This is a genomic window from Ralstonia soli (assembly GCF_023955655.1).
Classification (GTDB): domain Bacteria; phylum Pseudomonadota; class Gammaproteobacteria; order Burkholderiales; family Burkholderiaceae; genus Ralstonia; species Ralstonia soli.
The window spans coordinates 1-56,419 of record NZ_JAMXHT010000008.1 but is presented as its reverse complement, the minus strand read 5'-3'; the positions used below and the strand labels follow the sequence as shown (position 1 = coordinate 56,419).

Annotated in this window: 50 protein-coding genes and 1 tRNA gene (1 of these 51 cut by a window edge); 24 read left to right on the top strand and 27 right to left on the bottom strand. The window is 66.9% G+C overall.

The features are described from left to right. Nucleotides 1-427, top strand: the 3' portion of a protein-coding gene (locus tag NG900_RS21070) for a MarR family winged helix-turn-helix transcriptional regulator (RefSeq protein ID WP_252683357.1). It extends 32 nt beyond the left edge of the window; 427 of the gene's 459 nt are visible here — the last part of the coding sequence; the start codon falls outside the window, past its left edge; it ends in the stop codon at nucleotides 425-427. Nucleotides 428-493: 66 nt separating this feature from the next. Here NG900_RS21070 and NG900_RS21065 read toward each other — a convergent pair whose 3' ends face one another. Continuing rightward, the gene (locus tag NG900_RS21065; protein WP_252683355.1) at nucleotides 494-1,189 is read right to left on the bottom strand and encodes a GNAT family N-acetyltransferase; all 696 of its coding nucleotides are present in this window, start codon (nucleotides 1,187-1,189) and stop codon (nucleotides 494-496) included. Between the two features lie 412 nt (nucleotides 1,190-1,601). Here NG900_RS21065 and kefF point away from each other — a divergent pair, with 412 nt between their 5' ends. Together kefF and kefC are read left to right on the top strand one after the other, a co-directional pair. Continuing rightward, entirely contained in the window at nucleotides 1,602-2,159 is a 558-nt protein-coding gene (kefF, locus tag NG900_RS21060) for a glutathione-regulated potassium-efflux system oxidoreductase KefF (protein ID WP_252683353.1), read from the top strand. Between the two features lie 30 nt (nucleotides 2,160-2,189). Then, the gene (gene kefC, locus NG900_RS21055) at nucleotides 2,190-4,130 is read left to right on the top strand and encodes a glutathione-regulated potassium-efflux system protein KefC (RefSeq protein ID WP_252683351.1); all 1,941 of its coding nucleotides are present in this window, start codon (nucleotides 2,190-2,192) and stop codon (nucleotides 4,128-4,130) included. A gap of 65 nt (nucleotides 4,131-4,195) precedes the next feature. Here the strand turns inward: kefC and NG900_RS21050 are convergent, their stop codons facing one another. Beyond that, nucleotides 4,196-4,990: a DUF1835 domain-containing protein gene (locus NG900_RS21050; protein WP_252683349.1), complete on the bottom strand. Its 795-nt coding sequence runs from the start codon at nucleotides 4,988-4,990 to the stop codon at nucleotides 4,196-4,198. Nucleotides 4,991-5,176: 186 nt separating this feature from the next. Here NG900_RS21050 and NG900_RS21045 point away from each other — a divergent pair, with 186 nt between their 5' ends. The 4 genes from NG900_RS21045 to NG900_RS21030 all read left to right on the top strand — a co-directional run bounded on the left by NG900_RS21045 (nucleotide 5,177) and on the right by NG900_RS21030 (nucleotide 10,614). After that, nucleotides 5,177-6,487 carry a M20/M25/M40 family metallo-hydrolase gene (locus tag NG900_RS21045; protein ID WP_252683347.1) on the top strand — a complete coding sequence of 437 codons (1,311 nt, stop codon included), beginning with the start codon at nucleotides 5,177-5,179 and terminating at the stop codon, nucleotides 6,485-6,487. Nucleotides 6,488-6,658: 171 nt separating this feature from the next. After that, the gene (locus NG900_RS21040) at nucleotides 6,659-7,399 is read left to right on the top strand and encodes a 2Fe-2S iron-sulfur cluster-binding protein (protein WP_252683345.1); all 741 of its coding nucleotides are present in this window, start codon (nucleotides 6,659-6,661) and stop codon (nucleotides 7,397-7,399) included. A 9-nt stretch (nucleotides 7,400-7,408) separates the two neighbouring features. Then, the gene (locus NG900_RS21035) at nucleotides 7,409-8,419 is read left to right on the top strand and encodes an FAD binding domain-containing protein (protein WP_252683343.1); all 1,011 of its coding nucleotides are present in this window, start codon (nucleotides 7,409-7,411) and stop codon (nucleotides 8,417-8,419) included. Next, nucleotides 8,416-10,614, top strand: coding sequence for a xanthine dehydrogenase family protein molybdopterin-binding subunit (locus NG900_RS21030; protein ID WP_252683341.1), 2,199 nt, complete (start codon nucleotides 8,416-8,418; stop codon nucleotides 10,612-10,614). Before NG900_RS21035 ends, NG900_RS21030 begins: the two co-directional genes overlap by 4 nt. 111 nt (nucleotides 10,615-10,725) lie before the next feature. On the opposite strand, the gene NG900_RS21025 is transcribed toward NG900_RS21030, so the two are convergent. Further along, nucleotides 10,726-11,010, bottom strand: coding sequence for a hypothetical protein (locus NG900_RS21025; RefSeq protein ID WP_252683339.1), 285 nt, complete (start codon nucleotides 11,008-11,010; stop codon nucleotides 10,726-10,728). A 503-nt stretch (nucleotides 11,011-11,513) separates the two neighbouring features. Here NG900_RS21025 and NG900_RS21020 point away from each other — a divergent pair. Both NG900_RS21020 and NG900_RS21015 read left to right on the top strand, forming a co-directional pair. Next, entirely contained in the window at nucleotides 11,514-12,647 is a 1,134-nt protein-coding gene (locus NG900_RS21020) for a porin (RefSeq protein WP_252683337.1), read from the top strand. Nucleotides 12,648-12,790: 143 nt separating this feature from the next. Beyond that, entirely contained in the window at nucleotides 12,791-13,789 is a 999-nt protein-coding gene (locus tag NG900_RS21015; protein WP_252683335.1) for a Bug family tripartite tricarboxylate transporter substrate binding protein, read from the top strand. Nucleotides 13,790-13,802: 13 nt separating this feature from the next. Here NG900_RS21015 and kdpE read toward each other — a convergent pair whose 3' ends face one another. From kdpE to NG900_RS20995, 4 genes are all read right to left on the bottom strand, one after another. After that, a complete protein-coding gene (gene kdpE / locus NG900_RS21010) occupies nucleotides 13,803-14,507 on the bottom strand; it encodes a two-component system response regulator KdpE (RefSeq protein ID WP_252683333.1) in 705 nt (234 codons plus the stop codon). Nucleotides 14,508-14,580: 73 nt separating this feature from the next. Continuing rightward, complete coding sequence (locus NG900_RS21005; protein ID WP_147219071.1) at nucleotides 14,581-14,892, bottom strand: high-potential iron-sulfur protein; 312 nt, start codon at nucleotides 14,890-14,892, stop codon at nucleotides 14,581-14,583. 326 nt (nucleotides 14,893-15,218) lie between these two features. After that, entirely contained in the window at nucleotides 15,219-16,286 is a 1,068-nt protein-coding gene (hisC, locus tag NG900_RS21000; protein ID WP_252683330.1) for a histidinol-phosphate transaminase, read from the bottom strand. A 166-nt stretch (nucleotides 16,287-16,452) separates the two neighbouring features. After that, a tRNA-Arg gene (locus NG900_RS20995) sits at nucleotides 16,453-16,528 on the bottom strand. 383 nt (nucleotides 16,529-16,911) lie between these two features. On the opposite strand from NG900_RS20995, the gene NG900_RS20990 reads away from it, so the two are divergent. Together NG900_RS20990 and NG900_RS20985 are read left to right on the top strand one after the other, a co-directional pair. Further along, nucleotides 16,912-17,769: a c-type cytochrome gene (locus NG900_RS20990; protein ID WP_252683328.1), complete on the top strand. Its 858-nt coding sequence runs from the start codon at nucleotides 16,912-16,914 to the stop codon at nucleotides 17,767-17,769. 173 nt (nucleotides 17,770-17,942) lie between these two features. Further along, nucleotides 17,943-18,356 carry a surface-adhesin E family protein gene (locus NG900_RS20985; RefSeq protein WP_252683326.1) on the top strand — a complete coding sequence of 138 codons (414 nt, stop codon included), beginning with the start codon at nucleotides 17,943-17,945 and terminating at the stop codon, nucleotides 18,354-18,356. Nucleotides 18,357-18,369: 13 nt separating this feature from the next. Here the strand turns inward: NG900_RS20985 and NG900_RS20980 are convergent, their stop codons facing one another. After that, nucleotides 18,370-19,461 carry a DUF2993 domain-containing protein gene (locus NG900_RS20980; protein ID WP_252683324.1) on the bottom strand — a complete coding sequence of 364 codons (1,092 nt, stop codon included), beginning with the start codon at nucleotides 19,459-19,461 and terminating at the stop codon, nucleotides 18,370-18,372. Then, nucleotides 19,458-20,549, bottom strand: a complete 1,092-nt coding sequence (locus tag NG900_RS20975) for a hypothetical protein (protein WP_252683322.1) — start codon at nucleotides 20,547-20,549, stop codon at nucleotides 19,458-19,460. Before NG900_RS20975 ends, NG900_RS20980 begins: the two co-directional genes overlap by 4 nt. A 428-nt stretch (nucleotides 20,550-20,977) precedes the next feature. Here NG900_RS20975 and NG900_RS20970 point away from each other — a divergent pair, with 428 nt between their 5' ends. After that, entirely contained in the window at nucleotides 20,978-21,805 is an 828-nt protein-coding gene (locus NG900_RS20970; RefSeq protein ID WP_252683320.1) for a MerR family transcriptional regulator, read from the top strand. Between the two features lie 91 nt (nucleotides 21,806-21,896). Here the strand turns inward: NG900_RS20970 and NG900_RS20965 are convergent, their stop codons facing one another. The 6 genes from NG900_RS20965 to NG900_RS20940 all read right to left on the bottom strand — a co-directional run bounded on the left by NG900_RS20965 (nucleotide 21,897) and on the right by NG900_RS20940 (nucleotide 31,505). Beyond that, entirely contained in the window at nucleotides 21,897-22,793 is an 897-nt protein-coding gene (locus tag NG900_RS20965) for a metal-dependent hydrolase (protein ID WP_252683318.1), read from the bottom strand. After that, on the bottom strand, nucleotides 22,790-23,812 hold the full coding sequence (locus tag NG900_RS20960) for an alpha/beta fold hydrolase (protein WP_252683315.1): 1,023 nt from the start codon (nucleotides 23,810-23,812) through the stop codon (nucleotides 22,790-22,792). The genes NG900_RS20965 and NG900_RS20960 overlap by 4 nt, the downstream gene beginning before the upstream one ends. 10 nt (nucleotides 23,813-23,822) lie before the next feature. After that, nucleotides 23,823-24,713, bottom strand: coding sequence for an SDR family NAD(P)-dependent oxidoreductase (locus NG900_RS20955; protein ID WP_252683313.1), 891 nt, complete (start codon nucleotides 24,711-24,713; stop codon nucleotides 23,823-23,825). 24 nt (nucleotides 24,714-24,737) lie between these two features. After that, complete coding sequence (locus tag NG900_RS20950; protein ID WP_252683311.1) at nucleotides 24,738-26,345, bottom strand: flavin-containing monooxygenase; 1,608 nt, start codon at nucleotides 26,343-26,345, stop codon at nucleotides 24,738-24,740. A gap of 152 nt (nucleotides 26,346-26,497) precedes the next feature. Continuing rightward, a complete protein-coding gene (locus NG900_RS20945) occupies nucleotides 26,498-30,832 on the bottom strand; it encodes an ATP-binding protein (protein WP_252683309.1) in 4,335 nt (1,444 codons plus the stop codon). A 4-nt stretch (nucleotides 30,833-30,836) separates the two neighbouring features. Continuing rightward, nucleotides 30,837-31,505: a response regulator gene (locus NG900_RS20940; protein ID WP_252683306.1), complete on the bottom strand. Its 669-nt coding sequence runs from the start codon at nucleotides 31,503-31,505 to the stop codon at nucleotides 30,837-30,839. Nucleotides 31,506-31,744: 239 nt separating this feature from the next. On the opposite strand from NG900_RS20940, the gene NG900_RS20935 reads away from it, so the two are divergent. Further along, nucleotides 31,745-32,893 (top strand): cation diffusion facilitator family transporter, encoded by a 1,149-nt coding sequence (locus NG900_RS20935; protein WP_252683304.1) that lies wholly within the window; start codon nucleotides 31,745-31,747, stop codon nucleotides 32,891-32,893. A 10-nt stretch (nucleotides 32,894-32,903) separates the two neighbouring features. Here NG900_RS20935 and NG900_RS20930 read toward each other — a convergent pair whose 3' ends face one another. Next, nucleotides 32,904-34,121 carry a hypothetical protein gene (locus tag NG900_RS20930; protein ID WP_289813922.1) on the bottom strand — a complete coding sequence of 406 codons (1,218 nt, stop codon included), beginning with the start codon at nucleotides 34,119-34,121 and terminating at the stop codon, nucleotides 32,904-32,906. Nucleotides 34,122-34,386: 265 nt separating this feature from the next. Here NG900_RS20930 and NG900_RS20925 point away from each other — a divergent pair, with 265 nt between their 5' ends. The 4 genes from NG900_RS20925 (at nucleotide 34,387) to NG900_RS20910 (ending at nucleotide 36,075) form a co-directional block, all read left to right on the top strand. Further along, a complete protein-coding gene (locus NG900_RS20925; protein WP_252683302.1) occupies nucleotides 34,387-34,614 on the top strand; it encodes a hypothetical protein in 228 nt (75 codons plus the stop codon). A gap of 46 nt (nucleotides 34,615-34,660) precedes the next feature. Further along, a complete protein-coding gene (locus NG900_RS20920) occupies nucleotides 34,661-34,888 on the top strand; it encodes a hypothetical protein (RefSeq protein ID WP_252683300.1) in 228 nt (75 codons plus the stop codon). Nucleotides 34,889-35,224: 336 nt separating this feature from the next. Continuing rightward, nucleotides 35,225-35,647 (top strand): hypothetical protein, encoded by a 423-nt coding sequence (locus tag NG900_RS20915; protein WP_252683299.1) that lies wholly within the window; start codon nucleotides 35,225-35,227, stop codon nucleotides 35,645-35,647. 38 nt (nucleotides 35,648-35,685) lie between these two features. Then, nucleotides 35,686-36,075 carry a hypothetical protein gene (locus NG900_RS20910; RefSeq protein ID WP_252683298.1) on the top strand — a complete coding sequence of 130 codons (390 nt, stop codon included), beginning with the start codon at nucleotides 35,686-35,688 and terminating at the stop codon, nucleotides 36,073-36,075. 38 nt (nucleotides 36,076-36,113) lie between these two features. Here NG900_RS20910 and NG900_RS20905 read toward each other — a convergent pair whose 3' ends face one another. Next, entirely contained in the window at nucleotides 36,114-36,830 is a 717-nt protein-coding gene (locus NG900_RS20905; RefSeq protein ID WP_252683882.1) for a glutathione S-transferase, read from the bottom strand. 131 nt (nucleotides 36,831-36,961) lie between these two features. On the opposite strand from NG900_RS20905, the gene NG900_RS20900 reads away from it, so the two are divergent. Further along, on the top strand, nucleotides 36,962-38,218 hold the full coding sequence (locus NG900_RS20900) for an MFS transporter (RefSeq protein WP_252683297.1): 1,257 nt from the start codon (nucleotides 36,962-36,964) through the stop codon (nucleotides 38,216-38,218). A gap of 99 nt (nucleotides 38,219-38,317) precedes the next feature. Beyond that, the gene (locus tag NG900_RS20895) at nucleotides 38,318-40,591 is read left to right on the top strand and encodes a mechanosensitive ion channel family protein (RefSeq protein ID WP_252683296.1); all 2,274 of its coding nucleotides are present in this window, start codon (nucleotides 38,318-38,320) and stop codon (nucleotides 40,589-40,591) included. A gap of 66 nt (nucleotides 40,592-40,657) precedes the next feature. On the opposite strand, the gene NG900_RS20890 is transcribed toward NG900_RS20895, so the two are convergent. Continuing rightward, nucleotides 40,658-41,404, bottom strand: coding sequence for a PepSY-associated TM helix domain-containing protein (locus tag NG900_RS20890; RefSeq protein ID WP_252683295.1), 747 nt, complete (start codon nucleotides 41,402-41,404; stop codon nucleotides 40,658-40,660). Nucleotides 41,405-41,494: 90 nt separating this feature from the next. Beyond that, nucleotides 41,495-42,448, bottom strand: a complete 954-nt coding sequence (locus NG900_RS20885) for a helix-turn-helix domain-containing protein (RefSeq protein WP_252683294.1) — start codon at nucleotides 42,446-42,448, stop codon at nucleotides 41,495-41,497. A gap of 112 nt (nucleotides 42,449-42,560) precedes the next feature. On the opposite strand from NG900_RS20885, the gene NG900_RS20880 reads away from it, so the two are divergent. Further along, entirely contained in the window at nucleotides 42,561-43,487 is a 927-nt protein-coding gene (locus tag NG900_RS20880) for an alpha/beta hydrolase family protein (RefSeq protein ID WP_252683293.1), read from the top strand. Here the strand turns inward: NG900_RS20880 and NG900_RS20875 are convergent. The 4 genes from NG900_RS20875 to NG900_RS20860 form a co-directional block, all read right to left on the bottom strand. Beyond that, nucleotides 43,484-44,287, bottom strand: a complete 804-nt coding sequence (locus tag NG900_RS20875) for an AraC family transcriptional regulator (RefSeq protein ID WP_252683292.1) — start codon at nucleotides 44,285-44,287, stop codon at nucleotides 43,484-43,486. The genes NG900_RS20880 and NG900_RS20875 overlap by 4 nt on opposite strands. 120 nt (nucleotides 44,288-44,407) lie before the next feature. Then, entirely contained in the window at nucleotides 44,408-45,208 is an 801-nt protein-coding gene (locus NG900_RS20870) for a GNAT family N-acetyltransferase (RefSeq protein WP_252683291.1), read from the bottom strand. Nucleotides 45,209-45,214: 6 nt separating this feature from the next. Further along, entirely contained in the window at nucleotides 45,215-46,516 is a 1,302-nt protein-coding gene (gene tcuC, locus NG900_RS20865) for an MFS transporter (RefSeq protein ID WP_252683290.1), read from the bottom strand. Between the two features lie 8 nt (nucleotides 46,517-46,524). Beyond that, the gene (locus NG900_RS20860; protein WP_252683289.1) at nucleotides 46,525-47,781 is read right to left on the bottom strand and encodes an AGE family epimerase/isomerase; all 1,257 of its coding nucleotides are present in this window, start codon (nucleotides 47,779-47,781) and stop codon (nucleotides 46,525-46,527) included. 280 nt (nucleotides 47,782-48,061) lie between these two features. Here NG900_RS20860 and NG900_RS20855 point away from each other — a divergent pair, with 280 nt between their 5' ends. Next, nucleotides 48,062-49,687 (top strand): OpgD/OpgG family glucan biosynthesis protein, encoded by a 1,626-nt coding sequence (locus NG900_RS20855; protein ID WP_252683288.1) that lies wholly within the window; start codon nucleotides 48,062-48,064, stop codon nucleotides 49,685-49,687. Between the two features lie 174 nt (nucleotides 49,688-49,861). Here NG900_RS20855 and NG900_RS20850 read toward each other — a convergent pair whose 3' ends face one another. Continuing rightward, entirely contained in the window at nucleotides 49,862-50,494 is a 633-nt protein-coding gene (locus NG900_RS20850; RefSeq protein ID WP_252683287.1) for a DUF1415 domain-containing protein, read from the bottom strand. Nucleotides 50,495-50,694: 200 nt separating this feature from the next. Here NG900_RS20850 and NG900_RS20845 point away from each other — a divergent pair, with 200 nt between their 5' ends. Continuing rightward, nucleotides 50,695-51,075: a hypothetical protein gene (locus NG900_RS20845; protein WP_252683286.1), complete on the top strand. Its 381-nt coding sequence runs from the start codon at nucleotides 50,695-50,697 to the stop codon at nucleotides 51,073-51,075. 67 nt (nucleotides 51,076-51,142) lie between these two features. On the opposite strand, the gene glpK is transcribed toward NG900_RS20845, so the two are convergent. Together glpK and glpD are read right to left on the bottom strand one after the other, a co-directional pair. Next, nucleotides 51,143-52,639 carry a glycerol kinase GlpK gene (glpK, locus tag NG900_RS20840; RefSeq protein WP_252683285.1) on the bottom strand — a complete coding sequence of 499 codons (1,497 nt, stop codon included), beginning with the start codon at nucleotides 52,637-52,639 and terminating at the stop codon, nucleotides 51,143-51,145. 61 nt (nucleotides 52,640-52,700) lie between these two features. After that, nucleotides 52,701-54,278 (bottom strand): glycerol-3-phosphate dehydrogenase, encoded by a 1,578-nt coding sequence (glpD, locus tag NG900_RS20835; protein ID WP_252683284.1) that lies wholly within the window; start codon nucleotides 54,276-54,278, stop codon nucleotides 52,701-52,703. Nucleotides 54,279-54,421: 143 nt separating this feature from the next. On the opposite strand from glpD, the gene NG900_RS20830 reads away from it, so the two are divergent. Both NG900_RS20830 and NG900_RS20825 read left to right on the top strand, forming a co-directional pair. Continuing rightward, nucleotides 54,422-55,201 carry a DeoR/GlpR family DNA-binding transcription regulator gene (locus NG900_RS20830; RefSeq protein ID WP_252683283.1) on the top strand — a complete coding sequence of 260 codons (780 nt, stop codon included), beginning with the start codon at nucleotides 54,422-54,424 and terminating at the stop codon, nucleotides 55,199-55,201. A gap of 102 nt (nucleotides 55,202-55,303) precedes the next feature. Then, nucleotides 55,304-56,164: a CHAD domain-containing protein gene (locus NG900_RS20825; protein WP_252683282.1), complete on the top strand. Its 861-nt coding sequence runs from the start codon at nucleotides 55,304-55,306 to the stop codon at nucleotides 56,162-56,164. 63 nt (nucleotides 56,165-56,227) lie between these two features. On the opposite strand, the gene NG900_RS20820 is transcribed toward NG900_RS20825, so the two are convergent. Then, on the bottom strand, nucleotides 56,228-56,419 hold a 192-nt coding region (locus NG900_RS20820; protein ID WP_252683281.1), incomplete at its 5' end, for a hypothetical protein.

Genomic DNA, 56,419 nt, shown 5'->3' with positions numbered 1-56,419 from the left:
GGGATTCCTCCTCGCCCAGACCGCGAAAACCACCGCGCGCGCGTTTGACGCCGCCCTGCAGGAGCGGGGCGGCTCATTGCCGATGTGGCTGATCCTGAAGGCGCTGATGCAGGGCGGGCACGGCACTCAGGCCGAACTTGCCGCCACGGTGGGCGTGCAGGGGCCCACGCTCACCCACCATTTGAACGGCATGGAGAAAGACGGCTTGCTGATCCGCAGCCCGTTGCCGGACAACCGCCGTGTGCACCAGGTGGCCCTCACAGACGCGGGCCGTGCGCTGTTCTTCAAGCTGCGCCAAGCCGCGATGGCGTACGACGCGCGCCTGCGTGACGGCATCGACGAGGCCGATCTGGATGTGTTTCGCGCCGTGTTGCAGCGGATGTCGGCCAACGTGGGGGATGCTCAGGAAGACCAGCCGGCGCGCTGAATGGGAGCACCCAATGCAAAACGCCCGGCAGAACCGGGCGTTTGCTGAGTGCGGTGCGATCGGAGATCAGACCGTGCGCTTGTGCGGCACCAGTGAGCGCCAGAAGCGCTGGCCGAAGCGGCGCGCGTCGCGCAGGTTGCGCTTGAGCAGGTAATCCAGATCGGCGACCTGCTCATCGATGGCTTCCGACAGCACGCTCATCGTGTCGGCGGGCGGCAGTTCCAGATAGGCATCGGCCTCGCCGTAGGCGTACTGCACGCGCATGCCAGCCTTCTTGGCGATGTGCATCATGGCCGCGTTGCGCGACAGGCAGTGCATGTACAGCGTGCGTACCTTGGTGTTGCGGCCGTGGATGGCGGCACGCTGGAACAGCGCACTGCCCACGCCCTTGCCGCGCGCGGATTCCGACACCGACACGCCGAACTCCGCCACGCGCCCCTGCGGGTTGTCGCGCAAATAGGCGAGGTGGCCCACGCCAACCAGCTCCAGGCGATCGTTGTAGACGCCGAAGACCTTGTCGTGGTCGAAGTCGATGCTGTCGACGTACGCTTCAATGACGTGATCGCCCACCACCTGGCCGAAGCGCAGCAGGCGGTCTTCCTGGCCGAGGGCCAGCAGATGTTTGAGCAGGCGCGAGCGATGGTGCGCGGCAAGTTCACGCACCAGCACGGTGGAGCGCGGCGCGCCTTGCGCCGCTTCCGTCTTGTCGATGTCGCCCTGGGTGACGACGCCGATGGCCTTGCTCAGTTCGAGCGGGTTCACGACAAAGTTCCTGTTCTGTTTGCGCCCATCAATGGAGGGCGGCGAGGTGATGAGTCGGAGGCGCGGATGGCGCTTCCGGGGCACTCAGCCGGGTGCAACTGAGTGTTGTGCAATGCATCATGCCATTGTAGTGCAATCAGGGATTTCCCGTAAGATTCGCGTCAGCCTTCCCACAGGATTTGCCGACAAATCATTGATTTAGCGCAGCCGAGCGGGACTTCAAAGGTTGTGGCGTGTCAACAACGCGCGATGCTGCGCTGCGCAAAAGTGTCCGGTCGAGCGCTTTTTTTGCGCCGCCGTTTTGTTTCACCGGCTGTCCGCCGCACCCCCGTTCCCCGACGCCGCTTCACAATAGCCGTGCGAAGATGCGCGTTCAAGACGCCTCCGCCTCCTGATTTTCCCTTTCTCGTCCATGCAGCCCTCGCGCATTCTTGTGATCTACGCGCATCCTGCGCCGCGCCGTTCGCGCGCCAACAAGCCGCTCGCCCGTGCGCTGGCCAGCCTGCCCGGCGTGGCCATGCACGACCTCTACTGGCATTACCCCGATTTCGACATCGACGTGCGCCTCGAGCAGGAAGCTGTGGAGGCCGCCGAGTTGGTCATCTTCCAGTTTCCGGTGCAGTGGTACGCCACGCCGTCGCTGCTCAAGGAGTGGCTGGACGTGGTGCTCGAGATGGGCTGGGCTTACGGGCCGGGCGGCACGGCGCTGCGCGGCAAGCACATGATGGTGCTGGCCACGGCGGGCGGGCGCGAGCACGCTTACAGCCAGGACGGCATACACGGCCACACGCTCGACATGTTTCTGCTGCCGCTGGAGCAGACCGCCGCGTTGTGCGGCATGCAGTGGCAGCCGCCCCATGTGCTGCACGACGCCGACGACGCCACGCCCGAGCTGATCGCAGCCCACATCGCGCAGGTGCGCGCGGCGCTTCAGCCCTGGCTGCCGACCGACGCGGATTCCGTCGCCTGACATTCCCGATTTCCTGTTTCTCCGTCGCCCATGCAATCGCACGACCTGCTCGTCAATTTCGTCATCTACCTGGCTGCGGCCGTGGCGGCGGTGCCGTTGGCGCGCCGGCTGGGGCTGGGCTCGGTGCTCGGCTACCTGCTGGCCGGCGTGATCGTCGGGCCGTGGGGGCTGCGGCTCATCACCAATGTGCAGTCGATCCTGGATTTTTCGGAGTTTGGGGTCGTGCTGATGATGTTCGTGATCGGGCTGGAACTGGAGCCGGCGCGGCTGTGGTCGCTGCGGCGCAGCATCTTCGGTTACGGCGGGCTGCAACTCGCGGCGTGCGCGCTGGCCGTCGGGCTGGCGGTGATGGCAGTCGGCCACCCGTGGCGCGCGGCGGTGGTGGCGGGGCTGGGGCTGGCGTTGTCGTCCACCGCGATTGCGCTGGCCACGCTCTCGGAGCGCAACCTGATGCGTACCCCGGCAGGCACGGCCAGCTTCGGCATCCTGCTGTTCCAGGACATTGCAGCCATTCCGATGATCGCGCTGCTGCCGCTGCTGGCGCCCGAACCCAGCGATGCCGCAGCCACCGGCCATTGGGTCGCGGCGCTCAAGGCGGTGGGTGTGGTGGCGGCGGTCATTTTTGGCGGGCGCACGTTGCTGCGGCCAGTGCTGCGCGCCATCGCCCGCACCAACATGCGCGAGATGTTCACCTCGTTCTCGCTGCTGCTGGTGGTGGGCATCGCGCTGCTGATGCACAGCGTGGGCCTGTCGATGGCGCTGGGCGCGTTCATTGCCGGTGTGCTGCTGGCGGATTCCGAATACCGGCACGCGTTGGAAACCGACATCGAGCCGTTCAAGGGGCTGTTGCTGGGTTTGTTCTTCCTCGCGGTCGGCATGTCGATCGACTTTGGCGTGCTGTTGCGCCAGCCGCTGGCCGTGTTTGGGCTGGTGGTGGTGTTTCTAGTGGTGAAGATCGGCGCGCTGCGCCTGCTGGCCAAGCGATTTGGCATTGCGACCGGGCAGGTCTGGCTGTTTGCGTTTCTGCTCTCGCAAGGCGGTGAGTTTGCGTTCGTGGTGTTCGGCCCCGGTGTGGCGGGCAACGTGCTCGGCGCGGAAACGGCTGCCGTGCTCAACCTTGTCGTGGCGTTGTCGATGGCGACCACGCCGCTGCTCCTGATCGTGCGCGACAAGCTGCTGCTGCCGCGCCTGATGGCGGGCAAGAAGCGCGCCCCCGACACCATTGAGCCGCAGGAGAACGAGGTCATCATCGCCGGCTTCGGCCGCTTCGGGCAGATCGTCGGCCGCATGCTCTACAGCCAGGGCTACAGCGCCACCGTGCTCGACCACGACCCCGACCAGATCGACATGCTGCGCCGCTTCGGCTTCAAGGTGTTCTACGGCGACGCCACGCGCATGGACCTGCTGGAGACCGCCGGCGCGGACAAGGCCCGCATGATGGTCGTCGCCATTGACGACATGGAAACCAGCCTGGAAGTGGTCGACCGCGTGCGCGAGCGCTTTCCGCACCTGACGCTGTACGTGCGGGCGCGCAACGTGTCGCACGTATACCAGCTGCGTGATCGCGGCGTGGAGGTGATCGAGCGCGAGATGTTCGAGGGCTCGCTCATGCTTGCACGCCGCGTGCTGGAAGGCCTGGGCAAGGCCCCGTACGAGGCGCACCGCATCGCGCAGACGTTCCGCCGCCACACGCTCAATTCGATGGACCAGGTCTACCCGGTCTACCGTGACCAGAAGAAACTCGTCTCGCTGGCGCAGCAGGGCCGCGACGAGCTGGCCGAGATGTTCCAACGCGACCGCACGCAGCGCAAGCGCCTGCGCGAGTCCGGCATGCCATGGGGCGAGGGCGACGTTCACAGCGAAGTGGAAGGCGCCCAGCCCGACGCCGACCTTGCCAATGAGGTCGACGGTGGCGAACCGGGCACGCCGATCGACTGCCCGGCGCGTGCCGGCATCCGCCACGAAAGCTAAGGTCAGGCGGACAACAAAAAAGGAGCGCTGCGGGCGCTCCTTTTTTCTGGTGGCATGCGTTGGCGCTACACCGCCACGCCCACATTGCGCCGCAGCTCGCACGTGGCGAGCGAATCGGCATCGCCGCGCAGCAGCAGCTGGCCGTTGCCGACCAGCTCGCGGCAGCGCCAGAAGACGAACCAGTCGCTGGCGAGCAGCCCGTCGATGGCGCCCATGATGCTGCCGACCACGTCGCGCGCGCTGGCCCATTCGCGGGGCACGTGCTCCAGGATCACCTCGTCGACCGTGCCGTACGACACCGGCACCAGCGTGTTGCCCTTCCACAGCCGCACGTCGGCGTTCTCGCGCACGGTCTGCTGCCATTCGTAGGCCAGGCGGCCGATGCGCAGCACCGACACCGGCGCGATGGTCGAGAACCGCCGCGCCAGCCGCGCGCCCGAATACATGCCGATGGCAGTGAGCGGCCCCTGGCCGTTGGGGGCCTCAAGTTCGCGCACATCCATGCCGACTTCATTGATGCGTTGGGGTGACTGATGCAGATGGAACGCCACCCGGCGCAGCATGAGCTGGTCCGACGCGCTCTGGCCGTGCCAGATGGCGACTTCGGTGGCGGCTTCGCGCAGGTCGGCGAGCGACGCCAGCGCGTCGCGCATCTCGCAGGCGAAGTCGATGTTGCTGTTGGGTGCCACACGCTGCCAGAAGCCCGAACGCGCCATTGCGACGCTGTCGACGTCGGCCAGCGGCCCGACGGCGAGATCGTCGCGCAGCACGACTACGGAATCGGGGCGGCCGGCCTGTCCGAGCGCCTGCCTGAGCGTGGCGCCGGCAACATCGCCGTTGACGACATGGATGTATTGCATGGCAGCAATTGTAGCGAGAGTGTCAGCGTCGCGCTGTCGTTTTGCGCGGGTCTATCGGTATTCCCTTGCGCTGCGTCATCGTGCCCATCCGAAGGGCCGATGGGTCACGGGCAATCGTCAGCCGGGCGTGCGAAAATCGCCGCTTTGTTGCAGTCCATAACTAAGAAACAGAGAGAGGAAACCACCATGAGAGCCCCAACGTTTGCGCAGCGCTTGCGCCCGGTCATGGTCGCGCTGCTGGCGGCTGCCGGTGCGCTGGTGGCCGGCCACGCCGCCGCTGTGCCGCCCGCTGACATCTACAAGCGCGCCCAGCAGGAAAAGCCCGCGCTGATCGACACCATGAAGACGCTGGTGTCGATCGAATCGGGCAGCAAGGACATCGAGGGCCTGGACAAGATTGCCGGCGTGATTGCCGACCGCCTGCGTACCCTGGGCGGCGACGTCAAGCTGATCGACCCGAGCGACCACGCCTACCGCATGGCCGACACGCCCGAGAAGATCGGCAAGATGGTGCTCGCGCGCTTCAAGGGCGAGGGCAAGCGCAACATCATGCTGATCGCACACATGGATACGGTGTACTTGAAGGGCATGCTCGCGCAGCAGCCGTTCCGCATCGACGGCGACCGCGCCTACGGCCTGGGCATCGCCGACGACAAGAACGGCGTGGCGGTCATCCTGCACACGGTGTCGATCCTGCAGGCGGCCAACTTCAAGCAGTACGGCACGCTCACGGTACTGATCAACGGCGATGAAGAGATCAGCTCGCCGGGCGCGCGCGCCATGCAGGCCAAGCTGGGCGCCGAGCAGGACGCCGTGTTCTCGTGCGAGGGCACGCGCGTGACGTCCGACAAGCTGTCGCTGGCGACCAGCGGCATCGGCGCGATCCTGCTGGATGTGAAGGGCAAGGCATCGCACGCGGGTGGCGCGCCGGAGCAGGGCCGCAACGCGCTGTATGAACTGTCGCACCAAGTGCTGCAGATGCGCGACCTGTCCAAGCCCGAGACCGGCTTGAAGGTCAACTGGACGGTCGCCCAGGCGGGCACCAACCGCAACGTGATCCCCGCCACCGCCAGCGCCCAGGCCGACGTGCGCCTGCTGCGCGCCGCTGATGCCGACAAGCTGGAAGAAGCCGTCAACGAGCGCATCAAGAACAAGCTGATCCCCGATACGCAGGTCACGGCCAAGTTCGAGCGCCGCCGCCCGCCACTGGAAGCCACGCCGGCGTCGCGCGCGCTGGCCGAGCACGCCCAGAAGATCTACGGCGAACTCGGCAAGACGCTGGAAATTGACGACAAGGCCGAAGGCGGTGGTACCGATGCCGCATTTGCCGCGTCGAAGACCAAGGCGCCCGTCATCGAGCGCTTTGGCCTGGCGAGCTACGGTGCGCACTCGAACGACGCGGAATACGTCGACCTGAACTCGATCGTGCCGCGCCTGTATCTGCTCACGCGCATGGTCATGGATGTGTCGCGCGACCGCGTGGGCACGACCAAGTAACACGGCCGCACCGCGGCGCGTAAGTCTTACACGCGCCGCAGCAAACCGCCTCTGCGAGGCCTCGGTTCCGTGGCCTCCTTCTATGCCTCAAAGTGCCCGGGTGCCGGGTATTCCGCTTGCTTTCCCCTGACGCATGTCCCCAGCTCCGGCATTCCAGCCGAGGAGAGCGTCATGTCTGAACCGCCTCGCGCATCGTCGAACGATCCTGCGCATGCATCCGAAGCCTCACCTGCCGGCCTGAGCCGGCGCGGTTTTCTGCAGAGTGCTGCGGCAGCGGCGTCGGCGCTGGCATTGCCGCATGAATCGGAGGCTGCCCGCGCTTCTGCGCAACCGCCGGCGCGTCCGGCGGCCTTGGCGCCTGCGCGGCCGGTGTCGCTCAATATCAATGGCAAGCCCTACGCCCTGTCGCTCGAGCCGCGCGTCACGCTGCTCGATGCGCTGCGCGAAGTGCTGGGCCTGACTGGCACCAAGAAGGGCTGCGACCGCGGCCAGTGCGGCGCATGCACCGTTCTCGTCAACGGCCGGCGCATCAACAGTTGCCTGACGCTGGCAATCATGCACGAGGACGAGACCATCACCACCGTCGAAGGATTGGCGCAGGCACATGACGGTGCCGTCGACCGCGCGGCGCTGCACCCCATGCAGGCCGCCTTCCTTGAGCACGATGCGTTTCAGTGCGGGTATTGCACGCCGGGGCAGATCTGCTCGGCGGTGGCGGTGCTGGAGGAAGCGCGGCGCGGTATGCCGAGCACCGTCACGTCGCCTGCAGCGCTGGGCAGCGAGGGGCCGGTCGTGCTCACGGAAGACGAAATCCGCGAGCGCATGAGCGGCAACCTCTGCCGCTGCGGCGCGTACCCCAACATCGTGGCGGCCGTTCGTGTGGTGGCGGCCAAGCCCAGCACGACTGTTTGAGGAGCCGCCATGCAATCGATTGCCTATGACCGCGCGACGTCTGTTGAAGCCGCGGTGCGCCTGGGGCTTGAGCCCGGCGCGCGCTACATCGGCGGCGGGACAAACCTGCTGGACCTGATGAAGGGCGGCGTCGAGCAGCCGCAGCGGCTGGTGGACGTGAGCCGCCTGCCGCTGGCGCAGATCCGCGCGCTGCCCGACGGCGGCCTGCGCCTGGGGGCGATGGCGCGCAATGCCGACACGGCGGCGCATCCGCTGGTGCGCTCGCGCTATCCGCTGCTGACCGAGGCGATTGTGTCCGGCGCGTCTGGCCAACTGCGCAACATGGCCACCAACGGTGGCAACCTGATGCAGCGCACGCGTTGCCATTACTTCTATGACACGGCGTATCCGGCCTGCAACAAGCGCCAGCCGGGCTCCGGCTGTGCGGCGCGCGAGGGGTTCAACCGCATGCACGCCATCCTCGGTGCGAGCGAGGCTTGCGTGGCGACGCATCCGTCGGACATGGCTGTTGCGCTCGCCGCGCTGGACGCCACGGTGGTCGTGCACGGCACGCACGGCGAGCGGCGCATCCCGATCGAGGCGTTTCATCGACTGCCGGAGGCGCATCCCGAAATCGACACGACGCTTGGGGCCGGCGAGTTGATCGTCGCCATCGACCTGCCGCCGCCGCTGTTCGGCACGCGCGCGCACTACCTGAAGGTGCGCGACCGGGCGAGCTATGCGTTTGCGCTGGTGTCGGTGGCGGCGGCGCTGGCGCTGGAGGCGGATGGGCAGACGATCCGCGAGGCGCGCATCGCGCTGGGCGGCGTGGCGCACAAACCGTGGCGCGCGCATGCGGCCGAGCAGATGCTGGCGGGGCAGGTGCTCGACGCGCAGTTGTTCGCCCAGGCAGGCGCCCTGGCCGTGCAGGGCGCGCAGCCGTTGCGCGACAACGGCTTCAAGGTGCCGCTCGCGCAGCGCGCCGTGGCCCGGGCGCTGAACGTGGCCGCAAATCCGAACGCGTCAGGAGGTGGGGCATGATCAACGTCGGCCAACCGCTGGACCGCACCGACGGTCTGCTCAAGGTCACTGGCCAGGCGCGCTACGCGGCCGAGTTCCAGGTGCCGCACCTCGTGCATGCCGTGCTGGTGCAAAGCTCGGTACCTGCCGGGCGCATCACGCGCATCGATACGCATGTCGCGCAGGCCATGCCTGGCGTGCTGCTGGTGATGACGCACGAAAACGCGCCGCGCCTGCCCAACGGCGGCAAGCCCGCGCTGGAGCCGCCGGCCGGGCGCGCGCTGTCGCTGCTGCAGGACGATCAGGTGCACTACAACGGCCAGCCGGTCGCGCTGGTGGTGGGCGACACGCTCGAACACGCGCAGGCCGCCGCACGTATGGTGCGGCTGGAAGTCGCGCAGCAGCCGGCACGGCTCGATTTCGAGAACGCCCGCGCGGATGCTCACTCGCCCGGCAAGGTGCAGATGCAAGCCGCCGACACCACACGCGGCGACGTGGCGGCCGGCATGGCGCAGGCCGCGCAGCGCATCGAGGCCGTGTACGGCACGCCCATGGAAACGCATAACCCCATGGAGCCGCACGCCACCATCGCCGTGTGGGACGGTGATGCCCTCACGCTGTACGACAGCACGCAATATGTCTCGGGCGTGCGGCGCACCGTTGCCAAGACGCTTGGCCTGTCGCCCGACAAGCTGCGCGTGGTGTGCCCGTTTGTCGGCGGCGGGTTTGGCTGCAAGGGGTCGGTGTGGTCGCACGTGGTGCTGGCCGCGATGGCCGCGCGCCAGGTGGGGCGTCCCGTCAAGCTGGTGCTGGAGCGCCCGCAGATGTTCGGCCCCGTCGGCGGCCGCCCCCGCACCGAACAGCGCATCGCCGTGGGTGCCGCGCGCGACGGCCGCTTCACCGCCATCTCGCATGACGTGCTGAGCACCACCTCGATGATCGAAGACTGGACCGAGCCGTGCGCCATCGTCACCCGCATGCTCTACGACACGCCCAACCAGCGGACCACGCACCGGCTGGCGCGGCTCAACGTCGGCACGCCGACGTTTCAGCGCGCCCCGGGCGAGGCCACCGGCACGTTCGCGCTCGAAGTCGCGCTCGACGAGATGGCCTACGCGCTGGGCATGGACCCCGTGGAGTTGCGCCTGCGTAACGACGCGCCGCAGGACCCCGAAAAGCACATCCCGTGGTCGAGCAAATCGCTGGCCGCGTGCTATCGCGCCGGCGCCGAGCGCTTCGGGTGGGTGCGCCGCAACCCGCAGCCGGGCAGCATGCGGGAGGGCAACACCCGCATCGGGTGGGGCATGGCGACGGCCACGTACCCCGCCAACCGCAGCCGCGCCGGCGCCACCGCGCGCTACCTCCCGGATGGCACGGCGCAGGTGGAATCCGGTTCGCAAGACCTCGGCACCGGCACCTATACGGTGATGACGCAGGTGGCCGCCGATGCCATGGGCCTGCCCGTCGAACGCGTGCACTTCAGCCTGGGCGACACGCGCATGCCTGAGGCGCCGGTCTCGGGCGGCTCGCAGAGCGTGGCCAGCGTGTCGCCTGCCGTGCAGGCCGCCGGTGCCCGGGCGCGCGACGCGTTGATTGCCGCGGCCATTGCCGATGCAAGTTCACCGCTGCACGGGCTGGCAGCCGGCGACATCACCGTGGCCGAGGGTTTCCTAAGTGCACGTGGCGGCGCGCGTGAGCCGGTCGCCGCCGTGGTTGCGCGCCATGGCCAGCCCGTCGAGGCGACCGCCAAGGTGCAGCCGGGCGACGAGAAGCAGAAGTTCTCGATGCACTCGTTTGGCGCGGTGTTTGCCGAGGTGCATGTCGATGCGGACCTGGGCGTGATCCGTGTCTCGCGCATCGTGGGGAGTTACGGAGTGGGGCGGCTGCTCAACGCCAAGACGGGGCGTAGCCAACTCATGGGCGGCATCGTCTGGGGCATGGGCATGGCGCTGTTTGAAGAGAGCCTGCTCGACCCGCGCTACGGCCGCATCGTCAACAACAACCTGGCGGAGTACCACGTGCCCGTCAACGCCGATGTGCCCGACATCGACATCCTCGTGCTCGACGAGGCGGACCCGCACATCAACCCGCTCGGCGCCAAGGGCATTGGTGAGATCGGCATCACGGGCGTGCCGGCCGCCATCGCCAACGCCGTCTATCACGCCACCGGCCGCCGCGTGCGCGAGTTGCCCATCATGCTCGACAAGCTGATCTGAGCGCGCATGAAAAAGCCCCGCTGGCGCATACCAGCGGGGCCAGATTGGGCCGAGAGGCGGAAAAACGGAGGTGCCTTACGACCGGCCCGTAAGCGCTTGCCGATCAAGGCATCAATTCGGTACCGGATACCCGTAGACCGAGCCGCCGCCGTCGCGGGTGCGGCCGGCCGGGTCGCTGCGCATGCCGTCCGAATACGGATCGAAGCGACCGGCGCGCGCGCCTTCTGTATAGGTGTCGAAACGTCCGGTGCGGGCACCATCGGTATAGACGTCAAACCGTTCGGCGCGTGCTGACTGGCCGAACACTTCCACGCGGCTGGCCTGCGCCCAAGCGCTGCCCGCCGCGAGGGCCCCTGCCACCAGCATGGCGGCCAACCCCATTTGCTTGAGTCGCATGGCGAACTCCTTCTTCAACTGATTTTCGGTGTGCTCTTTTGACGTGGTCTTTTGATGTCTTGCCACGGTCTGAAGCCTAGGTCAGCGGACATACCGTATCCACGGCGGTGCGACGAACGGTTTGTTGTCGGCGCCGAAATGATGCAAGTCAGCGTGAATGGCGATGGAAAGGCGCGCCCATGACCCTGCACGCATCGGCAATCCCCATATCTTTTTGTCTAATCAAGAGATCGCGTGCAGGCCGGCAGTGGGCCTATTGGTGCACCACAGCAGGGCGTCACGCGCCCGCAAGCCTTGCTGCAGGCGGTTTTGGTGCGTCGCAAAAAAGCGATGCGCGCTTACCACACTTCGCAGAATCCTTCTGTGAATTGCTTTGCCCGCCATAAGGGCTTTTGTTAAATTTGCGCGGCACTTCCGACACGGAAGGAAAGGAAACGGAGGAGCCCACCCTCATGCACACGGGGATGGGCGGTCTGAGACAACTTTTTTGAATACGAGCCCACATGAAAAAGTCTGCCATTCTGGTTGCAGTCGGCGCCCTGTTCGCAGGTTCGGCCTACGCCCAATCGAGCGTGACGCTGTACGGTATTGTTGACGCCACCATTCACTACACCACCAACGCGAACCAAGCTGGCAACAGCCTGCTGCGTCTGGATAATGGCGCGGTGTCCAACAGCCGCTGGGGCCTGAAGGGCTCTGAAGATCTGGGCGGCGGTAACAAGGCGCTGTTCGTGCTGGAAAGCGGTTTTGATCCGGACACCGGTCGTGCCAACGGTGGTGGCCTGTTCAACCGTCAATCGTTCGTGGGCCTGTCGAACAAGGACTACGGCACCCTGACGCTCGGCCGCCAATACAACTTCGGCTTCACGATGGGCGGCAACTTCGACCCGCTGGGCGTGGGTAACTACGACGAAAACTCGTGGATTTACTACGGCGTCACGGGCCTGCGCGTGTCGAACATGATCAAGTACGAAGGCAAGTGGAACGGCCTGTACGTTGGCGCAGGTTACGGTTTTGGCGAGAAGGCCGGCAGCACGGCTGACAACCGCTACGTTGGTGGCGCCGTGTCGTACGAATTCGGCCCGGCCCTGATCGGCGCCTTCTACCAGCAGCAACAGGATTCCACCGCTGCCGGTAACAAGCAAAAGGTGTGGGGTATCGGCGGTAACTACGCGTTCGGCCCGGCCAAGCTGTACGCAGGCTACATCGACAGCAGCGACAACACGGGCTGCGTCAACAGCAGCGCCACCTGCGCGGGTGACCGCAGCACCTTTGGTTTGAACCTGTACGGCAATGCGACGGGCGCTGGCTTGGCTCCGGGTGCCACCAAGCGTCGTGACCGCATCGGCTTGGCTGGCGTAACGTACCAAGTGACTCCGGCCCTGGCGCTGACGGGCGTGTTCTACTACGACAGCATCAAGGACGCTGCGCTGGACGCCGGCAACGACGGCAAGCGCTACACCGGCGTGCTGCTGGCCGAGTACTCGCTGTCCAAGCGTACTCAGCTGTACGGTACGGTCGCCTACGACAAGGTGAAGAACGGTGCGATTCCGGAACTGCCGGGCGGCACGGCTAACGGCCAAGGTGGCAAGACCAACCAAGTTGGCGCTGGCGTGGGTATCCGCCACATCTTCTAATCGACGCAGTCACTCGATTGGGAACGGAAAGGCGCCTTCGGGCGCCTTTTCTTTTGCCTGGCGACTTTGCTCGCCGCCGGGCGAACTTGCCTGGGCATCCGCCTACAATGGTGTTTCCTGCCTCTTCCCGTTGACATCGCGCCATGACTTTCGTACGTATCGCTCGCCGTCGCCTGATTGCCTCTGCGGCGCTGCTGTGTGCCGGCCTGCCCCTGGTTGCGGCATTGCCAGCGCTGGCTCAGGACTATCCGGCCAAGCCGATCCGCATCATCGTCGCGTATCCGACCGGCGGCATTTCCGACAACGTGGCGCGTGCGCTGGGCGAAAGGCTGTCGGCGCAACTGGGCCAGCCGGTGGTGGTGGAGAACCGCGCGGGCGCCGGCGGCAGCATCGGCATGGATGCGGTGGCCAAGGCCGCGCCGGATGGCTATACGCTGGGCTTCTCGTCGGTGAGCCCGCTCACGCTCAATCCGCATTTCGGCAAACTGCCGTACGACCCGCAGAGAGACATCGCGCCCGTGGCCAACGTCATGTATGCGCCGATGGTCCTGGTGGGCACGCCGTCGTTCACGGGCAAGAGCTTTGCCGACATGCTGAGCCAGTCGCGCGCCAAGCCGGGTTCGATCCGCTGGTCGACGTCGGGGCTGGGTACGGTGGGGCATCTGGCGCTGGAGCAGATCAAGACGCAGGCGCACGTGGATATCACGCTGATCCCGTACAAGGGCGGCGGCCAGCAGTTGACCGACGCCCTGGGCGGCCAGGTGGAGGTGATGTCGACCAACGTCGGCCCGACCCTCATGCAACACATTACGAGCGGCAAGCTGCGCCCGCTGGCCGTGGGCGCGCCGCACCGGCTCGACACGCTGCCGAATGTGCCGACCTTCACTGAACTCGGTTACGCCAAGGCGAACATGGCATCGACGTTTGGCGTGTTCGCCCCCGCCAAGACGCCCGGCCCGATCGTTGCGCGGCTGAATGCGGAGATCAACAAGGCGCTCGCCGCGCCTGACCTGCGCGAACGCCTCACGCAGGCTGCCGTGGTGCCGGCCGGCGGTACGCCCGAGCAGTTCGCCGCGGCCATCCGTGCGGAATACGACAGCAACGGCCGCATCGTGCGCGCCGCGGGCATCAAGCCGCAGTAACGTTGGGGCCCGGTCAGGCAGTCAAGCGGTAGCCGACGCCGACTTCGGTCAGCAGATGCTCGGGCCGTGCCGGATCGCGCTCGAGCTTGTGGCGCAGGTGGCCCATGTAGATGCGCAGATAGTGGCTGCTGTCGGCGTGCGCGGGGCCCCAGACTTCGCGCAGCAGTTCGCGGTGCGTCATCACCGTGCCGCGCCGGCCGAGCAGCACCGCCAGCAGCCGGTATTCGATCGGGGTGAGGTGCACCGCCTCGCCGTTGCGGTTGACCAGGCGGCGTGCCAGGTCCACCTCCACCTCGCCGAAGCGGACGACGCTGCCGCCGTCTTCGCCGCGCTTGGCGTGTCGGCGCAGCAGGACGCGCAGGCGGGCAATCAATTCACCCACACCGAAGGGTTTGGTCAGGTAATCGTCGGCACCGGCATCGAGGGCGTCGATCTTGTCGCGCTCGTCCACGCGGGCGGAGAGCACGAGCACCGGCACCTCCGTCCACGTGCGCAACTCGCGGATCAACTGCATGCCGTCACCATCCGGCAGGCCGAGGTCGAGGATCACCGCATCGGGCTGGCGCGTGCCGGCTTCGATCAGGCCGCGCCCGACGCGGTCGGCTTCATGGACTTCGCAGCCTTCTTCCTCCAGCGCAGCGCGGACGAAGCGGCGGATGTGCGGCTCGTCGTCGATGACGAGAACGGTGGGCGTGAATGTGAACGGCATGGCACGCATTGTAGAGCGGCCACCCATGAAAAACGGACCCCGCAGGGTCCGTTCTCATTGCTGAAGTGCCAAAGCGATAGGCTTAGGCCTTCTTCGCCCAGGCGCTGCACCAGCCCTTGTTGGCGACGTCTTTGCCGGCGAACAGCGGGCAGCCGCCTTGCGCGGCGGTACCACCCTGGTACAGGGCGCAGTTGCCGCAGTGCTGATCCGGCGTGTGCTTCGGGAACTTGGCCTTGTCGGCCTTGGTGGTGTCAGCCACGTAGCCGAGTGCCTTGGCTTGCGGGTCGCTTTCAGCAACCATCGGCGCGGCCAGTGCCAGGTCCGACATCGACATGACGGCGCCAGCGGCGGCCACGATCGGGATGCTCTTCAGGAATTGACGACGATTGGACATGCTGATTCCTTTTGTGGGAGTGTGTTGTGTGGCGTCCCGTGCCGCGCTGGTGCCAGGTACCCGTGCGCCCTAGGGGACAGCGGACGGCGTCGGCGCGCCATTTTCCCGCTCGTGCATTCTGGCACAGCAATTGGCCCGCGGCATCTGCCTGTGGTCAATGTTCCGCATACCTGAGTGCAGCAATCACTCACTTCCGTGGCTCGCAGCCCACACGGCGGCATGCCTGCCATGGGCCGTGTGGCTGAGGGAGGGCGCCATCAACGTGCGTGCGTTCCTTCGGACCGCGGGGCCCCCCGGGTGGCAATTTGCCGCACGAGCGTGCGTCGTTATCCCAACAGACCCTGCAGCGCTTTTAAGAATGCGTCGCATTCATCGTCGGTGCCGACGGTGATGCGCAGATGCTGATCGATACGCGCAAGCTTGAAGTGGCGCACAAAAATGGCTTGTTCCTTCAGACGCGCCGCGAGCGTGCCCGCGTCGTGGCCGGGATGCCGTGCGAAGACGAAGTTCGCCTTTGACGGCACGACCTCGAATCCGAGCGACTGGAGCGATTGCGTCAGCCGCGCACGGCTGGCGATTACGCGCTGGCACGTGGCGCGGAAGTAGGCGTCATCCTCGTAGGCCGCTTGCGCGGCGGCCTGGGCGAGGCGATCCAGCGGATACGAGTTGAAGCTGTCCTTCACACGGTTGAGCGCTTCGATGAGCGCGGCGTGCCCGAACGCGAAGCCCACGCGCATGCCGGCCAGCGAGCGCGACTTCGATGTCGTCTGCACGACGAGCAGGTTCGGATAGCGGTCGATGAGCGCGACGGCCGATTCGGCGCCGAAATCCACGTAGGCCTCATCCACCACGACCACCGACGATGGGTTCGCAGCGACGATCCGTTCGATTTCTGCGAGCGGCAGCGCGTGGCCTGTCGGCGCGTTCGGGTTCGGGAACAGCACGGCGCCCGCGTCGCCAAGGTAGTCGTCGGCGCGGATGGCGAAGTCGTCGGCCAGCGGCACCACTTCGCACTGCACGCCGTACAGGCGCGCATACGTCGGGTAGAAGCTGTACGAAATGTCCGGAAAGCGCAGCGGCTTGTCGTGCTTGAGCAGCGCCTGGAAGACGTGCGCCAGCACCTCGTCCGATCCGTTGCCCGCAAAGACCTGCTCGGGCTGCAGGCCGACCTGGGCGGCCACCGTTTCGCGCAGCCGGCGCGACAGCGGATCGGGATAGCGGCGCAGGCTGTCGCCCGTGTCGCCCAGTTCAGCCGCAATGGCCGCCACCACGCGCGGTGACGGCGGATACGGATTCTCGTTGGTGTTCAGCTTGATGGGGTGCGCGATGGCCGGCTGTTCGCCCGGGACATAGGGCACCAGTTGCTGAACGATCTCGCTCCAGTAACGGCTCACGGCTCGACTCCTGAGGGGTGAATGTCTGGCGTGCCCGCCGCACGATCGAAAGGTTGAAGCACGCGGAGGCTGAATAGGCGGGGAAATGGGCAGACCGGCACCTTGCGGCAGAAGCGCGGTTCAGGCCGGGGATTGCCTTGCAAGCTTGCGTCAATCTTTGCGTGTTTGGCGCGCCCGGCTGGGATCGAACCAGCAACCCCTGCCTTCGGAGGGCAGTACTCTATCCATTGAGCTACGGGCGCACTTCGGCGCAGAACGCACCGAAAGAGAAGCCCCGCAGAATAGCGCATTTAGGGGCAAGCGTCCATCGCGCGCCCGGGAGGGCCTCACAGCGAGGGCGGGGCCCAGCCACGTTTTGTCCGGTTTTTGACGCAGGTCGAAAAGCGGCGCCTAGGGCTGTCCCGCGTGTCAAAGGCCAAAACATTACGGATATAATCGTTCGCTATTTGCTAGAAGAAAGACGGGGACAGGTTGTTCGGGCCGACGCGGCATGCGGTAACTGCCATGGTCTTCCTGCCCTCATCGCGATCCAAGGCGGCCCCCATGCACTGCAGGCGATGCTCGTGACCTCGCCGGCGGCGCTCTGAGGGCTCCAAGAGCGGTTCCACCATCCTGAGAGTTGAGCATGAGCGACGCGCAACACGACGAACACGAGCCCCTGATCAAGACCCCCAAGCAGCTGATCATCGCGGTGATCGCCGCCTTTGTCGTTCCGATTCTCATCATCATCCTGCTGGCCAATTACGTTGGCCTGGGCGCCAAGGAAGGCGCGGGCGGTTCCGGCATGTCGGAAGAAGCCGTCAACGACCGCATCAAGCCCGTTGCGCAGCTCGAACTGAAAGACCCGAATGCACCGCGCGTCTACAAGACGGGCGAGCAGCTCTACAAGGAAGTCTGTGCAACCTGCCACGCGGCCGGTGTGGCTGGCGCGCCCAAGTTTGGCGACGCGGCCAGCTGGGGCCCGCGCCTGTCGCAAGGCCTGGAAGGCCTGACGAAGGTGGCGCTGGCCGGCAAGGGTGGTATGCCCGCGCGCGGCGGCACGTCGCCCGACGACGTGAGCGACTACGAAATCGAACGTGCCATCGTCTACATGGCCAACTCCGGCGGCGGCAAGCTGCAGGAGCCGGCGGCTCCGGCGGCTTCGGCGCCGCAAGCAGCGGCCCCCACTGCCGCTCCGGCTGCTGCTGCCCCGGCACCCGCCGCTGCAGCGCCGGCTCCGGCCGCCGCCCCGCAAGCTTCTGCCGGCGACGTCGGCAAGAAGGTCTACGACTCGACCTGCCAGATGTGCCACGCAGCCGGTGTGGCCGGCGCGCCGAAGTTTGGCGACAAGGCTGCCTGGGCTCCGCGCATCGCCGAGGGCAAGGCCAAGATGTATGACATCGCACTGCACGGCAAGGGCGCGATGCCGCCCAAGGGCACCTATGCGGGCTCCGACGACGACGTGAAGGCCGCCGTTGACTACATGGCCGCTGCCGCCAAGTAAGCGAAGTCACCTCCCCGAAGAAGCCCGCCCCGTGCGGGCTTTTTTGTTGCCTGTGGTGGCAGCGTTACACGCGCGGCACGTCGTTTGCTACGTCCTTTTTTGATGTGCGGAGAACGATGCAGCCAAGCTGCGTCGCCCCGCACACGTCTGTGATGAGGCCAATGGAGGTTGCAATGCGAAGGGAACGAACGAGGCTGATCTATGGGGTGGCTGCCGCGCTGGCAATGGGCGGCTCGACGGCCATGGCGGCGGACAACTGGCTCAAGCTGGCGCCGCTGGCCGACAACGCCGGCTCGCTGTACCTGGACAAGGACTCCGTCGAACACAACAAGGATGGCACCGTACGGGCCACCACGCGCGACGCCTATGACGCACCGCGCAAGCTGTCCGACGGCAAGGCGTACCAGTACGACACGCGCACCTCGATCTACGACTGCAAGGAGGGGCGCATCCTGCCGGTCAGCGCGCTGATCCAGGACGGCCAGCACGCGACGGTGCTCACCAAGAACATCGACAGCCCCCGCTGGGAGGCCGTTGTGCCGCGTTCGGAAGGCGAGGCGATCCTGCTCGCCGTCTGCCAGAAGTAGCGCCTCTGCCGCGTTACTGCGCGGCCGCTGCCGGCGCCAGATCGACGCGCAGCGTGCCGTCCGCATCCATGCGCGTGGTGCCGCGCGCGGCGGCCTCCCGGTAGTGGTAGAGGTCAAAGCGCAGCGGCCCGCGCGTGGAGGTATCGGTGACGAGTACGCGGCTGTTGGCCACCAGCACGTTGTACATCTTCAGGTCGCCGGACTGGATCCAGATGCGGCTGCCGGCGTTGGTCGGAGCGGGCGCGCAGGTGGCCGGCGCGGGGCCGAAACTCAGCACGAGGCCCTCCGGCGTGACACGCGCCGCCTTCATCTGGCCGACCAGGCGCGGCGGTGGAAACACCGTGTATTGATCCAGCACCATGTCGTTGCCGTCCAGCTTGGCGCTGTCGCGGTCGAGGGGTGCCAGTTGCGAGAGTTGCAAGCCCATCCTCTTGAGCAGCGCCAGCGTCTGGATGCCCATCACGCGGGCCTCGGTGGGGGTATAGACGAGGTAGCGCGATTCCTTGAGCTGTAGCGTGCCGCGCATGCCGAACGGCAGCCACACGCCCGGAAAGTGGTCGCGCAGCTTGAGACCGCCCGACACGTCGAGCACGCCGTCGCCCGGCGTGAGCGACAGCGCATTGAGCGAGCGCGGCGAGTAATCCAGCAGGTACGTGTTGAACAGCGCGTCGAGCGAATCCTTGGGCACCGTCACCTCGCCGCCGAGGATGCGGATGTCGAACTGGCCTGGGTCGTCCATGTCGACGGGTTGCCCCGGCGTGTGTGGCACGAGCTGCGCGGTGAGCTGGTGCACGTGGAAACCGATGCTGCCGGTGATGCGGAAATCCACATCGCGCATCTGCACCACGGGCGGCGCGGTGCCGGAGTTGCGCGCGACCGCCGGGCCGCTGGCGTTGGGTGCGCCCGAGGAGGGGGCGCAGCGCCGCGACCATTGCTCGCGCGCGGTGGCCAGTTCCTTGCGCTGGGCGCTGGCCATGGGGGCCAAGGGCGTCAAGGGCGGCTGCGCAGCACGGCACAGCGCACTGGCCATGAGGCCGGCCAGCCCGAGCCCCACCAGCACCAGACGCAACATCAACGCGGCAAAAGCGAAGGCGGGGGCGATCATGGCGCGGTCCTCTTGGCGAGTTGCAGGGCGGCTTTGGCCGCTTTGGTCATCTTGGCTGCCTGGCCGGTGTCCAGCGCAGCGAACGACGGCATCAGCACGCGGATGCTCCCATCGGGTGAGAAGCGCAGCGACCCGGCCACGAGCTGATCCCGGTACCGGTACAGGTTGAACACGAACGGCTTGGCCGGATCGGCGACGACGATGTCGATGCGCGCGTTCATCGGCATCGAGCGCATGAAACGGATGTCGCCGCCGCGAAAGAGGATATAGGGGCGCTGCGTGTCGGCGGCATTGGCCAGCGGCGGCATCTGCGGGTGGCCGTCGCCGATCTGCATACGCAGGCCGTCGCGCGTGACGCGGATGGCCGAGAGTTTCAGGTCCAATGCCGGCGGCGGAAACAGCTTGGGCACCTGCATGACGATCTCGCTGCCCGCCAGCTGTACGGCCGGCGTGGACACCGGCAGCAGGTCGGCCAGTTCGATATGCGCGGCGCCCATCAGTGCGCCGGCGTCCTGGCCACGCACCTTGACCACGTTCGGGCGGAACACGATGGTCTGCGGATCGCGCAACACCAGCGGGCCGCGCAATTCGATCGGCACCCACGCGCCGCGGCGGTGCATCTCGGCGCGCATGTCGAGCGTGCCCTCGTCGAGCGAGAAGCTGAAATTGCGCAGCGGCGGATCATTGCCCGGCCCGCGCGCGAAGACCACCGTGTTGAACAGCGCGGCCATGCTCTCGGCCGTCACACGCACCGCGCCGCTCACCGGCTGCAGCGCGTAAGAGGACACATCGTCAAGCCACACCGGGTCGCCCGCCTCACGCGGCACCATGCGCAACGCCAGCTCGTCGATGACGAACCCGACACCGCCGTCAAAGCGGAAGTCGACATGGCGCAGATACGAGATGGCATCGGGCTGACCCGAATCGCGCAGCGTGGCCGCCCGCACCTCGCGCGTGGCGAGGCCACCGGCCTGGAACGGCGCACGTGCCTGGGCGCGCGCGTCTTCCAACTGTTGGGCCTTTTCGGCCACGATGCCGCCGTGGTTATCGCCAGCGCTAGCGCAGCTCTGCAGCAACAACGCCGCCATCAATACACCAGCAGCCCGAAACCACGCAGACCGCGCAAGCACGCCGACGGGGTGGCCGTACCCTGCCCTAGATGGCGCCTTGGATTTCTGTTGCAGGAAGGAAAAAGAGAGGAGGCTGTCTGAGCGAAGCGAGTTTGCCTCCTCTCCCTCCCTGCGACAGAAATCCAAGGGGAAGTCGCCATCTCGGGCGCGCCTTTCTTTGCTTACCTTTCTTTGGCAAGACAAAGAAAGTAAGTCGGCCCCGGCAGGGGACGAAACAAGGGATGCACCAACAGCGCCCACGGACTGCCGCCCGCGCAGCCTGCGCAAACGCAATATCAAGTCCCACATCGACGGTCTCCTCGTCGAGAGCATCAGCCGGGAGAGCCCGGCAATCGGCGCGGTCGTGGTAGTCAGTCACCCCGCCGCGCTCGTGTAGAATTTTTTGCATGCCTTCCCGCAAACCAACCGGCGACGCCGGTCCGCCTGCCCAACCGCCCGTTGCGCCCGCCCGCGAGTTCACCATTGATGAACTGGCGCGCGCGGCTGACACCACTGTCCGCAATGTCCGCTCGTACCAGGACCGCGGCCTGATCGATCCGCCCGAGCGGCGCGGCCGCGTGGGGATCTACACGCAGGCGCATCTCGGACGGCTCAAGCTCATCAACCACCTGCTGGCGCGCGGCTACACGCTCGCCAACATCCAGGAACTGCTCAAGGCCATCGTCGAAGGCCACGACCTGCGCTCCATCCTCGGGCTCGAATCCGCCATCAGCAGCCCGTGGTCGGATGAGTCACCCAAGCACTTCTCGCTGCTGGCGCTGGCCAAACTGTTCGGCCGGGCCATGTCGCGCGAGGCGCTGGCGCGGGCCATCTCGCTTGGCCTGCTCGAACCCGATGGCCTCGGCTATCTGGCGCGCAGCCCGAAGGCGCTGATGGCCGGCGCGCAGATGGCCAAGGCCGGTTTCCCGCTGGTCGAAGTGCTCGACATCATCGAGCGCGCCCGGCCGCACACGCAGGCGGTGGCCGACGATCTCGTCTCCATGGTCGTGCGCGAACTCGACAAATACGGCAGCGACTTGCCGCCGGTCGAAGACGTGCCGCGTCTGGTGGACGTGATCTGGCGCATCCGCCCGCTGGCGTTGGTGGCGGTGGAAGCCGAACTGATGCGCGCACTCGAAACCGCCGCCAACAAATACCTGGGCGACCGCGTGGCGCAGGTCATCGAGCATCTGCACGAATCACCCAATCCATCGAACTCGCCGGACAAAGGCTAATGTCTCCGGCGCGCCCATGCGTGGGGCGCGCCTTATCTATTTCTAGTTTGATCCTGATGCTGCCGATACCGCAGGCGTTTTGAATGCCTGCTCAGGATCCGGCCGCACCCGCCGTCGACAGCTTGCGGCGGATCGATGGCGACGGCGCTTCGCCATTGGCAGCGGCATACGCTTCGATCTCCGAGATCAGCTTGGGCAGGCGTTCGAGCGCGGCACGGTTGTCCTCATCCCACGGATGGAAGGACGGCCGGAAGAAATCGAAGAACTCCGGAATGATCTTGCGCAGCGGCGCCGGGTGGATCCACAGATAGTGGAATGCGCTTCCCAAGCCGAAGAACTTGTTCTTGCACGTGCGATCCGCAAAGATCAGCCGCAGGTGCACGTAGAACACCATCGCCCAGAAGGTGACGGTCGTCACCAACATCGTCAGCGTGCGGGTGAGGTAGCGGCCCACACCCGGCTTGATGGCCAGGTTCCACACGTCGTAGCTGACCGCCTTGTGTTCGGTCTCTTCCATCGCGTGCCACATCCAGACCTGGCGATAGCCGGGTTGGGAGTTGCGGCCCAGGCCATCTTCGTGCGCCAGCACCTGACCGGCCAGCATGGCGGTGTAGTGCTCCAGCGCCACCGTCACCGCTAGCTGGTGCGATTTGGGCGTCCACTTGCGCAGCACGTTGAGGAACTTGCCGACAAAGCGGTCGATGCGTGTGGCGGGCAGGCCGGCGCGATCGAGCAGGTCGTTGTACAGCACGTGCTCGCGCGTGTGCATGGCTTCCTGGCCGATGAAGCCGGCCACGGCCTGCTTGAGCTCGGGGTCAGTCACCAGATGGCGGTAGTTGCGCACGCTGTCCATGAAGAAGCGCTCGCCGGTCGGGAAGAAGATCGACAGCGCGTTCAGGAAGTGGGTCACGTGCGTGCCTCGCTCGTGCCAGTTGCTGATGCGATCAGCGGGCAGGTGAGGATGCACGTCGCGGCGGACTGGCATCATGGGCGGTTCTCCTGGAATGTGGTTTCTGTAGGGCGGCTTTGGACGCGCCCTTGGTCGAGGAAGGCGCAGAGGTCGGTCCCCACGCGCACGGGGTCTTCCTCCATCGGGATATGGCCGAGCGCCGGATACATGCGCAGCGTGGCGCCGGGAATGCGGCGGGCAAATTCACCGGCGTGCGCTGGCGGGATCCACCGGTCGCGCTGGCCCCACAGAATGAGCGTCGGCACGTTGATCGCGGCCAGACCACTCGTATCGACATCGTCAAAGCGGAACTTCGGCACCATCTTGCCGATGGCCTGGCGTGCACCTTCGGCGTAGAAAAAGTCTGTGTAGCGGCGCAGCGTGGGTTCGGACACGCGCGACGGATCGCCATACACATCGCGCGTGGCGGCGCGGATGATGCCCTCGGGCAGCATCCACGGCGAGGTGAGCCGCACGCTCAGGTGGTTGAACAGATCGATATAGATGGGCAGCTTCATCGGAAAGCCGGCCGAGTCGATCAGCACGAGCTTCTCGACACGGCCCGGATGCCGCACCGCAAAGTCCCACGACACCATGCCGCCGAGCGAGTTGCCGATCAGCGTGAGCTTCGACAAGCCCAGCGTATCGACAAACGCGTCGATGAAGTCACGGTACAGGGGCAGTTCCATCGTGCGCGGGCGGCCCTGCGCGTCACGCAGCGGGCCGGTGATGCCGAATGGCGGCAGGTCGAGCCGGATCACGCGGTAGCGGCGCGTGAGCTGCGGCAGCACGCCGTCCCACGTGTGCAGCGAGGCGCCAAAGCCGTGGATCAGCAGCAGCGTGCCTTCCGCGTTGGCGGCGCCCTCATCGGTGTAATGCACGCGCGTGCCCATCAGCGGGAGGTAGCGCGATTGCGGTTTGGCGTAGCGCGCGATCAGCACGTCGCGGCCGATGCTGCGCAGGCCGATGCGGCCCGGGCGCAGCACCGCGCGTGCGACGTTCAGCAGATTCGCGCGCGGGGGGCTGGCGAACAGTTCGCCGGTGGTGGCGGTGTTCATGCGCGGCCTCCTACTTGGCGCGCGCGGTGGCCGGCGCCGTGTCTTCACGTAGCGCCTTCTTGCGCGTACGGCGCGCTTCCCGAACGACCAGGGCCTGATACGCGGCCGGCAACACGCGGGCCATCACATCCGCAGCATGTGCGTCGGGGCCGATCAGTACGCGGCGCTTGTTCTTGCGCACGCCATCGAGGATTACCTCCGCCGCCTTCTCGGCCGTGGTGATGAAGAACTTCTCGAACTCGGCCTTGCCCTGCTGTTCGTCGCGCACCAGAAAGCCATTCATGCTCGGCGACACGCGGCTCGACTTGGCAATGTTGGTCTTGATGCCGCCCGGGTGCACGCACGTGGCCGACACGCCGCAGTTCATCAAATCCAGTTCCTGGCGCAGGGCTTCCGTATAGCCGCGCACGGCGTACTTGCTGGCGTTGTAGGCGCCCATGCCCGGCTGCGCGAAGATGCCGAAGATGCTCGACGTGTTGATGATGTGGCCGTTGCCGCTCGCCTTGAGCAGCGGCAGGAACGCCTTGGTGCCATGCACGACGCCCCAGAAGTTGATGTTCATGATCCACGCCAACTCGTCGTCGTCCATGCCTTCGATCGTGCTGGACAGCGCCACGCCCGCGTTGTTGAAGATCAGGTTGACCTTGCCGTGCGCGGCGGCTGCTTCTTCGGCCCAGCGGTAGACGGCGGCGCGGTCGGCTACATCGACGGCGTGCGTGGTCACGCGGATGCGGTCGCCTTCGTGCGCGCGCACCAGTTGCAGCGTCTGCGCGAGTGCGGCCTCGTTGCGATCGGCCAGCGCGAGGTGGCAGCCTTCGCGTGCCAGCTGCAGCGCCAGCGAGCGCCCCATGCCGGACGCGGCACCGGTGATGGCGGCAACCTGGTTGTTGAATGACTTCATGCTGTGGTCTCCTTGGCTGGCGCGTCAGACGCGGTCGAGCGCTTCTTCTTGAGGGGTGTTCTGGGTGGCAGCGGGTACGGTGCGCGCGGGCACGCGCGACGGCACGCCCCTGGGCACCGGCATCGGCCGCGTACGGTAGTCAGCAAGCCGGAAGTGCGCGGTGGCGCGGCGGAACTGCCAGGTGAATCCTGGCCACAGCGTGGTGTTCTTGCCGGTTTTCGGATCGAGGTACCAGCTCACGCAGCCGCCGGCCGACCAGATGGCGTTTGACAGCCGCTTCTGGATGCCGTCGTTGAAGCGGCGCTGCACGTCGGGGCGCACGTCGATGGCCGCGACATTGTGTGCGCGCATCGACTTGAGCGCATCGACGATGTACGCCACCTGCGACTCGATCATGAACACCATCGACGAGTGGCCGAGCCCCGTGTTCGGGCCCACCACCATGAAGAAGTTCGGGAAGCCCGCCACCGTGGTGCCCAGGTAGGCCTCGGCGCCTTGCTTGTCCCACACGTCGACGATGTCCGCGCCCTGGCTGCCGAGCAGCACGCCGCGCGGGAACGGGTCGGTGGCGTGGAAGCCCGTGCCGAAGATCAGGCAATCGACCTCGCGCCGCGTGCCGTCGGTGGTGACGATGGCATTCGGTTCGACACGTGCGATGCCGGTGGTGATCACATCCACGTTTTCGCGCGTGAGGGCGGGGTAGTAGTCGTTCGAGATCAGGATGCGCTTGCAGCCGATGGTGTAGTCGGGCGTGACCTTCTTGCGCAGTTCCGGGTCGGCAATGCGGCGCTTGATGTGGCCGCGTGCCATGCGCTCGACCGCCTTCATCAGCTTGGGGTGCACCACGAAGCCCAGCACGCGCGATTCGAGCATCCAGTAGATGCTGGTGCGCACGAGCTTTTGCGTGAACGGCAGGTGGCGGAACAGCCAGTGCTCGGCGCGCGAGACCTTGCGGTCGGGCTTGGGCAGGATCCACGGCGGGGTGCGCTGGTACAGGTCAACGCGGCCGGCCTTGGGCGCGATCTGCGGGACGAACTGGATGGCCGATGCGCCCGTGCCAATCACGGCGACGCGTTTGCCGCGCAGGTCGTAGTCGTGTTCCCACAACTGCGAATGGAAGGCCTTGCCCTGGAAGGTTTCGATACCGGGAATGCTGGGCCATGCCGGGCGGCTCAGGCCGCCCATGCCGGAGATGAGCACGCGGGCGCGGTAGCGGCGGCCGTCGGCCATGTCCAGATCCCACGCGCCGGCCACTTCGTTGAAGGCTGCGCGCGTCAGCTCATGGTGGAAGCGCACGTGCGGGCGCACGCCAAATTCATCGGTGCAGCGCTCCAGGTACGCGCGGATTTCCGGCTGCGGCGAATACATGCGCGACCAGTCCGGATTGGGCGCGAACGAAAATGAATACAGGTGCGATTGCACGTCGCACGCGCAGCCTGGGTAGTGGTTGTCGCGCCATGTGCCGCCCACCGAGCCGGCCTTCTCGAAGACGAGGAAGTTGTCGATGCCGTGCTGCTTGAACTGGATGGCCATGCCCAGGCCGGCAAAGCCCGTCCCGATGATGGCGACATCAACGAGGGCGCGGGCCTCGGTGCTTGGGGCGGGGTGAGGGAACTCAGACCGTGCATTCACGTGGTGTCTCCGTGGGCACCACATGGATCATGGGCACCTCTTAATGTGACATTGTTCGATGTCATCGTAGGGGGCGCCCTCGGGCGAGTCAATCGCCCGATTGGAATGCTGAGACTAGAAGCGGCGTACACGCCGCTTGAAACGGATTTCCCTTATGAATCCGCAACTTGCGTGCGCTGCACAACGGCCGATGAGGGCGATTTAAGCGTGGCCAGCAGCCGTCTGATGTGGGCAATGAGTCGCGTCATACGAGCGCCTGCCGCGCGGATCTCTTCGTCGGCGCCATGGTGGACCGCATGACGGAAGGCTTCGGCTTCGACGTCCACATCGGGGGTGCGCAGCAGCGCGAGGGCTCCGCCGGTGCGATGCGCCCAATTGCGCAGGGCCGCGCGGTCGAGTGTCTCCAGCAGCGGGCGCAGCTTCTGGGCATCGTCATCCAATGAGGACAGGAAGACCTGCGCCAAGCTGGCCGCCGCCGGACCCGTACCGAGCGTGCGGTGCAGGTTGTCAAGCGAAAGGCCGAACGTGTCGTCGCCCGCGGTCTCGGCGCCGGTCGAGGCGTTGGCCCACAGCGTCGATAGCGCTTCCTGCAGCGTGGCCAGCGTGGTCGGCTTAAGCAGGCTCGCGTCCATGCCGACGGCGCGGCAGCGGGCATGCTCCTCAGCCAGCGTCGTTGCGGTGATGGCGATGATGGGCAGGCGAGGCCCGCCGCGCTGTTCGTCCTGGCGGATGCGCTGGGCAAGGTCGAAGCCGTCCATACGCGGCATGTGGCAGTCGGTGAGCAGGGCGTCGAACCGGCCTTCGCGCAGGCGCTCGAGCGCGACCACGCCATCTTCGGCCAGCGTGACCCGATAGCCCAGCAGTCGCAGTTGCTTGGCGATCAGCTCGCGATTGATGGGGTGGTCTTCCGCCACCAGGATGTGCGCGCCAAGCGCTTCGCCGGAGACAACGGCCGGCGGCGTGCGTGCCGGTGCGCTGGGTGGCTGCGCCAGTGCGGGCTGCGGCAGCGCACGCTCGCAGGCCTGCAAGAAGGCGTGCCAGCTCAGCGGGTTGATGCTCAACGCCGCGCCGCGCTCGGCATAGCGGGCTTCGGTGGTGATGCGGATGGTGCCTTGCCCGGCTCGCGGCGACGTGGTGAACACGATGTCGGCTTCGGCTACCGGCGCGGCATGCAGACCTGCGGCCATCGCGAATTGCGCGAGGCCGTGTTGCTCGTCGGTATCGTCGACGGCAATGGCCACGCTGCGCCCGGCCAGACGGGGCAGTGCATAGCGCGCGGTAATGATGGGCACCGCCAGCCGCAGCGTGACGGTGGTGCCGCGCCCGGGCGTGCTTTCCATCACGAGCGAGCCGCCCATCAGCTCTGCCAGCTGGCGCGAGATCGCCAAGCCCAGGCCGGTGCCGCCATAGCGGCGCGTGGTTGAGCGCTCGGCCTGCACGAACGGCGCGAACAGCGTCGCCTGCACCTGAGGTGTGATGCCGATGCCCGTGTCCACCACCTGGATCGCCACGTGCGCCACATCGCCTTCGATGGCCATGCATTCGGCGCGCAGGCGCACGCTGCCGTTGTCCGTGAACTTGATTGCGTTGGAGAGCAGGTTGAACAGGATCTGCCGCACGCGCACGCTATCGACCGAAACGCTGGCCGGCACATCGGCCATCACGTCCACGCGCACCGGCAGCGATTTCTCGTGCGCGCGGCTGGCGAGCAGGCCGACCGTACCATCGAACAGAGCGCGCAGATCCGTTTCCACCGGCGAGATGTCCAGCCGGCCCGCCTCGATCTTCGCGTAGTCGAGGATGTCATCGAGGATGTGCAGCAGCGCACGGCCCGAATCCTGCACCAGCGACACCATCTGCTTCTGCTCGCCATCCAGCTTGGTTTGCTGCAGCAGTTCGACCAGCCCCAGCACGCCGTTCATGGGCGTGCGAATCTCGTGGCTCATCATGGCCAGGAAGCGGTCCTTCGCGTGCAGCGCCGATTCCGCCGCGTTCTTGGCAGCTTCTAGCGCATCGGCCTGCTCGCGCTCGGTGGTGACGTCGCTCATATAGCCGTTCCACACGGTGCGGCCGTCGGGCTCGCGGTGCGGAATGGAGCGCGCATGCAGCCAGCGGACCGCACCGTCCTCGCCGATATGGCGGAACTGGATGTCAAACGGGATCAGGTGCTGCGCGGAGACCAGCGTCATCTCCTGCATGCGCTGGCGATCGTCTTCATGGATCAGCATCGCGGGCGAGGACAGGTAGCCCAGCAGGTCGTCGGGCTGCGCGCGCAGCGTCTCATACGCCTTGCCCGCCACGTAGGTCATCTGGCCCACACGTTCGCCCGGACGCAGCTCGAACTGATAGACCAGCGCTGGCAGCGATTCGGTCACCTCGCGCAGGCGCCGCTCCAGGCGTTCGGCGCGCGCCTGGGCTTCGCGGATCTCGCTGATGTCCACCAGCGATGCCACGGTGCCGGCCGGCTGGCCATCCGCCAGATGGAACGGCTCGATCCAGTACAGCACCTGGCGCGACTGCCCGTCGGGCGTGACGATGGTGATTTCCTCGCGCGTGCTTTCGTCCAGCTCGACGGCACGGCGGTTGGTCTCCGACAGGTAGGGTGAATTCTGCGGCGAGTACAGCCCCAGTTGTTGCGGCGTGCGGCCCAGCAACGACGCGCGCGTGCGGCCGAACATGTTGCAGAACGCCGCGTTGACGGCCACGTACCGGTGCTCGGCATCCTTGGCGACCAGCGGAAACGGGACGGCCTCCATCAGCGCACGCTGAAAGCTCAACTGCTGAGCGAGCGTCTGCTCGGCCAGACGGCGCTGCCGGTTTTCACGGCCCAGCTGCATGTGTTTGATGAACAGCGCCACCAGTGCCAGCAGCACAAGCGCTGCCGCCGGCCCGAACTTGGCCAGCACGGCCGAGGCCGAGGGACCGAGCTGATAGCTGACCGACAGCCACTTGTTGCGGATGCTGACCTGCTCGCCCTCGGGCATCGCAAACAGCGCACGGTTGATGAGCGGCACCAGCGCCCCAAAGCGCGCCGACACACCCACGCCGATGTTCTCGACCGTGTTGGCCGAGCCCGTGACTTTCAGCTCGCCCGGAAAGTGGTGGCGGATCAGCGCATCGGCCACCGGCAGGTTGGCAATGGTGAAATCCGCCGTGCCCGCGGCCACCATCGCCAGCGCATCGTTGATGGAGTCCGCTGACACGATGCGGATCTTGGGCACGTTCTGATGCAACAGGTTGGCCAGCGAATCGCTGCTGGGCAGGGCGACCGTCTTGCCTGCCAGCTCGGGGAGCGCGGCCACCGTCAGCGCGTCGTTGCGCCCGACGATCACCATGGGGGTGGCGTCGATCGCGTGGCTGAGCAGGAAGCCCGGCGGGCGAGCATCCTGGTCGGACATGCCGAGCAGGATGTCGACCTCACCCGTGCGCGCCTTTTCAAGCGCATCCGACCAGTCGCGCACCGGCACGCGCTCGAAGCGCAGGCCGAGCGTGCGCGACAGAAAGGTCTGGTACTCGGGCAGGATGCCGAGCACCTCGCCGCGCGCGTCACTGAAGGTGTAGGGCATGTAATCGGGGTCGGCTGCATAGCGCAGTGGCGGCAGCGAGGCCAGCATCGTGCGTTCACCGGCCGATAGCGGCAGTGCCACCGTGCCGGCCCCGCCTTGGCTGATCCAGCGCGCGCGCAGCTCGGCCAGGGTGGTGTCGGGCAACTGCGCGAGATGGCGATCGAGATAACGGATCAGCGCAACCTGCTTGCGTGGCGCGGCAAAGTGGATCGCGTCTACCTGCTGGTTGACCAGCTGCACGATCCCCAATTGTCGATAGCGGGGCTGCGCCAGCAGCTCGCGCGTTGTGTACGTCATGCCGACATAGGTATCGGCCGTGCCGTGCACCACGGCATCAAGTGCGTCGGCTGCGGTGGGTACGGGCATCAGGCGGATGCGCGGGAAGTCCCGCACCAGTTCGTCTTCCAGCGGCGAGCCTTGTTCCACCGCCACGCGCGTGCCGGCGGAGAACGCGTTGAGCCGCACGCCTTCGTTGTCGCTGCGGGCGACCACGGCGGTGGCGCGCTCCAGATACGGCGCGGAATATTCGAGGCAACGGTCGTATTGCGAACGCGGCACCACGCTCATGATGATGTCCACGTCGCCGCGGCAGGCGGCCTTGAGCAGATCGTCGCGTCGCTGGAACACGCGCGGCACGATGCGGACCTGATCCTGCGGAATCAGCTGCGTGAGCAGGTCGCCCGAGAAGCCGGTCAGATGGTCGGCTGCCACGCCTTCCAGCGGCATCATGGTGTCGCTGATGACACCCACGGTCAGCCGGGAAGGAATCGGGGGCAGCCGGTGGACCACCTGAACGGCGTCCTCGGCGTCCGCATCGCGCGTGCCCCCGGCCCAGGCGAGCGCGGCCGCGCAGGCCAGCACGCCTGCGCCGATGCCGATGCGCACCCGCGCCAGGGCCGAGAGGTTCACGCGCGCGATCATGGTGTCAGCCCTCGCCGCTGCCCAGCAGCCCGTGGCGCACGGCAAAGTCGAACAGTGCCGCTTCGGTTTCCAGCTTGAGCTTGCGCATGGCCATCTGCTTTTGCGCGCTGATGGTCTTGACGCTGCGGTTGAGCTGCACGGCAATCGCGCTGACCGTCTTGCCGGTCACGTACATGCGCAGCACTTCAAGCTCGCGCTTGCCGAGCTTGGCGATGGGGTCGTTCTCCGACGGTTCGCGCTCGGGTACGCGGCGGATCAGCTTGGCATCGAGCTGCGGCGACAGATAGATGCGATCGTTCATCGCCGCCTGCATGCCTTCGAGGATGTGCTGCGGCTCGTCGGCCTTGCTGACGATGACCTTGATGCCAGCGCGCAGGATGTTGCTCATGAGCGCGCGCGTTTCGAGCATGGTCAGCACCATCACGCGCAGGTCTGGGTGACGGCGCACGAGGAATTCGAGCAGGATGATGCCGTCACCGTAGCGGCTGCCCGGCATGGCGTAATCGGTGATGGCGATGTCGCAGCGCACGCGGCTGAGCACGGCGAGCAGTTCATCGGCGTTGCTGGCCTCGCCCACCACCTCGAAGCCGTTGACCGCCGACACGAGGTGCCGCACCGCCGCCACCACACCGGGGTGATCATCTGCAATGACGAGTTGGATGGGGGCCTGCATGTCGACGTGTCTCCGCGCGTGTAACGTGCGGCAACGTGTTTGCCGCATTGCTGAGAATCGCCGATGCCGCCAGCGTGGAACATCGGAAAAGTCTTATTAGTGCGCGCTACTACGCGCTCTTCTGGTGCAAATGTGTCTAGGCTTGTTGGGGTCGCAGCGCCGGGTCCGAGCCGAGGCGCGACTTGGCTGCGTGGCACAATGCTCGCGATTTGCTTGCGACTCTTCAGGTACCCATTTTCATGACGTCCAATCACCCGACCGCTCCTTCTGCAGCCGCGCGCCAGCAGAGCGCCGAACGCTCCACGCTCGTGAGCGCGGGCGTCAATTGCCTGCTCTCGGCGGGGCAGATTACGGCGGGCCTGTGGTCCCATTCGCAAGGCCTGGTGGCCGATGGGCTGCATACGCTGTCGGACCTGATTGCCGATGGCATCGTCTTCATCGCCAACCGCAACAGCCACAAGGGCCCGGACGAAGACCACCAGTACGGCCACGCGCGCTACGAGAACGCCGCGTCGCTGGGGCTGGGCTTGCTGTTGGTGGGGGCGGGCGCCGGCATGATCTGGGCGGCCGTGGCAAGCCTTCGCTCGCCCGAGGGGCCGGCGCCGGTGCATGGCCTGGCGCTGGTGGTGGCGCTGATCGCGCTGGGCGCCAAGGAAGGACTGTTCCGTTACATGCTGGCCGTGGCCAAGCGCATCGGCTCACGCATGCTGATTGCGAATGCGTGGCATGCGCGTTCCGATGCCGTGTCGTCGCTGGTGGCGGCAGTGGGCGTGGCGGGCAACCTGATGGGCTACTACTGGCTCGACCCGGTGGCCGCTTGCGTGGTGGGGCTGATGATCGGCCGCGTGGGCGTGCGCTTCAGCTGGGAGGCGCTCAATGATCTGATGGACCGCGCGCTGCCGCCTTCGCAGGTGGAGGCCATCCGCGCGAGCCTGGAAGCCACGCCCGGCGTGATGAGCGTGCACGACCTGCGCACCCGCGTGACGGGCGACCAGGCTCTGGTGGATGCGCATATCGAGGTGGACCCGCGCGTGTCCGTGAGCGAGGGCCATGCGATTGCCGTGCGCGCGCGCGTGAATGCGCTGGCCGCCCATACCGCGATGGCCGTGCTCGACGTGCAGATCCATGTCGACCCGCGCGAGCGCATCGCCACCGACCCTGTCCCGCTGCCCGACCGCGATGCCCTGCACGCCATGCTGGCGCAGCTGCTGCCGCCCGGCACGCCGCTGGACGCGCGCCACTGCGTGCTGCATTACGTGGATGGCGCCGTGGAAGTGGACTTGGTCCTGCCGCCCGCGCTGGCCGCCGAGCACGATCGCATCGCCAACGCGCTCCACACCAGGTGGAACGGCCAGGTGCGCCTGCGCGTGCTGGCCTCCAACCGTTAAGCCCTTGGCGTTAGCGGCACTGATCGACCGCGTTGGCCGGCTGCGTTTTGGCCGGGTCGAAGTGCAACTGTTCGAGCCCCTTCTCGGTGAGCGACATCCAGTCGAGCGTGCCTGAGGTGCGCTGCATACCGATGCTGCCGACAGGGCGCCACTGCACACGCTTGCCGTCGGTGTTCATCAGCGTGCCCGACAGGGTGAGCGAGTCCGGCCCCGCCTGGAGTTGCAGCAGGCGGCCATCGGCGGCGGGTGTGTAGGCCTTGTCCTGATTCACGGTGATGCCCGCTTCGCGCACCGTGGCCGGCATGCACGGGATGGACGCGCGCACCTTGCCCGTGCTGTCGATCAGGTCGGCAAAGCCGTTGCCCTTGGCCACACCCACCAGCAAGAAGCGCTCGATCGCGGGCATCCACGTGAGGCTGTAGGTGTAGTACTGCAGATGGTGGTGCAGGAGCTGCTCCCCGGTGACGCGCCCGCTGGTCGGGTCGAAGATGGCGATCTTCAGGTTGGCCTCCGTCTGCCCCGGCACGAACTGCTGCCAGGCCAGCAGCGCGCGCGTGCTGCCGCCGGCCACCATGGGCCACCATTCGCGCCGTTCGTTGGCAATGTCGACGTTGTGGAGGCGCCGGCCGCGCCCGTCGTAGACCTTCACGTAGACGCCGTTGCCGCTGCCAAGGTTGTCCACCCCGCCGCCGGTGATCCAGCCATCGGAATAGAACACCACGAAGCGGTCGCCCACGGCTGTGATATGGCCGGAGTGCCCGCCCGATTCCACCTGCTGCGGATACGGCTTGATGGGCCGCAGCGCCGTGTCGTAGATGCCGAAGCGCTGCGTGACGTTTTCCGTCGTGTTCCAGCCGTCTTCAAACGACACCATCACCTGCCCGGTGCGGTTGCGCGCCACCGTTACGGGCTCCTGCGCCTCGGGCTTGCGGATGAAGATGCGCGGCGCATCGAGCACGCCCGTGTCGGCATGCCACTGGGCGACGTACACATCGTGCGGCCAGCTGCCGCTGCGGTCGGCCCCGCGCGGCGGCAGGCCTGACGCGCTGAAGAACACGTTGAAGGTGTTGGCCGCCGAGGCGGGCACCGCCCCGATGCCATGCATGTACTGGCGCGGATCGGAGGCAGCCGAGGCCATGCTGGGGACAGCCAGCACGCAGGCTAAGGCCAGCAAGGTGTGGCGCAGGAAGGACGATCGGGGTGCGGATCGGGACACAGACGGCTCCATCTCAATAGGTGGCGGTTCCGGAACCGATTTGGCCACGGACACACGCCGAAGTTGCTGCGCGAATGGGGGAGCCCGTTTGGCGGAGTGGCAAGGCTGCGCCGGTTTACCCCTCGCCGCGGCAATCAAGTTTCGGCCCTGTGTGCCGTTCTTCATGGGCAAGAGCGGAACCCATTCCGCCAACCCTTTCCTTGCGCGGCCAGAGTGGGCACCAGCCCGCCATCCCCCGCGCCAAAACCGGCGCCAGAACCGACCTGACGAGAACACCATGACGCAGCGACTCGACGCCCGATGGCGAAGCGAAGTGACGGAGGCCTTACGCACCGTGCAGGCTCAGTTCGGTGTGGCACCGGAAAGCTTGCCCCGCGACACACGCATCGCCGCCCTGACCGACGCCATCTGGGCGCAGCGTGCTGCCTATGCGCGGGTGCGCCAGAGGTTGGTCACGGTGCCGGCGGTGTCCGCGCTGTCGGAGCCGGCCGACGAATCGATGTAACCGGCGCACCACCCCGTGCCGCCGTATTTTTTCTGAAGGTGATGTGATGCGGTACTGCGGATCGCTCGACCTGGACCACCTGCTGCGCCAGCCGTTTGCCCAACTCGGCCGGCTGGTGCGCGACCAAGACTCGGGGCAGCCCTTGCCTCCCGTGGAAGTGGCCGCGCGTGCCATCCTGCTGCGCGCCGCCGGCTACGAGGTGATGCCCACCTGTGGGCACCATGATCGACGTGGCTTCTGCCTCGGCCACACTGACCAGCCCATCGGGATGTAAGCGCCACGCCTACGACGTAGGCACCACGTGCGCGCAGGCTTGCGCACACGCTGTTGCGGCCGCGCATCACGCGCTTGAAAAGCACCCCTGGGGCGTGGTGTGCGAAGCACCCGCAAAGCGTTGCCTGGCGCACCTTTGCGGGCGATTCGTTGCCAAAAAGCAAACGGTAAAAATGACTTACATTCCCGGCCTTTTTCGCCCCATGGTTCTGGTGCATCCTGAACCAAGATAGGTCGCACGGATGGAAAAGCGCGCGATGTCGGATGCAACGCCAGACCGCAAGTCGAAACACATCGAATCGGTGGCGCCTGCAAACCTGGGGTCAGGGGAAAGAACATGAAGACGCAATATCTCAGCAAACAAGAAATCTACGATGGCGCGGTTCGCCATCTGTTTGGTCAGGGTGGTGCTGCCATCCTGCCGCGCGGTGGTGCCGCGTACCACGGCCAGGGCGGCCGCTGCTGCCCCATCGGCAATCTGATCGGCGTGCGTGACTACACGACGTCGATGGAAAGCGTGCCGGTGCGCTACATCCTCAAGCCCGCCAATGAGATCCCGCGTTACATGGACGCCGGCGTCATCGCGCTGCGCCGTGCGCTCAAGAAGGCCCGCATCGATGTGGACGACCGCGACACCGTCGAACTGCTCTCCAAGCTGCAGAATGCGCACGACGTGTTCGGCACGTGGGAGTGGAAAGAGCGCCTGCAATCCATCGCGCGCCAGTTCGGGCTGAGCGGCGCCCTTGTCGATACGTTCTGACCGGCCGGTCACAGATCACCACATAGAAGGTGACACCCATGCAAGGGAAGGAGACGTTCCTCGCCATCGAGGACATTTTTGAACGTGTGCGCACGCACCTGCTTGCGCAGCACTGCCGCTCCGAAGACGCCGACGGCGAGCCGCGCTACCGCGGGCTGGACAACCGCCGCTGCGGGGTCGGCATCCTGATCGACGATGCGTTCTACTGCAGCGCCATCGAGCGCCTGGGCGTGAGCCTGTTGCGTGTGCCCAGCGACGATCCGCTCGCGCGTGCGCTGCGCTGCTCCGGAGTCAATGTGGACGATGATCGGGTGGTGGACTTGCTGATCGATCTGCAGGACATCCACGACCTCGCGGCCATCGAAAGCTGGCCCGCAGCGCTCGAAGACGTTCGGCGCCGCCTGCCCGCCGCGCCGCTGGACGCCTGAACCACCACACCCGCGAACCCGGCCCTGCGCCGGGTTTGTCATTTCAGCGCATCGAGTTCCGGGTAGTGGCGGAAGATGCCCATCGTATTGAACGGAATGCGCCGCGGCGATTCCAGATACGCCGCGATGTTCGGCTGCGCGGCCACGCGGTCGTGCAGCGCCACCAGGTGCGGCAACTCGCGTTCATAGCGCTGCATGTGGCGCGGGAATGCATAGCGCAGGCCCGCCACGATCTGGAACAGCGACAAGTCCACATACGTCAACGCATCGCGCACGGCCCACGTCGGGCCGGCGGGATTGCGGTCGAGCACGCGCTCGAAGTAGCGCAGGAACTTGGGCGCGCGGTGTGCGAGGAAGTCCTGCGTACGACGCTTCGCTTCGGGTTGCTGATCTTCGTAATACTCGCCCGACGCGATCGGGTGGTGCGTGTCATGGATCTCCACCACGAAGTCGGCAATCGTCAGTTGCAGGCCGTGCGTCCACAGGCCGCCGGCTTCGTCATGCGGGGCCAGGCCGTAGTGCTGGCCGAGGTAGAGCAGGATGTTGGCGGTCTGCGCGATCACCAACTGGCCGGTGACCAGAAACGGCGGTGCGAACGGTGGCGTCGGGATACCCGCGTCGTCGAGAAACGCTGAGATGGCGGCCTCATCCTCGCGGCCGAGATCGGTGTAGGGCACGGCGGCCTGTTCGAGCGCGAGGCGGACGAATTCGCCACGGCCCTGGATTTCGGGCCAGTAGTAGAGCGTGGTTTCCATGGGTGGGCCGAAGAAGAACGTGTGGACGGTGTGCAGCAAGACGGGTGCCTCTCCTACTGCGCTGCAGCGAGAATCGCGGCTGCGATCGATAATAGGCGCTTGCCTCAGCGTTTGTTCTCTGCCCGCCCACCGTGAACGCCTCGTCTTCCCCAGCAGCGCCCGCCATCGAACCCGCTGATCCGTCGCGCTGGCTTGTCCGCGGCCACCCCGGTTATCTGCGTGCCAATCTGGCGTTGTTTGCGGCGGGCTTTTCCACCTTCTCGCTGCTGTATTGCGTGCAGCCCCTGATGCCGATGCTGGCGCACGACTTTAACCTCACGCCCGCGCAGACCAGCCTTGTGCTCTCGGTGTCCACGCTGTTGCTGGCGTTTGCGATCTTGTTTGCGGGGCTGCTGTCGGAGTCGACCCATCGCAAGACGCTGATGGGCGTGTCGCTCGTGCTGTCGTCGGCGCTCACGCTGGCGGCGGTGGTGTTGCCGGGCTGGCACGCGTTGCTGGCCACGCGCGCTTTGCTGGGTGTGGTGCTGGGTGGTGTGCCAGCGGTGGCGATGGCGTACCTGGCCGAAGAGGTGCATCCGCAGGGCTTGGGGCTAGCGATGGGCCTGTACGTTGGCGGCACGGCATTCGGCGGCATGGCCGGGCGCGTACTGACGGGCACCGTGGCCGACCACTTCGGCTGGCGCGCCGCCATGGGCTTCACCGGCACGCTGGGCTTGCTGGCGGCGCTGGCGTTTCTGTGGCTGCTGCCGCCGTCGCGCCGGTTCGTGCCGCGCAAGGGCGTGGCACTGGGCGATCTGCTCGATACGCTGGGCGCGCATCTGCGTGAGCCGGGGCTGCGTGCATTGTTCTCCATGGGCTTTCTGCTCATGGGCGGCTTCGTCACGATCTACAACTATGCGAGCTTCCACCTGCTCGACGCGCCGTACACGCTCAGCCAGACGGCGGTGGGCGGCATCTTCATGGTCTACCTGCTCGGCATCGGGGCATCGGCGGGGTTCGGGCGGCTGGCCGATCGCCATGGCCGAGGCCGCATGCTGCTGGCGGGCACGGCGCTGATGTCGGCGGGCGTGCTGTTGACGTTGGCCGCGCCGCTGGCGCTGGTGATCGGCGGTATCGCGCTGCTGACCTTCGGGTTTTTTGGTGCGCACGCGGTGGCCAGCGGCTGGGTGGGGCGACGCGCACAGCGTGCCAAGGGGCAGGCCGCGGCGCTGTATCTGCTGGCGTACTACCTCGGCTCCAGCCTGATCGGCACCACGGGCGGCAAGCTCTATGCGTCGTGGGGCTGGCCCGGCGTGGTGGCGCTGGTGGTGGCCTGCATGGTGTGCGCGCTGGATACGGCGGCCTGGCTCTGGCGCCGCGCGCCGCTGCCGCCCGGCGCCAAGCGCTGAGGCTGTGCGCTACGGGCGTGCGCCCCTCTGGTCATTCGCCCCGGTTAGGAATTCGCGTATCGTGCCGTGATTGGTGCCTGCACGATTGCCTTTTCTGTCATGCGTATTCTTTCCTCCTTCTGGATGCGTCGATGGTCGGTAGTGCTCTTCCTGCTGATGGCAGGTATTGCGCATGCCGCTCCCGTATCGTTTGCCAAACTGACCGGGCTGTCCTCATCGACCGCGGCGGCATCGACGCCGGCCGCAACCCCCGCGCAGACGCGCCAGTCGCTCGACACCGTCATCACGCTGCTCGACAACGACCAGCAGCGCGCCGCCCTCGTCAATGAGCTGAAGCAGTTGCGCGATGGTGTGAGCGCGCAGCAGAAGGTGCAGGCCGAACAGGCGCCGGGCCTGCTGGGGGCGGTGGCTTCGCTCATCGAGAACGGCTCGCTGCAGGCCGATGTGGAAGCGGGCGCGCCGCGCTACTGGCTGCGCCGCATCGAAGCGGCAGCCGGCAATGCCAGCCTGCTTGCCGCACCCGGCACGCGCGATCGGCTGTTCGGCGATTTTGCGGCAACGGTCGGCATCTGGGCCGCGCTTGCCGGTGGGCTGCTGGGCCTCGGTTGGCTGATCCGCCGCGTGTTTGGCCTCAAGGTGGGCCTGGGGCCGCATCCGACCACGCGCGCGTTGTTCATCGATGCGCTGCGCAAGATCGGCCCGTGGGCCATCTCGTTTGCCGTGCTGATGCGGCTGGGGCAGGACGCCACGCCCGGTTTCGTGCTGGCGCTCGTGCTGGCCTACGCCATCGTGTGGGGCGCAATCATCACCGCCGGCGTGGCGATGCTGTTCTCGCTGTTTGCCGGCAGCGCACACCGGCGCGTGGCGGTGGAATACCTGCTCAAGCGCGGCACGTGGCCGATCTTCGTGACGGCCAGCCTGGGCGCCTGCGGCGATGCGTTTGTCGACCCGCGCGTCGCGCTGGTGCTGGGCGGCTCGCTGAGTCTGCTGATGGCGACGGTGTGCAACGTGATCTCGTCGGTGATGCTGGCGGTGGGGGCGCTGTGGGCGCGTCGCCCGATTGGCCAGCTGATCGCCAACCGGCCGCTGGAGCTGCGCCAGGGCGAGCACGCCGGCAACCAGATCCGCCGCCTGATCGCCACGCTATGGCCGGTGCCCGTACTGCTGCTGGCGGGCGTGACCTTGCTTGCCACGCTGACCATGCCCGACAGCGTCGACGTCGTCGCGCACCGTGCCGTCCTGACCTCGCTGCTGCTGGTGGCGGCATTTTTCCTGACGGCGGTGGTGCGGCCGCGCGCCAACTGGCGCCTGCGCCTGCGGATGGCACGCACGTCGCCGTATGTCGAGCGGCTCAAGCAGTTCGTCACCGCGCTCGTGCAGCTGGGCATCTGGATCGTCTTCGTCGAGCTGGTGCTGCGCGTGTGGGGGCACACGCTGGTGGAGGTGGCGCACAGCTCGGTCAACGGCAAGCGCATCGCCGACGCGCTGGTGGGGCTGATCAGCACCGTGTTCGCCACCTGGCTCGTGTGGATCCTGCTTGATACGGCGATCCTGCGGGCGCTGTCGCCGGCCACGGCGCGCGCGCAGCCCAGCACGCGCGCGCGCACCATCCTGCCGCTGCTGCGCAACGGCCTGAAGGTGACGCTGGTGGTGACGGCCGGCATCGGCGTGCTGGCCAACCTGGGCGTGAACGTGACGCCGCTGGTGGCCGGCGCCGGTGTGGTTGGCCTGGCGGTGGGCTTTGGTGCGCAGTCGCTCGCGCAGGATCTGATCACCGGCATCTTCATCCTGATGGAAGACACCATCAGCGTGGGCGATACGGTGGATGTGGGCGTGGCCTCGGGCATCGTCATCAACCTGACCATCCGCACCGTGCGCCTGCGCGACGGCACGGGCGCGGTGCTGTCCATTCCGTTCAGCCAGATCAAGACGGTGCGCAACCTCTCGCGCGACTACTCGTTTGCGGATTTCGAAGTGCGCGTGGCGATGGATGCCGATCCGCAGCAGGCCATCGACCTGGTGCGCACCGCCGCCGACCGGATTGCTGGCGAGCCGCGCTTTGCCGCCACGCTGCTCGGCGGGACAGAGGTGTTCGGGCTGGACCGCTTTGATGGCGGCGCAATGATCGTCAAGGGCCGCTTCAAGACGCGCCCGCAGAAGCAGGCCGATGTGCTGCGCGCTTTCAACGTCGTGCTCAAGGACGCGTTCGACAAGGCGCACGTGCCGCTGGCCACGCCGGCCACGGTGCTGCGGACTTCGCCGGCGTTTGAGCACTGGATGACGCAAGTGGTGCCGGGCGGGGACAAAACCGAAACCCTCGAGCCCACACAGGTGCCGCCCGCATCTGGCGAGCCGCCCGCCACGCCGGCTTAACGGACACGCTGCGCTCGCGGACAAAAAAAGGCGCCACGCGGGCGCCTTCGATCGTGGATGCGGCGTTCAGAGCCGAGAGATCGCCAAGCCGATCGCCAGCGCGCTGCCCAGTCCGAAGATCGTCCAGCCCACCGTGCGGCGCTTGGTGGTCATGACCCACAACGCCAGGCCCGAGAGCGACAGCAGGATCAGGCACCCGGCCAGCGTATCCACCAGCAGAATCCAGGGCACCGTCATGCCGGTGCCTTTGTGCAGGTTGTTCAGCGTGGCGACAATACCGTTGTCGGTCTGCCGCACTTCGGCGGAATGGTTGCCGACCCAGTACTCAATCTGCATCTGTTTGCCGGCGTTGCCAAAGCTGAAGCTCCACTGCGCGGGCTGCATGAGCGGCTTGGCGGCGCGGTGCTCGTGTTCACCCTGCGCGGTGTCGGCGGGTTCCGTCCAGGGCACGGGCTTGGCGCGTTCGACGCGGATGCGGTTGGGCGGCTCTTGCAGTTGCAGGGTCTGCTGCAGATACGCACTCATCGCCTCTGGTGTGGCCGGCAAAGGGTCGGCCAGCGCGATGCGTGTGGTGGTCTTCTGCTGCGCCACCGGCAGCTTCATGACCGCGCGGTGGTTCAGCCAGATGCCCGATACGCCAAAGATCAAGCCCAGCACCGCACCCCACAGCCCGAACCAGCCATGCGTTTTGCGCAGCCAGCGCACGGCGGTGGCGCGGTGGTTGGCCGGGTGTTCGGCTTTGGCTTTCGTTTTTGCCGGATGCGCGGGGGCTGCCGACGGGGCGGACAGCGAAGGATGCGACAGGTCGTTCATGAAGCACAAGGCGGCGTGGCGGCCGCCAGCGGATGACAAATCGACCGGTCAATATAAATGAGAATGATTCTCGTTGCAATGCGCGTACGCTTACAACGTGATCCGCTCCAGCGCCCGGCGTGACGCCTCATCCGCCGGATAAAAGCACTCGATGCGCATTTCCTGCAGCCCCGCATCGCGCGGCGTGCCCAATGTGGTGAGCGTGGAGAACAGGGAGACTGTCACCCCATCGCGCTGCAGCGTGATGGGCAGGAAGGGCGGCGGATCGGCAGCGTCCTGAAGGGGTGAGGAGGGCGCCGGTGCATCCGACGCCTCGAACACCGCGGGTTGCAGCGCGCGGATATCGGCCAACAGCCGCTGCGTGGCGGGGTCGATGGCGTGCAGGGCCAGTTCCTGCCGCACGCGCCGGGCGAGATAGCGGCCCACGGCTTCGCGGTTGACGATGGCGGGCCACAGGGCGGTCGGGTCGAACACGAGCCGCATCATGTTGACGGCGCCCGTGGTGTGCCCGGTTCCGCCTTCGGCCCGGTCGTCCCCGATGGCCCAGCGCATCAGGCGGCGGTGGGCGGCATTGGCGTCGAGCAAGTGCCAGAAGCGGTCGAGCACGATGGCCGGATACGGCGCCTGCTTGTCGAGGATCAGTTTCACCGCATGGCGCACCGCCTGCATCATGGGTGATGCCTCGTCGGCGGGCGTGCTCAGGCCCTGCTCGGCATACGCGGGTGCAAAGCCGGCGGCCAGCAGCATCTGGTTGCGATGGCGCAGCGGCACGTTCAGCTCGTCGGCGAGCTGCAGGATCATGTGGCGGCTGGGCGCTGCACGTGCCGATTCCAGAAAACTCACGTGCCGCTGCGACACCCCCGCCGCCAGCGCCAGGGCGAGCTGGCTGTAGCCGCGCCGGGTGCGCCAGAAGCGCAGCAGCTGCGGAAAGCGCGAGAGCGCTGCGTCGGGCGGCTCGGTCGCCACCTGGGCGGTATCGGCGGTAGGGGCGTTATCCAGCATGAGCGTGTTGGCGGCGGGCGAGGCAGGCTGGGCAGGTTTCATGTCACCTATTGAAGCAGAGTCGGGTAGCTGCCGCGATTACCTGTCGCGTAATTGTGACCGTGCGCGCCGCCGCCAATACTGCAGGCATCCCGACACCCTGAGCGGAGTCCCCATGCAGCGCGAACCGATCGACTACCCCGCCGATGCCCTTCCCACCCGAGAAGACCACGTCCGCACCGCCGACGGCTGGACACTCCCCGTGACGGTTACCAGCCCAGGCCTGGATGCGCACGGCACGGTGGTGATCTGCTCGGCGCTGGGCGTGCCGCGCCAGTTCTACGCGGCGTTCGCACGCGCGCTGTGCCTGGCCGGTTGGCGTGTGGTGACGTTCGACTATCGCGGCATCGGGGGCGCGCTGGCCAGTGGTCCCGGCACCCTGCGCTTTGCCGACTGGGGCCGGCAGGACATCGACGCGGTGCTGAAATGGGTGCACGACACGCTCGTCCCCGAAGGCTGTGGCGGCCGCCAGTTGGTGGTGCTCGGCCACAGCGCAGGCGGGCAGCTGGCAGGACTCGCGCCGCACATCGTGCACGCCGATGCGCTGGTGCACGTGGCGGCGTCGCTGGCCGATGCGCGGCTGTGGCCGTGGCGCGGGCTGCTCAGTCGCCCCAAGCTGGCGTGGCTGCTGCGCGTGCGGATTCCAATGGCCGTGGCGCAAGCGCGCGGTGGCATGCTGCCGCTGACCGCCGTCGGGATGGGCCCGATGGCGATTCCCGCTGCCATCCTGGGCGACTGGGCGCGCTTTGCCCGCCGGCGCGGTTATCTGTTCGCGCCGCGCACCGGGCTCGATACCTCGCGTTACGCACGACTTGCCGTGCCGCTGCTCGCCTGGAGTTTCGACGATGATCCGATGGCACCGGCCAATGCCGTCGATGCGCTCGTCGCGCGGTTTCCCGCCACGCGCGTCACGCGCCGCCAGGTGGGCGGTGCTGCGCTGGGCGACAAGGGCGTCGGCCACATGGGCTTCTTCCGCGCATCGTCGGGCGCGCCGTGGTGGCGCGAAACCGTGGCGTGGCTGGATGCGCTCGTGGCCCGCTAGGCCATGTCGGCGTCGCTGCCCGGCCGATGCAGGAACGCACTCGGGCTGCTGCCGAACGCCCGGCGGAACATCGCCGAAAACGCGCTCTGGCTGTTGTAGCCCAGCGCCTGCGCCACGCGTGAGAGCGGCATGCCCTGCGACATCATCGGAATGGCGCTGGCCAGCACCGCCTGCTGGCGCCATTGCGAGAAGCTCACGCCCAGCTCGTCGCGAAAGCGCCGCGCCAGGGTGCGGGCGCTGGCGCCTACCTCGCGGGCGAGGGTGTCGAAGGTGAGCGGCGTGCCGGGGTCGGCCATTACGCGTTCGCACAGGGCACGCAGGCGCTTGTCGGCAGGCATCGGCAAATCCAGCGGCAGCGGGGCACTGCGGCGCAGCTCATCGAGGATGAGCGCGGCCAGCGCCTGCTCGCGCGCGGGCGGCAGCGGCTGTTGCACGTCCATGGCGGCAATCAGCTCGCGCAGCAGCGGCGACACCTCCATCACCCGGCACTGCGCGAGCGTGCCCGTTACCACGGAGGGATCGGCATACAGCGTGCGCAGGAACGCGGCCTCCACCACCCACACCTCGTGCTCGATGCCTGGCGGAATCCAGATCGCGCGCGAGGGCGGCACCACCCAGGCCGTGTCGCCGGCCTGCACGCGCAGCACGCTGTTATGGCTGTACGCCACCTGCGCCCATGGATGCGTGTGGCGCGGAAAGCGCGTGTTGGCGTCCATCTGACGCGTGTAGAGCCGCACCGGATGCGCCACGGAGGGCGGCGTGCGGCCTTCGACATCCGTGGGCAGGAGGCGCTGGGGCATGGCGGTTTTGCGACAGAACGGAGCAGATGAGTGTAAATCCGCCGGCCGGGCTTGTCGAAGCGAGTTGCGTGTCCGGGCTCGAGCCCGAGTGGTGGACTGCCACGCTCCAGGCCGGAGTGCTCAGGCCGGACCGACGCGGTAGTGGTACGCGTAGGCGTCGGCAAAGCCGAGCGAACGGTACAGGCTCAGCGCGGGCGCGTTGTCGATGTTGACCTGCAGATACGCGGTGACCGGCGTATCCACCGTGGCCCGGGTACGTGCCCAGCCGAGCATCGCGTCGGTCACGGCGCGTCCGAGCCCGCGGCCGCGGGCGGCGCTGGCGACGCGCACATCAAATAGACCGACATACGCGCCGTCCGCCACGGCCAGGCCGATACCGAGGGTGGCACCGTCCGTGTCACGCAGCGTGATCGCCGCGTGCGGGCGGTCGAGTGCGTCGAGCATGGCGCGGCGCGTGGTGCGTCCGTGTGCATCCAGCCCGTCGAATAGCGCGAAGGTGTCGTGCCATGCGTCAGGAATCGTCGTATCGATACGGAGGGTGATGCCGTGGGGCGGCGTGGCCGGCGGTGATGGGGCCAGCTGCGCTGTCATGACAAGGCTGCGGTCGGTGATGCGGTAGCCGCGCGCCGCGAGCAGGGCATCGGCCTCGGGCGAGGCCAGCGGTGTGATGCGCACGATGGGCGCGATGGGGACCAGGCCCGTGTGGCGGTAAAAGCGTTCGATGCGGTGCAGGCGATCCGCATCCAGTGGCGCGCCCGGTGCGCGCGGGTTGGCGGAGTTGGCCCGTTTGGCCAGGCCCCCCGCCATGCGCAGCACCCAGGGGCCGTCTTCGATGCTGTGTTCGGGCGGCAGCGCGGCAAAGCCGCAGTGCTCGATGGTGGCGATGTCGACGATATCGATCAGGCCGCCCGGGGTGCGCATCGCCGATCAGGCGGCCGTTGCCGTGCCCGTGCCGTGTACGTGCTTGCCCGCCGGCTTGACGATCGCCAGGGTGGCGATCAGCCCGCACAGCGCGGCAAACGACACCCACACGCCCGGCATCGCCTTGTTGCCCGTGGAATGAATCAGCCACGTGGCAATCGCGGGGGTGAAGCCGCCGAAGATGGCCGTGGCCAGGCTATACGCCAGCGAGAAACCGGTCGTGCGCACGGCAGGCGGCATGATTTCGGTGAGCGTGACGACCATCGCGCCGTTGTAGCTGCCGTACAGGAACGACAGCCACAGCAGCACGGTCAGCATGCGCGCGAACGACGGCTCGTTCACCAGCCACACCATGGCCGGATACGCGGTCAGCAACATCAGCACGGTAAAGAGGATCAACAGCGGACGGCGCCCCACGCGGTCGGACACCGCGCCCATCACCGGCAGCCAGAATAGGTTGGAGGCGCCCACGCACAGCGTGACGATCAGGCTGTCCATGTCGGAGAGGTGCAGCACGCTCTTGCCGAACGTCGGCGTGTAGGCGGTGATGAGGTAGAACGACACCGTGGTCATCACCACCAGCAGCGTGCCCGCGCCTACCAGGCGCCAGTTCTCGACCATCGAGCGGAACACCTCGGCCATGTCGGGGCGGTGCTTGCGCTTTTCGAACTCCTCCGTCTCACGCAGCGAGCGGCGGATGATGAACAGGAACGGCACGATCAGGCAGCCGACCACGAACGGGATACGCCAGCCCCAGGCGCTGATCTCGGCGGGCGGCAGCGCCAACGAGAGCAGCACGCCCAGCAGCGCGGCAAACATCACCGCCACCTGCTGGCTGCCCGACTGCCAACTCACGAAAAAGCCCTTGCGGCCCGGCGTGGCGATTTCCGCCAGATAGACCGACACACCGCCCAGCTCCACGCCGGCCGAGAAGCCTTGCAGCAGGCGCCCGATCAGCACCAGCAGCGGCGCGGCCAGGCCGATGGTGGCGTAGCCGGGCACCGCCGCGATCAGCAGCGTGCCGCACGCCATCAGCGCCAGCGTGAGGATCAGGCCCGCGCGGCGGCCGTGGCGGTCGATGTACGCACCCAGGAAGATCGCGCCCAGCGGCCGCATCAGGAAGCCGGCACCAAAGGTCACCAGCGACAGCATCAGCGAGAGGAACTCGTTGCCGGCTGGGAAGAAGGTGTCGGCAATGGCCTTGGCGTAGTAGCCGTAGACCATGAAGTCGTACATCTCCAGGAAGTTTCCGCTGACCACCCGGAAGATGGCGCGGGCCTTGGATTCGTTGGGGTTGTGGTTATGCATGATGGGTCTCACTCAACAGCTTGGGTACAACGTGCGTGCGAGCCGGTCAGTGAACTGCGGGCCGCCTCGTAAAAAGTGGTGATGTGGTACGGCGTGCTGGACGGCATGTCGGCGCGCAGACGGGCGCCGGACGCGTCGATCACCTCGTTCCAGCCCTGCGCGTGCAGGAAGCGCGCGGCCCACGCGGGCAGCATGCGCGCGAGCATGGCGCCATGCGTTTGCGCGCACAGGGCGAGCGCGCGGCCGTATTCGGTCTGGGCCCAGATGCGCTGGCTGGGGTCGCGCATGGTGCCGTCCAGGTTGAGCGACAGGCAGACGCCCTGGGTGTCGGCGTCCACGCCGGCGGCGCAGGCGGCATCCACCGCGCGGGCGAGGGTTTCGGCCAACTGGCGGCCGGCTTCCGAGCGCGAGAACACATCGGCGTGCGCACGCACGAGGTAGAACCATTCGAACTGGTGACCGGGCTCGATGCGGTTGTCGGCGCTGCCTTCATCGATTGGCAATTCGGTGATGCTGCCGGTGCGCGTGTCGATGAAGCGCGCCAGGATGCCTTCGGCCAGCGTACGCACGCCGGTTTCGGCCCAGGCGGGCGGTTCGTCCAGCGCGGCGGCGGCCAGGTAGGCCTCGGTCAGGTGCATCACCGGGTTCTGCGCGACACCGGCCAGTGCGGTGCCGAACGGGCCGTCCATGGCGGCCACCGGCAGCGGCGCCGCATGCGCCCCGCCGGCTGCGCGGGCAAAGCGGTGCGCGATCACGTCGTGCGCGTCGTGCATCAGCGCGGCCGCACGCGGGTCATCGCTGACAGCCAGCCAGTGTGCGGCCGCAAACAGCACGAAGGCGTGCGTGTACAAATCCTTGGTGGTGTCCTGCGGCGCCATCGCACTATCGATCGCAAACACCCAACCGCCGTGGATCGTGTCGCGAAAGCGCGTGTCCAGCGCATGGCACAGCGCGGCCGCGCGTTCACCGCAAAGGTCGCGGTGGCAGGCGGAGAGCTGCGTGGCGCGGGCGAAGATATACAGCTGCCGCGCACACGCCATGGCGCGGTAGCGCGCGGTCGATGCGGGCACCAGCGTGTCGTTCTCGACGACGAGCGCCTCGTAGCAAAGGCCGGCCTGCGCGTTCCAGCCCGGGCCGAGCCACATGGGCAGCAGGACGTCGTCGTAGTAGCGGCTGAGGGACGCCAGGGCGGCCTCGGGGGCGGCAGGGCGTTCGGCCGATTCAACCAGGTCGGGCAGCGGAGGCGTGGAGGACTGTGGAAGCATGTGCGCCGTGAGGATCGTGGCGGGCGTCGGCCCCATCGTCGTAGCGGGGGGCCGGCAGCAGCGGTCTGTATCTGTCCACGATAGGCGACGAACGTGCGTTGCACATGCGGACAGACCCGGGATTGTGCTCCAACTGGCGACCCGATGCCACGCAGAACACTCCGAATCCCGCCCGTAGTGCAGGGTTGTGGGGCCATTGAAAGCTTTGAGCGGGACACTGCCTGGGCGTACGTTTGTGCGAAGATGGTTCTCCCGTGGCTCCCCTGGTCCTGCCTGATCCATGCACCGTCGCGATCTGCTCAAGCAGTTGGCCGCCGGGCTGCTTTCCGTGGCCCCTGCCCTGGCGCCGGGTTTGTCCCGCAGTGCCACGCCCGGCAACGCCGTTGGCGTCCCCGAGCCGTTTGACGAAGCCCACCTGCTGGCCCGGGCGCGCGCATTGGCGGCCCGGCCTTACCGGCCCCGCAGCGTGCAACTGCCCAAACCGCTGGCCGCGCTCAACTGGGACGGCTATCAATCCATCGGCATGCGCGCCGATCACGCCCTGTGGGCCGGGCAGCACTTGCCGTTCGAGGCCAGGTTCTTCCACCTGGGGCTGTTCTTCAAGTCGCCCGTGCGGATGCATGAGGTGGTCGACGGTGAGGCCCGCCTGATCGCCTACGACCCGGCCATGTTCGATTACGGCAAGAGCGGCCTGGACCACCAGACCCTGCCCGCCGATCTCGGTTTCGCGGGCTTTCGGCTCACCACCAGGGCGGACCCGACACGCGATGTGGCCGCCTTTCTGGGGGCGAGCTACTTCCGCGCGGTGGGCGGGCAGTGGCAATACGGTATGTCGGCGCGCGGGCTGGCGATCGACACCGGTCTGCCGCGCGCGGAGGAGTTTCCCGATTTCACCGAGTTCTGGCTGGTGCGCCCGGCAGCCGATGCCGACACGCTGCGTGTCTACGCGCTGCTCGATTCACCCAGCGTGGCCGGCGTCTACCGCTTCGACATCCGCCCCGGCGACACGCTGGTGATGGACGTCGGCGCCACGCTCTTTGTGCGCAAGCCGATCGAGCGCCTGGGCATCGCGCCGCTCACCAGCATGTTTCTCTACGGCGAGAACGACCGCACCGACCGCGCCGGCGATCGCTACAACGCCGCCCGCCGCTGGCGCGCCTCGGACTGGCGCCCCGAGATCCACGACTCCGACGGCCTGGCCATCTGGCGCGGCTCGGGCGAATGGATCTGGCGCCCGCTGGCCAACCCGCCCGCGCTGCGCACCCAACGCTTTGCCGACAATGGTCCACGCGGCTTCGGCCTGCTGCAGCGGGACCGCAACCCTGATCATTACCAAGACGACGGCGTGTTCTACGAGAAGCGCCCGAGCGTATGGGTCGAGCCCACGCACGGCTGGGGCGAGGGCGCGGTCGAGCTCGTCGAGCTGTCGGCCAATGACGAGACCTTCGACAATATCGTCGCGTTCTGGCGCCCGGCGGTGGCACCGCGCGCTGGGCAGGAATTGGCGTTCGGTTATCGGCTGACGTGGGGGGCGCAGCCTGCCGCGGCTTCACCGCTGGCGCGGGTGGTCGCAACGCGCACGGGCATTGGCGGCGTGGTCGGGCAGCCGCGGAAGGTGTTTTCCTGGCGGTTTGTGGTGGACTTTGCGGGCGGGGAGCTGTCGCGGCTGGGGCGCAGCAGCGCAGGGTCGACCGTGGAGCCGGTCATTCGGGCCTCGCGGGGGCGGGTGGAGATTGCGTCGGCGCGGCCGCTGACCAGTATCGACGGCGTGCGGGCGATGTTTGATGTGGTGCCGGATGCTGGCAATGCGCCGATTGAGTTGTCGCTGACGTTGCAGTCGGGGGAGCGGTTGCTTTCTGAGACTTGGATGTATCAGTGGACGCCGCCGGTGGATCGGGCGGTTTAGTTCTTGTTTTTTGCTGGTGGTGCATCCGCGGTTTCGTCCGCTGCCGGGGCCGACTCACTTTCTTTCTCTTGCCAAAGAAAGTAAGCAAAGAAAGGCGCCATCCAGGGCAGGGTACGGCCACACCGACTGGGCGTATTGGTAGGCGCCAAGGCTCACCTCTCGTGAGTGTCGGGCTCAATCGCGCTGCGGCTTCTCGCTGAATTTCTTCGCCATCTCCGCCCAACCTTCTGGGCCTAGCTCTTCCATCGTCGCGATGTTCCGCTCGTAGATGTCCGCTGCATCGGGTACGGCTGCGGCGGCGCGGGCGATGCTGTCTTCGCGCAGCAGATGCAGGATGGGGGCGGGAGCGCGGTTGGTGGCGTTGGCGATGTCGCCGGGGTCGGCGTCGGCGAAGACGAAGTCGGGGTGGAAGCTGGCCAGCTGCAGTTCCCCTTCGAAGCCGGCTTTGGCGAGCAACGCCTCGGCGCGGTCGGTGAGGGTGTGGAAATCGAGAAAATCCGCCAGGGCGGGGACGATCAGCAAGGTCGTGTCGATGTCGGCGGCGGGCGTGATGTGCAGCAGCTCGGCTTCGGCACGCAGGTGGTCGAGCACGTCGCCGTCCAGGGTGGCGCGGCTGATGGCGTAGCGGACCTGGCGCTTAACGTGCACGGCCTTGGCGAAGGGGCACAGGTTCAGACCGATCACGGCGTCTTCAAGCCAGCGCTGGACGCGGGCGACGTGGCGGGCGGCGGCGTCCTGGCCGAGGGCCAGCGCATCGGCCGGTGGGTCGAGCAGGACGAAATCGGTGGCGGGAGTGTGGTCAGACACGGTGCAAGCGGGAAGAGGGGATGGGAGATGGCGCGCAGTGTAGTCGATGCCCCGGGAGCGCTTCTTGCGGCACCAACGGTGTTGTGACTTGCAACGCCCGGCGCGTGCCCTTGATGCGCGCCGAGACCGCTCTGAGGTGCTTCGCGCGCCCCTTGCGTGGTCAGACCTTCCCGTGACTGTGTAAAAGAAGGAGCCCAACCATGATGGAACTGCGCCCGACCAAGACCCCATTCCGAACCGCGCTTGCGCTGGCCGCGGCATTGGCTGCGTCGGCAGCCTTTGCCCAGACGACCCCCGCACCGCAGACCTCACCACAGACCACCGGCACGGTACAGGCACCGAGCGGCCAGCCCCCGGCAGCGTCCTCGTCGGACCCGCTGGTCGAAAAGCGTATCGAGGACAAGGCCGCCAGCGATGAATACAAGGCGCGCAAGTCCGACGCCAAGGCTGCCTACAAGGAAGAGAAGAAGGCGGCGAAGGCCAACCGCAAGGCCGAGCGCAAGGAAGCCCGCGCCAAGCGCAAGGAAGCTATGAAGGAGCAAGGCGGCCCGACACAGGTGCCAGATACCGAAGGCAAGTGAGCGGCGGATCGGACCATGAAAAAAGGCGACCTTCGGGTCGCCTTTTTCCTGCCGGCCGCAGATACGCTCAGTGCCCGCGCTGGGTGGGCAGGCGGACCTGCGCGACGGCCATTTCCCACTGGGCGATGCGGTGCGCGGCCTCGTCGCGGCTGATGACGGGGTGGAACGTGCGCGAGGCGCGCCATTGCTGCGCGACCTCCGCTTCATCGCGATAGAAGCCTGTGGCGATGCCGGCCAGGTACGCCGCGCCGAGCGCCGTGGTTTCGATGATCTCCGGACGTACGACCGGAATGCCGAGCAGATCCGCCTGGAACTGCAGCAACAGGTTGTTGGCCGAGGCCCCGCCGTCCACGCGCAATTCCGAGATGGTGGAAACGGCGTCGCGCGTCATGGCTTGCAGCAGCGCGGTGCTTTGGAAGGCGATCGACTCCAGCGCGGCGCGGGCGATATGGCCGATGGTGGTGCCGCGCGACAGGCCGACGATGGCGCCCTGTGCGGTCGGGTCCCAGTACGGCGCGCCGAGGCCGGTGAACGAAGGCACGAACACCACGCCGCCGGAATCGGGCACCGAAGCGGCCAGGCCTTCCACGTCAGCCGAGCGCTGGATCGCGCGCAGGCCATCACGCAGCCATTGCACCACGGCACCGCCGACGAACACGCTGCCTTCCAGCGCGTAGCTGCGCTTGGGGCCGCTCTGGCAGGCGGCCGTACTGATCAGGCCGTTGTGCGACTGCACCGCCTTGTCGCCCGTGTTGAGCAGCATGAAGCAGCCGGTGCCGTACGTGTTCTTGGCCATGCCGGGCTTGAAGCATGCCTGGCCGAACAGGGCCGATTGCTGGTCGCCAGCAATACCGCCGATGGTGAGCGAGGCGCCCAGCCAGTGGGCATCGGTCTGGCCGAACTGGTAGGCCGACGGGTGCACTTCGGGCAGCAGGCTCGGGTGGATGTCGAGCGCGCGCATTAGGTTCGCATCCCACTCGCCGGTGTGGATGTTCCACAGCATCGTGCGCGACGCGTTGGAGACGTCCGTCACGTGCAGGCGGCCGCCCGTGAGTTGCCACACAAGCCAGCTGTCGATGGTGCCGAAGGCGAGTTCGCCACGCTCGGCGCGCTCGCGGGCACCGTCCACGTGGTCGAGAATCCAGCGCAGCTTGGTGGCCGAGAAATACGGGTCGATGATCAGGCCGGTGCGCTTGCGCACTTCCTCTTCCCGGCCCTCGGCGCGCAGGCGTTCGCAGATGCTTTCGGTGCGGCGGTCCTGCCAGACGATGGCATTGAAGATCGGCTTGCCGGTGGCGCGCTCCCACACCATGGTGGTTTCGCGCTGGTTGGTGATGCCGAGCGCGGCCATGTCAGCGGCGGAGAGCTTGGCTTGTTCGAGGGCCGCGCGGCACGTGGCGAGCTGACTGTTCCAGATGTCGAACGGATCATGCTCGACCCAGCCGGGCTGCGGGAAATGCTGCGGAAACTCCTGCTGGGCACTGGCGACGATCTGGCCTGCGCGGTTGAAGACGATGGCGCGTGAGCTGGACGTGCCCTGGTCGAGTGCGAGGAGGTATTCCATAAGGCGGTCTCTGGCGGCGGGTGAACGGGAGCGGGCATGGTAGCCCGGCACCCGGTTGGCTTCAGGGGGCGCGCTGCGCGATGGGTTCTGCGTTGGTTGGCTGCATGCGATGCGCCAGCCAGCCTTCGAGGCGGCTGCGGTCGGCATCGCTGGCGTACAGCCCCAGCTTGGTCCGCCGCCACAGGATGTCCTGCGCCGTGCGGGCCCATTCGTGTTCGATCAGGTAGCGGATTTCGGCTTCATACAGGCCGGGCGTGACCTCGGCGCCGAGGTCGTCCAACCGTGCGGCGCCGGCGAGCAGCGTGTTCACCCGCGTGCCGTACTGGTGTGCGTAGCGTGTTGCCAGCGCGGTCGGCAGCCACGGCAGACGCGTTTGCAGGCGCGTCACGAAATCGCTGAACGTGTATTCGGCCACCAACTGCCCCGGCGCTTCCAGATCGCCGCCCGGCAGCGACACCGTGGCCGTCCACGACGGTTTGCCCGCGTCCGGCAAGTACGGAGCGAGCTGGTCCAGCGCCTCTTCGGCCAGCTTGCGGTAGGTGGTGATCTTGCCGCCCCACACGTTGATGAGGGGCGCGCGGTTGCCGTCGGTGCCGGTCTCGCATTCGACCAGGTAGTCGCGCGTGATGGCCGAGGCGTTGGCGGCGCTGTCGTCCAGCAGCGGGCGCACGCCAGAGTACGTCCACACCACATCGGCCGGCGTGAGTTGCTGTGTGAAATAGCGGCTGGCCATGTCACACAGGTACTGCACTTCACCCGCGTCGATGGCCACCTGGTTCACGTCGCCCTTGTACTCCAGGTCGGTCGTGCCGATCAGCGTGAAATCGTTCTGGTACGGAATCGCAAAAACGATCCGCCCATCCGGGTTTTGGAAGATATAGGCGAACGGGTGGTCAAAAAGCCGCCGCACGACGATGTGGCTGCCCTTGATCAGGCGTAGGCCGCGCGTGCTCGGCAGCGCGTGCGCCGAGCGGGCGAATTCGGCTGCCCACGGCCCCGCCGCGTTGACGATGGCCTTGGCCCGCACCGAACGGATGCCGTCCGGGCCGGTAAGCGAAGCATGCCAGCCATCGGCGCGGCGTTCGGCGTTCAGGCAGCGCGTGCGGGTGAGGATGTGCGCGCCGCGATCGGCCGCGTCGCGCGCGTTGAGCACCACCAGACGGGCGTCGTCGACCCAGCCGTCGGAATAGACGAAGCCGCGCGTGTAACCCGGCTTGAGCGGCTTGCCGGCCGGATGCTGCCCCAGCTTGATCGACGCCGAGCCCGGCAGAAAGCGCCGGCGCGCCAGATGGTCATATAAGAAGAGGCCCGCGCGGATCATCCACGCCGGGCGCTGTGCGGCGTCGTGCGGCATCACGAAGCGCAGGGGCCGCATGATGTGCGGCGCCATGCGCAGCAGCACTTCGCGCTCCTGCAGCGCCTTGCGCACGAGGCTGAATTCGTAATATTCGAGGTAACGCAGGCCGCCGTGGATCAGCTTGGTCGAGGCCGAAGAGGTGTGCTGGGCCAGGTCGTCCTTTTCGCACAGGACGACGGACAGGCCACGGCCCACAGCGTCACGGGCGATCCCCACGCCGTTGATGCCGCCTCCGACCACCAGCAGATCACAGTCCAGATGCGACGCATCGGTGTGTTGCATGGTTTGCTTGATGTTGGATTGCGCGCCTTTTCTTGCGAAGTGTGACGCGTTCGCGGATAGTGTAGTGAAAGGCGAAAATAAAGCAACATGTTAAATCGCCTAATTCGCTCGCATGTGTTCGTTTGTGTTCGTTTAGTGACTTGATGCTTCCTCGACACCGCCAGATTCTCGAATACGTCCGTCAGCACGGTGATGCCTCTGTCGAGGCGCTTGCCCGTGTGCTGGGCGTGACCACCCAGACTATCCGCCGCGACATCCGCCAGCTCGAAGACGAGCGCTTGCTCGCGCGCTACCACGGCGGTGTCGGCCTGCCCTCGTCGGTCGAGAACATCGACTACGACCAGCGCCAGGTCCTGCACATCGATGCCAAGCGCAGCATCGCCGAAGCCGTGGCTGGCCACGTCGAGCCCGGCCGCTCGCTCATCATCAATATCGGGACGACCGCCGAAGAGATCTCCAAGGCACTGGTCGGCCAGAGCGGGCCACGGGGTTTGCGCGTCATCACCAACAACCTAAACGTCGCGTCCATTCTGTCGGGCAGCCCGGATGCCGAGGTCATCGTCGCCGGTGGCCTGGTGCGCAATCGCGATCGCGGCATCGTGGGCGAGGCCACCATCGACTTCATGAAACAGTTCCGCGTCGACATCGGCATCATCGGTGTCTCCAGCATCGACGAAGACGGCACGCTGCTCGACTACGACTACCGCGAGGTGCGCGTCGCCCAGGCCATCATCGAGCAGTCGCGCGAGGTCTGGCTTGCCGCCGATCACTCCAAGTTTGGCCGCCGCGCCGTGGTCCGTCTGGGCCACATTTCGCAGATCGACAAGTTCTTCACCGATGTGCCGGTGCCCGAGCCGATGGCCGAGGTCTTTCGCGCGGCGGAGGTCGATGTGATCGTCGCCAGCGAGGCGCGCCGCCTTTGATCTGGCGCCCGGCAGTCTTTGGCCCGTCGACTACAGTGAAATGGCACGGCGCGCACCTTGCGTGCCTGTCTGTCATTCCGCCACGTCCACACGGGGAGCATCGTGAGCAAGCACTCACATGCGGTCATTCTTTCGATCTTCGCGGGTATCGTCACCGAGCATATCGGCGCCTTGCGTGATGCCTTGACCAAACTGGGCGCGCCCAGCCCCTGCGACGAAGATCTCCACCAGTTCCGCGTCACCTTGCGGCGGCTGCGTTCCGCGTGGGTGAGCTTCGCGCCGGTCCTGCCCGCCAGCTTTGTTGCGCAATGGAAGCCACGTCTGCGCGCACTCGCGGCGTCTACGGGCCCGGTTCGCGAGTGGGATGTGCTGCTCTCTGAGTGGCTCCCTGCTGCCCGGGACTCCCTGAGCAAGGACGATGAGGCGGGTCGCGCGTGGCTCGACCAGGCCATTGCATGCGCAAAGGACGCCCGGGCTGCCGCCTGGGAAACCCTGCGCACCGAGCTCGCCTCCTCGGAAGTGTCGCTGACGCTGCTCGCGCTGGACGACGCCGTCGCTCCCTTTCATAGAGAAGAGGATGCCGGTGCGCATTCCCGCTTCGCCCGCCGCCGGGCTGAGGCGCTCAGGAAGAAGCTCATCCGCCGCGGCCGCCGCCCAAGGCGAGCGCCCGCGCCACGCCTGCACCGCGCGCGCATCGCGGCCAAACAGTGGCGCTATCTCTATGAGTCGTTCTACCACGCGCTAGGAACCGCAGCGCCCAAGCGCTACCGAGCGCATTTGCGCAAACTTCAGGACGCGCTCGGTGAGGTTCACGACGCCGAGGTCTCGCTCGACCGCGTTGCTGAGCTATTGGACGCGCCTCCTCCCAACTCCGTCGTGAGCGCATTTCACAAGCGCGCCGCCACAGCTCGCAAGCGCGCTGCCAAAGGGCTTCGCTGGGTACGCCGCCACAAGGCCCGTTGAACGTCCGGGCGACGCCTAAAGACCCTTCAAGAAAAAGGGGCTTGCGCAGATCGGAAAACCTGCCTATAGTTCGCCCCTCGCTGCAAACGACAGCGCCGAAACGAAAGCGACGGTGGGGTGGTTGAGGTGGTGGAGAAGTAGGAGTGGAGCGGGTTTGCGGGTTGTTGAGTGGTTGGCGACGGTCTGCGGTTGCGGTGAAGTTAGCGACGCGTTGAACGATAAAAATTCTTCAGCAAGTTGTTGACAGCGACGAAA

Excerpts from the sequence above, each read along its gene's own strand:
- kefF (WP_252683353.1), top strand. The coding sequence starts at position 1,602 with ATGCAGCCCTCGCGCATTCTTGTGATCTACGCGCATCCTGCGCCGCGC.
- kefC (WP_252683351.1), top strand. The coding sequence starts at position 2,190 with ATGCAATCGCACGACCTGCTCGTCAATTTCGTCATCTACCTGGCTGCG.
- NG900_RS21050 (WP_252683349.1), bottom strand. The coding sequence starts at position 4,990 with ATGCAATACATCCATGTCGTCAACGGCGATGTTGCCGGCGCCACGCTC.
- NG900_RS21045 (WP_252683347.1), top strand. The coding sequence starts at position 5,177 with ATGAGAGCCCCAACGTTTGCGCAGCGCTTGCGCCCGGTCATGGTCGCG.
- NG900_RS21040 (WP_252683345.1), top strand. The coding sequence starts at position 6,659 with ATGTCTGAACCGCCTCGCGCATCGTCGAACGATCCTGCGCATGCATCC.
- NG900_RS21035 (WP_252683343.1), top strand. The coding sequence starts at position 7,409 with ATGCAATCGATTGCCTATGACCGCGCGACGTCTGTTGAAGCCGCGGTG.
- NG900_RS21030 (WP_252683341.1), top strand. The coding sequence starts at position 8,416 with ATGATCAACGTCGGCCAACCGCTGGACCGCACCGACGGTCTGCTCAAG.
- NG900_RS21025 (WP_252683339.1), bottom strand. The coding sequence starts at position 11,010 with ATGCGACTCAAGCAAATGGGGTTGGCCGCCATGCTGGTGGCAGGGGCC.
- NG900_RS21020 (WP_252683337.1), top strand. The coding sequence starts at position 11,514 with ATGAAAAAGTCTGCCATTCTGGTTGCAGTCGGCGCCCTGTTCGCAGGT.
- NG900_RS21015 (WP_252683335.1), top strand. The coding sequence starts at position 12,791 with ATGACTTTCGTACGTATCGCTCGCCGTCGCCTGATTGCCTCTGCGGCG.
- kdpE (WP_252683333.1), bottom strand. The coding sequence starts at position 14,507 with ATGCGTGCCATGCCGTTCACATTCACGCCCACCGTTCTCGTCATCGAC.
- NG900_RS21005 (WP_147219071.1), bottom strand. The coding sequence starts at position 14,892 with ATGTCCAATCGTCGTCAATTCCTGAAGAGCATCCCGATCGTGGCCGCC.
- NG900_RS20990 (WP_252683328.1), top strand. The coding sequence starts at position 16,912 with ATGAGCGACGCGCAACACGACGAACACGAGCCCCTGATCAAGACCCCC.
- NG900_RS20985 (WP_252683326.1), top strand. The coding sequence starts at position 17,943 with ATGCGAAGGGAACGAACGAGGCTGATCTATGGGGTGGCTGCCGCGCTG.
- NG900_RS20980 (WP_252683324.1), bottom strand. The coding sequence starts at position 19,461 with ATGATCGCCCCCGCCTTCGCTTTTGCCGCGTTGATGTTGCGTCTGGTG.
- NG900_RS20975 (WP_252683322.1), bottom strand. The coding sequence starts at position 20,549 with ATGGCGGCGTTGTTGCTGCAGAGCTGCGCTAGCGCTGGCGATAACCAC.
- NG900_RS20970 (WP_252683320.1), top strand. The coding sequence starts at position 20,978 with ATGCCTTCCCGCAAACCAACCGGCGACGCCGGTCCGCCTGCCCAACCG.
- NG900_RS20965 (WP_252683318.1), bottom strand. The coding sequence starts at position 22,793 with ATGATGCCAGTCCGCCGCGACGTGCATCCTCACCTGCCCGCTGATCGC.
- NG900_RS20960 (WP_252683315.1), bottom strand. The coding sequence starts at position 23,812 with ATGAACACCGCCACCACCGGCGAACTGTTCGCCAGCCCCCCGCGCGCG.
- NG900_RS20955 (WP_252683313.1), bottom strand. The coding sequence starts at position 24,713 with ATGAAGTCATTCAACAACCAGGTTGCCGCCATCACCGGTGCCGCGTCC.
- NG900_RS20945 (WP_252683309.1), bottom strand. The coding sequence starts at position 30,832 with ATGATCGCGCGCGTGAACCTCTCGGCCCTGGCGCGGGTGCGCATCGGC.
- NG900_RS20940 (WP_252683306.1), bottom strand. The coding sequence starts at position 31,505 with ATGCAGGCCCCCATCCAACTCGTCATTGCAGATGATCACCCCGGTGTG.
- NG900_RS20935 (WP_252683304.1), top strand. The coding sequence starts at position 31,745 with ATGACGTCCAATCACCCGACCGCTCCTTCTGCAGCCGCGCGCCAGCAG.
- NG900_RS20930 (WP_289813922.1), bottom strand. The coding sequence starts at position 34,121 with ATGGAGCCGTCTGTGTCCCGATCCGCACCCCGATCGTCCTTCCTGCGC.
- NG900_RS20925 (WP_252683302.1), top strand. The coding sequence starts at position 34,387 with ATGACGCAGCGACTCGACGCCCGATGGCGAAGCGAAGTGACGGAGGCC.
- NG900_RS20920 (WP_252683300.1), top strand. The coding sequence starts at position 34,661 with ATGCGGTACTGCGGATCGCTCGACCTGGACCACCTGCTGCGCCAGCCG.
- NG900_RS20915 (WP_252683299.1), top strand. The coding sequence starts at position 35,225 with ATGAAGACGCAATATCTCAGCAAACAAGAAATCTACGATGGCGCGGTT.
- NG900_RS20910 (WP_252683298.1), top strand. The coding sequence starts at position 35,686 with ATGCAAGGGAAGGAGACGTTCCTCGCCATCGAGGACATTTTTGAACGT.
- NG900_RS20905 (WP_252683882.1), bottom strand. The coding sequence starts at position 36,830 with ATGGAAACCACGCTCTACTACTGGCCCGAAATCCAGGGCCGTGGCGAA.
- NG900_RS20895 (WP_252683296.1), top strand. The coding sequence starts at position 38,318 with ATGCGTATTCTTTCCTCCTTCTGGATGCGTCGATGGTCGGTAGTGCTC.
- NG900_RS20890 (WP_252683295.1), bottom strand. The coding sequence starts at position 41,404 with ATGAACGACCTGTCGCATCCTTCGCTGTCCGCCCCGTCGGCAGCCCCC.
- NG900_RS20885 (WP_252683294.1), bottom strand. The coding sequence starts at position 42,448 with ATGAAACCTGCCCAGCCTGCCTCGCCCGCCGCCAACACGCTCATGCTG.
- NG900_RS20880 (WP_252683293.1), top strand. The coding sequence starts at position 42,561 with ATGCAGCGCGAACCGATCGACTACCCCGCCGATGCCCTTCCCACCCGA.
- NG900_RS20875 (WP_252683292.1), bottom strand. The coding sequence starts at position 44,287 with ATGCCCCAGCGCCTCCTGCCCACGGATGTCGAAGGCCGCACGCCGCCC.
- NG900_RS20870 (WP_252683291.1), bottom strand. The coding sequence starts at position 45,208 with ATGCGCACCCCGGGCGGCCTGATCGATATCGTCGACATCGCCACCATC.
- tcuC (WP_252683290.1), bottom strand. The coding sequence starts at position 46,516 with ATGCATAACCACAACCCCAACGAATCCAAGGCCCGCGCCATCTTCCGG.
- NG900_RS20860 (WP_252683289.1), bottom strand. The coding sequence starts at position 47,781 with ATGCTTCCACAGTCCTCCACGCCTCCGCTGCCCGACCTGGTTGAATCG.
- NG900_RS20855 (WP_252683288.1), top strand. The coding sequence starts at position 48,062 with ATGCACCGTCGCGATCTGCTCAAGCAGTTGGCCGCCGGGCTGCTTTCC.
- NG900_RS20845 (WP_252683286.1), top strand. The coding sequence starts at position 50,695 with ATGATGGAACTGCGCCCGACCAAGACCCCATTCCGAACCGCGCTTGCG.
- glpK (WP_252683285.1), bottom strand. The coding sequence starts at position 52,639 with ATGGAATACCTCCTCGCACTCGACCAGGGCACGTCCAGCTCACGCGCC.
- glpD (WP_252683284.1), bottom strand. The coding sequence starts at position 54,278 with ATGCAACACACCGATGCGTCGCATCTGGACTGTGATCTGCTGGTGGTC.
- NG900_RS20830 (WP_252683283.1), top strand. The coding sequence starts at position 54,422 with ATGCTTCCTCGACACCGCCAGATTCTCGAATACGTCCGTCAGCACGGT.